This is a genomic window from Pedobacter sp. WC2501 (assembly GCF_052682415.1).
Window position 1 is genome coordinate 4,668,822 of sequence record NZ_JBQZFI010000001.1, and the last position, 57,671, is coordinate 4,726,492.

57 protein-coding genes and 1 pseudogene (1 of these 58 only partly in view) are annotated in these 57,671 nt (G+C 37.3%); 28 read left to right on the forward strand and 30 right to left on the reverse strand.

The features are described 5' to 3' along the window. Positions 1-464: 464 nt before the first annotated feature. From ACUN24_RS19625 to guaB, 5 genes are all read right to left on the reverse strand, one after another. Positions 465-1,004: a hypothetical protein gene (locus ACUN24_RS19625; protein ID WP_445564038.1), complete on the reverse strand. Its 540-nt coding sequence runs from the start codon at positions 1,002-1,004 to the stop codon at positions 465-467. Between the two features lie 58 nt (positions 1,005-1,062). Further along, positions 1,063-1,524, reverse strand: a complete 462-nt coding sequence (locus ACUN24_RS19630) for a MaoC family dehydratase (RefSeq protein ID WP_445564039.1) — start codon at positions 1,522-1,524, stop codon at positions 1,063-1,065. Positions 1,525-1,749: 225 nt separating this feature from the next. Then, entirely contained in the window at positions 1,750-2,343 is a 594-nt protein-coding gene (locus ACUN24_RS19635; RefSeq protein ID WP_445564040.1) for an LOG family protein, read from the reverse strand. A gap of 291 nt (positions 2,344-2,634) precedes the next feature. Continuing rightward, positions 2,635-5,214, reverse strand: coding sequence for a TonB-dependent receptor (locus tag ACUN24_RS19640; protein WP_445564041.1), 2,580 nt, complete (start codon positions 5,212-5,214; stop codon positions 2,635-2,637). Between the two features lie 358 nt (positions 5,215-5,572). Next, a complete protein-coding gene (guaB, locus tag ACUN24_RS19645; protein ID WP_445564042.1) occupies positions 5,573-7,042 on the reverse strand; it encodes an IMP dehydrogenase in 1,470 nt (489 codons plus the stop codon). Positions 7,043-7,289: 247 nt separating this feature from the next. Here guaB and ACUN24_RS19650 point away from each other — a divergent pair, with 247 nt between their 5' ends. The 3 genes from ACUN24_RS19650 to ppnP are packed head-to-tail and all read left to right on the forward strand — an operon-like array spanning position 7,290 to position 11,479. Further along, positions 7,290-9,299, forward strand: coding sequence for a DUF3858 domain-containing protein (locus tag ACUN24_RS19650; protein WP_445564043.1), 2,010 nt, complete (start codon positions 7,290-7,292; stop codon positions 9,297-9,299). Beyond that, the gene (locus tag ACUN24_RS19655; protein WP_445564044.1) at positions 9,299-11,194 is read left to right on the forward strand and encodes a DUF3857 domain-containing protein; all 1,896 of its coding nucleotides are present in this window, start codon (positions 9,299-9,301) and stop codon (positions 11,192-11,194) included. Before ACUN24_RS19650 ends, ACUN24_RS19655 begins: the two co-directional genes overlap by 1 nt. A 3-nt stretch (positions 11,195-11,197) precedes the next feature. After that, positions 11,198-11,479 (forward strand): pyrimidine/purine nucleoside phosphorylase, encoded by a 282-nt coding sequence (ppnP, locus tag ACUN24_RS19660; RefSeq protein WP_445564045.1) that lies wholly within the window; start codon positions 11,198-11,200, stop codon positions 11,477-11,479. A gap of 168 nt (positions 11,480-11,647) precedes the next feature. Here ppnP and ACUN24_RS19665 read toward each other — a convergent pair whose 3' ends face one another. Together ACUN24_RS19665 and ACUN24_RS19670 are read right to left on the reverse strand one after the other, a co-directional pair. Next, on the reverse strand, positions 11,648-12,919 hold the full coding sequence (locus ACUN24_RS19665) for a M16 family metallopeptidase (protein WP_445564046.1): 1,272 nt from the start codon (positions 12,917-12,919) through the stop codon (positions 11,648-11,650). Beyond that, complete coding sequence (locus ACUN24_RS19670; RefSeq protein WP_445564047.1) at positions 12,912-14,156, reverse strand: M16 family metallopeptidase; 1,245 nt, start codon at positions 14,154-14,156, stop codon at positions 12,912-12,914. The genes ACUN24_RS19665 and ACUN24_RS19670 overlap by 8 nt, the downstream gene beginning before the upstream one ends. 175 nt (positions 14,157-14,331) lie before the next feature. Between ACUN24_RS19670 and ACUN24_RS19675 the strand changes: the two genes are divergently transcribed. Beyond that, a complete protein-coding gene (locus ACUN24_RS19675; RefSeq protein ID WP_116251886.1) occupies positions 14,332-15,456 on the forward strand; it encodes a CofH family radical SAM protein in 1,125 nt (374 codons plus the stop codon). Positions 15,457-15,628: 172 nt separating this feature from the next. On the opposite strand, the gene ACUN24_RS19680 is transcribed toward ACUN24_RS19675, so the two are convergent. Together ACUN24_RS19680 and ACUN24_RS19685 are read right to left on the reverse strand one after the other, a co-directional pair. Then, positions 15,629-16,516, reverse strand: a complete 888-nt coding sequence (locus tag ACUN24_RS19680; RefSeq protein WP_445564048.1) for a ferritin-like domain-containing protein — start codon at positions 16,514-16,516, stop codon at positions 15,629-15,631. A gap of 19 nt (positions 16,517-16,535) precedes the next feature. Beyond that, positions 16,536-17,273, reverse strand: coding sequence for a ferritin-like domain-containing protein (locus ACUN24_RS19685; protein WP_445564049.1), 738 nt, complete (start codon positions 17,271-17,273; stop codon positions 16,536-16,538). A gap of 125 nt (positions 17,274-17,398) precedes the next feature. On the opposite strand from ACUN24_RS19685, the gene ACUN24_RS19690 reads away from it, so the two are divergent. The 5 genes from ACUN24_RS19690 to ACUN24_RS19710 all read left to right on the forward strand — a co-directional run bounded on the left by ACUN24_RS19690 (position 17,399) and on the right by ACUN24_RS19710 (position 23,470). Next, positions 17,399-18,184, forward strand: a complete 786-nt coding sequence (locus ACUN24_RS19690; protein WP_445564050.1) for a LytR/AlgR family response regulator transcription factor — start codon at positions 17,399-17,401, stop codon at positions 18,182-18,184. Continuing rightward, a complete protein-coding gene (locus ACUN24_RS19695) occupies positions 18,174-21,179 on the forward strand; it encodes a ligand-binding sensor domain-containing protein (protein WP_445564051.1) in 3,006 nt (1,001 codons plus the stop codon). Before ACUN24_RS19690 ends, ACUN24_RS19695 begins: the two co-directional genes overlap by 11 nt. A 252-nt stretch (positions 21,180-21,431) precedes the next feature. Beyond that, positions 21,432-21,998: an SMC-Scp complex subunit ScpB gene (gene scpB, locus ACUN24_RS19700; protein WP_445564052.1), complete on the forward strand. Its 567-nt coding sequence runs from the start codon at positions 21,432-21,434 to the stop codon at positions 21,996-21,998. Positions 21,999-22,086: 88 nt separating this feature from the next. Further along, a complete protein-coding gene (locus tag ACUN24_RS19705; RefSeq protein WP_121284739.1) occupies positions 22,087-22,278 on the forward strand; it encodes a hypothetical protein in 192 nt (63 codons plus the stop codon). Between the two features lie 73 nt (positions 22,279-22,351). Then, entirely contained in the window at positions 22,352-23,470 is a 1,119-nt protein-coding gene (locus ACUN24_RS19710; RefSeq protein WP_445564053.1) for a GNAT family N-acetyltransferase, read from the forward strand. A gap of 212 nt (positions 23,471-23,682) precedes the next feature. Here ACUN24_RS19710 and ACUN24_RS19715 read toward each other — a convergent pair. The 9 genes and pseudogenes from ACUN24_RS19715 to ACUN24_RS19755 form a co-directional block, all read right to left on the reverse strand. Continuing rightward, positions 23,683-24,030, reverse strand: a pseudogene (locus tag ACUN24_RS19715) (EamA family transporter); the annotation flags it as partial. Between the two features lie 57 nt (positions 24,031-24,087). Continuing rightward, on the reverse strand, positions 24,088-24,612 hold the full coding sequence (locus ACUN24_RS19720) for an EamA family transporter (protein ID WP_445564054.1): 525 nt from the start codon (positions 24,610-24,612) through the stop codon (positions 24,088-24,090). A 5-nt stretch (positions 24,613-24,617) separates the two neighbouring features. Further along, positions 24,618-25,097, reverse strand: a complete 480-nt coding sequence (locus tag ACUN24_RS19725; RefSeq protein WP_445564055.1) for an Lrp/AsnC family transcriptional regulator — start codon at positions 25,095-25,097, stop codon at positions 24,618-24,620. A gap of 119 nt (positions 25,098-25,216) precedes the next feature. Beyond that, positions 25,217-25,537 carry a helix-turn-helix domain-containing protein gene (locus ACUN24_RS19730; protein WP_445564056.1) on the reverse strand — a complete coding sequence of 107 codons (321 nt, stop codon included), beginning with the start codon at positions 25,535-25,537 and terminating at the stop codon, positions 25,217-25,219. A 102-nt stretch (positions 25,538-25,639) separates the two neighbouring features. Continuing rightward, entirely contained in the window at positions 25,640-26,992 is a 1,353-nt protein-coding gene (locus ACUN24_RS19735; protein WP_445564057.1) for a UDP-N-acetylmuramate--L-alanine ligase, read from the reverse strand. 97 nt (positions 26,993-27,089) lie between these two features. Then, a complete protein-coding gene (prmA, locus tag ACUN24_RS19740) occupies positions 27,090-27,929 on the reverse strand; it encodes a 50S ribosomal protein L11 methyltransferase (protein WP_445564058.1) in 840 nt (279 codons plus the stop codon). Then, complete coding sequence (gene tpiA, locus ACUN24_RS19745; RefSeq protein WP_445564059.1) at positions 27,930-28,691, reverse strand: triose-phosphate isomerase; 762 nt, start codon at positions 28,689-28,691, stop codon at positions 27,930-27,932. 47 nt (positions 28,692-28,738) lie between these two features. After that, on the reverse strand, positions 28,739-29,905 hold the full coding sequence (locus ACUN24_RS19750) for a GlmU family protein (protein ID WP_445564060.1): 1,167 nt from the start codon (positions 29,903-29,905) through the stop codon (positions 28,739-28,741). A gap of 72 nt (positions 29,906-29,977) precedes the next feature. Then, positions 29,978-30,226, reverse strand: coding sequence for a type B 50S ribosomal protein L31 (locus tag ACUN24_RS19755; protein WP_025142617.1), 249 nt, complete (start codon positions 30,224-30,226; stop codon positions 29,978-29,980). Between the two features lie 346 nt (positions 30,227-30,572). On the opposite strand from ACUN24_RS19755, the gene ACUN24_RS19760 reads away from it, so the two are divergent. Next, on the forward strand, positions 30,573-30,740 hold the full coding sequence (locus ACUN24_RS19760) for a hypothetical protein (RefSeq protein ID WP_165902591.1): 168 nt from the start codon (positions 30,573-30,575) through the stop codon (positions 30,738-30,740). Between the two features lie 8 nt (positions 30,741-30,748). Beyond that, positions 30,749-31,447 carry a hypothetical protein gene (locus ACUN24_RS19765; RefSeq protein WP_445564061.1) on the forward strand — a complete coding sequence of 233 codons (699 nt, stop codon included), beginning with the start codon at positions 30,749-30,751 and terminating at the stop codon, positions 31,445-31,447. On the opposite strand, the gene ACUN24_RS19770 is transcribed toward ACUN24_RS19765, so the two are convergent. Together ACUN24_RS19770 and mce are read right to left on the reverse strand one after the other, a co-directional pair. Beyond that, on the reverse strand, positions 31,444-31,728 hold the full coding sequence (locus tag ACUN24_RS19770) for a hypothetical protein (protein ID WP_445564062.1): 285 nt from the start codon (positions 31,726-31,728) through the stop codon (positions 31,444-31,446). The two genes, ACUN24_RS19765 and ACUN24_RS19770, sit on opposite strands and share 4 nt — an antisense overlap. A 280-nt stretch (positions 31,729-32,008) precedes the next feature. After that, the gene (mce, locus tag ACUN24_RS19775) at positions 32,009-32,416 is read right to left on the reverse strand and encodes a methylmalonyl-CoA epimerase (protein WP_445564063.1); all 408 of its coding nucleotides are present in this window, start codon (positions 32,414-32,416) and stop codon (positions 32,009-32,011) included. Between the two features lie 117 nt (positions 32,417-32,533). Between mce and ACUN24_RS19780 the strand changes: the two genes are divergently transcribed. The 4 genes from ACUN24_RS19780 to ACUN24_RS19795 all read left to right on the forward strand — a co-directional run bounded on the left by ACUN24_RS19780 (position 32,534) and on the right by ACUN24_RS19795 (position 37,032). Beyond that, on the forward strand, positions 32,534-33,745 hold the full coding sequence (locus tag ACUN24_RS19780; protein WP_445564064.1) for an IscS subfamily cysteine desulfurase: 1,212 nt from the start codon (positions 32,534-32,536) through the stop codon (positions 33,743-33,745). A gap of 105 nt (positions 33,746-33,850) precedes the next feature. After that, positions 33,851-34,264: a Fe-S cluster assembly scaffold IscU gene (gene iscU, locus ACUN24_RS19785; RefSeq protein ID WP_025142622.1), complete on the forward strand. Its 414-nt coding sequence runs from the start codon at positions 33,851-33,853 to the stop codon at positions 34,262-34,264. A 98-nt stretch (positions 34,265-34,362) separates the two neighbouring features. Next, complete coding sequence (locus ACUN24_RS19790; protein WP_445564065.1) at positions 34,363-34,689, forward strand: HesB/IscA family protein; 327 nt, start codon at positions 34,363-34,365, stop codon at positions 34,687-34,689. Positions 34,690-35,115: 426 nt separating this feature from the next. Then, entirely contained in the window at positions 35,116-37,032 is a 1,917-nt protein-coding gene (locus ACUN24_RS19795) for an AMP-dependent synthetase/ligase (protein WP_445564066.1), read from the forward strand. A gap of 70 nt (positions 37,033-37,102) precedes the next feature. Here ACUN24_RS19795 and ACUN24_RS19800 read toward each other — a convergent pair whose 3' ends face one another. Then, positions 37,103-37,792 (reverse strand): DUF2461 domain-containing protein, encoded by a 690-nt coding sequence (locus ACUN24_RS19800; RefSeq protein WP_445564067.1) that lies wholly within the window; start codon positions 37,790-37,792, stop codon positions 37,103-37,105. Positions 37,793-37,933: 141 nt separating this feature from the next. Here ACUN24_RS19800 and ACUN24_RS19805 point away from each other — a divergent pair, with 141 nt between their 5' ends. The 3 genes from ACUN24_RS19805 to ACUN24_RS19815 all read left to right on the forward strand — a co-directional run bounded on the left by ACUN24_RS19805 (position 37,934) and on the right by ACUN24_RS19815 (position 40,586). Further along, entirely contained in the window at positions 37,934-38,260 is a 327-nt protein-coding gene (locus tag ACUN24_RS19805) for an MGMT family protein (protein ID WP_445564068.1), read from the forward strand. 267 nt (positions 38,261-38,527) lie between these two features. Next, complete coding sequence (gene lysS / locus ACUN24_RS19810) at positions 38,528-40,237, forward strand: lysine--tRNA ligase (protein WP_445564069.1); 1,710 nt, start codon at positions 38,528-38,530, stop codon at positions 40,235-40,237. A 136-nt stretch (positions 40,238-40,373) separates the two neighbouring features. Next, positions 40,374-40,586 (forward strand): hypothetical protein, encoded by a 213-nt coding sequence (locus ACUN24_RS19815; protein WP_445564070.1) that lies wholly within the window; start codon positions 40,374-40,376, stop codon positions 40,584-40,586. 89 nt (positions 40,587-40,675) lie between these two features. Here ACUN24_RS19815 and ACUN24_RS19820 read toward each other — a convergent pair whose 3' ends face one another. Beyond that, a complete protein-coding gene (locus tag ACUN24_RS19820) occupies positions 40,676-41,230 on the reverse strand; it encodes a pyridoxamine 5'-phosphate oxidase family protein (RefSeq protein WP_121284719.1) in 555 nt (184 codons plus the stop codon). A gap of 173 nt (positions 41,231-41,403) precedes the next feature. Between ACUN24_RS19820 and ACUN24_RS19825 the strand changes: the two genes are divergently transcribed. Then, entirely contained in the window at positions 41,404-41,901 is a 498-nt protein-coding gene (locus tag ACUN24_RS19825) for a YdeI/OmpD-associated family protein (RefSeq protein ID WP_445564071.1), read from the forward strand. Between the two features lie 61 nt (positions 41,902-41,962). Here the strand turns inward: ACUN24_RS19825 and ACUN24_RS19830 are convergent, their stop codons facing one another. The 3 genes from ACUN24_RS19830 to ACUN24_RS19840 form a co-directional block, all read right to left on the reverse strand. After that, the gene (locus tag ACUN24_RS19830; RefSeq protein WP_445564072.1) at positions 41,963-43,459 is read right to left on the reverse strand and encodes a M3 family metallopeptidase; all 1,497 of its coding nucleotides are present in this window, start codon (positions 43,457-43,459) and stop codon (positions 41,963-41,965) included. Positions 43,460-43,567: 108 nt separating this feature from the next. After that, the gene (locus tag ACUN24_RS19835; RefSeq protein ID WP_445564073.1) at positions 43,568-43,984 is read right to left on the reverse strand and encodes a hypothetical protein; all 417 of its coding nucleotides are present in this window, start codon (positions 43,982-43,984) and stop codon (positions 43,568-43,570) included. Positions 43,985-44,113: 129 nt separating this feature from the next. Beyond that, on the reverse strand, positions 44,114-44,653 hold the full coding sequence (locus ACUN24_RS19840; RefSeq protein WP_121284716.1) for a DUF2892 domain-containing protein: 540 nt from the start codon (positions 44,651-44,653) through the stop codon (positions 44,114-44,116). A 114-nt stretch (positions 44,654-44,767) separates the two neighbouring features. Between ACUN24_RS19840 and ACUN24_RS19845 the strand changes: the two genes are divergently transcribed. The 4 genes from ACUN24_RS19845 to ACUN24_RS19860 all read left to right on the forward strand — a co-directional run bounded on the left by ACUN24_RS19845 (position 44,768) and on the right by ACUN24_RS19860 (position 47,331). Beyond that, positions 44,768-45,286: a thioredoxin family protein gene (locus ACUN24_RS19845; protein WP_445564074.1), complete on the forward strand. Its 519-nt coding sequence runs from the start codon at positions 44,768-44,770 to the stop codon at positions 45,284-45,286. A 215-nt stretch (positions 45,287-45,501) separates the two neighbouring features. After that, a complete protein-coding gene (ung, locus tag ACUN24_RS19850; RefSeq protein WP_445564075.1) occupies positions 45,502-46,182 on the forward strand; it encodes a uracil-DNA glycosylase in 681 nt (226 codons plus the stop codon). Beyond that, positions 46,182-46,829: an alpha/beta fold hydrolase gene (locus ACUN24_RS19855; protein ID WP_445564076.1), complete on the forward strand. Its 648-nt coding sequence runs from the start codon at positions 46,182-46,184 to the stop codon at positions 46,827-46,829. Before ung ends, ACUN24_RS19855 begins: the two co-directional genes overlap by 1 nt. A gap of 73 nt (positions 46,830-46,902) precedes the next feature. Beyond that, positions 46,903-47,331, forward strand: coding sequence for a GxxExxY protein (locus ACUN24_RS19860; protein ID WP_445564077.1), 429 nt, complete (start codon positions 46,903-46,905; stop codon positions 47,329-47,331). A 93-nt stretch (positions 47,332-47,424) separates the two neighbouring features. Here ACUN24_RS19860 and ACUN24_RS19865 read toward each other — a convergent pair whose 3' ends face one another. Further along, a complete protein-coding gene (locus ACUN24_RS19865) occupies positions 47,425-47,895 on the reverse strand; it encodes an Lrp/AsnC family transcriptional regulator (protein ID WP_025142637.1) in 471 nt (156 codons plus the stop codon). A 127-nt stretch (positions 47,896-48,022) separates the two neighbouring features. On the opposite strand from ACUN24_RS19865, the gene ACUN24_RS19870 reads away from it, so the two are divergent. Continuing rightward, complete coding sequence (locus ACUN24_RS19870; protein WP_445564078.1) at positions 48,023-48,685, forward strand: metal-dependent transcriptional regulator; 663 nt, start codon at positions 48,023-48,025, stop codon at positions 48,683-48,685. Continuing rightward, positions 48,672-50,537, forward strand: a complete 1,866-nt coding sequence (locus ACUN24_RS19875) for an Nramp family divalent metal transporter (protein WP_445564079.1) — start codon at positions 48,672-48,674, stop codon at positions 50,535-50,537. The genes ACUN24_RS19870 and ACUN24_RS19875 overlap by 14 nt, the downstream gene beginning before the upstream one ends. A 122-nt stretch (positions 50,538-50,659) precedes the next feature. On the opposite strand, the gene ACUN24_RS19880 is transcribed toward ACUN24_RS19875, so the two are convergent. Further along, positions 50,660-51,139, reverse strand: a complete 480-nt coding sequence (locus ACUN24_RS19880) for a TlpA family protein disulfide reductase (protein WP_445564080.1) — start codon at positions 51,137-51,139, stop codon at positions 50,660-50,662. Between the two features lie 583 nt (positions 51,140-51,722). Between ACUN24_RS19880 and smpB the strand changes: the two genes are divergently transcribed. Beyond that, positions 51,723-52,172, forward strand: coding sequence for an SsrA-binding protein (gene smpB / locus ACUN24_RS19885; protein WP_445564081.1), 450 nt, complete (start codon positions 51,723-51,725; stop codon positions 52,170-52,172). Positions 52,173-52,244: 72 nt separating this feature from the next. Here smpB and ACUN24_RS19890 read toward each other — a convergent pair whose 3' ends face one another. The 3 genes from ACUN24_RS19890 to ACUN24_RS19900 all read right to left on the reverse strand — a co-directional run bounded on the left by ACUN24_RS19890 (position 52,245) and on the right by ACUN24_RS19900 (position 55,965). Continuing rightward, positions 52,245-52,901 carry a protein-L-isoaspartate(D-aspartate) O-methyltransferase gene (locus ACUN24_RS19890; protein ID WP_121284707.1) on the reverse strand — a complete coding sequence of 219 codons (657 nt, stop codon included), beginning with the start codon at positions 52,899-52,901 and terminating at the stop codon, positions 52,245-52,247. A gap of 197 nt (positions 52,902-53,098) precedes the next feature. After that, positions 53,099-55,579: a replication restart helicase PriA gene (priA, locus tag ACUN24_RS19895; protein WP_445564082.1), complete on the reverse strand. Its 2,481-nt coding sequence runs from the start codon at positions 55,577-55,579 to the stop codon at positions 53,099-53,101. Beyond that, positions 55,579-55,965 (reverse strand): DUF423 domain-containing protein, encoded by a 387-nt coding sequence (locus ACUN24_RS19900; RefSeq protein WP_029279875.1) that lies wholly within the window; start codon positions 55,963-55,965, stop codon positions 55,579-55,581. The genes priA and ACUN24_RS19900 overlap by 1 nt, the downstream gene beginning before the upstream one ends. Before the next feature lie 90 nt (positions 55,966-56,055). On the opposite strand from ACUN24_RS19900, the gene ACUN24_RS19905 reads away from it, so the two are divergent. Both ACUN24_RS19905 and ACUN24_RS19910 read left to right on the forward strand, forming a co-directional pair. Continuing rightward, positions 56,056-57,624: a hypothetical protein gene (locus ACUN24_RS19905; protein ID WP_445564083.1), complete on the forward strand. Its 1,569-nt coding sequence runs from the start codon at positions 56,056-56,058 to the stop codon at positions 57,622-57,624. Between the two features lie 30 nt (positions 57,625-57,654). After that, positions 57,655-57,671: the beginning of a DUF5723 family protein gene (locus tag ACUN24_RS19910; RefSeq protein WP_445564084.1), read on the forward strand. The gene runs 1,396 nt beyond the window's last position; 17 of the gene's 1,413 nt are visible here — the first part of the coding sequence; the start codon lies at positions 57,655-57,657; the stop codon falls past the right edge of the window.

Genomic DNA, 57,671 nt, shown 5'->3' on the forward strand with positions numbered 1-57,671 from the left:
AGGCGTTCCTGGCTTTTTTAACCGCAAAGTATGCAAAGGATAGTCGCAAAGAGCGCTAAGTGTTTTTACCACAAAGTTCACAGGGATAAAGGCACAGAGGACATAACGTTGAGATTAGATGAAAAATCCCCGTGTTTTCCAGGCGTTCCTGGCTTTTTTAACCGCAAAGCACGCAAAGAAAAGGCCGCAAAGCGCGCTAAGTGTTTTTAACCACAAAGTCCACAGAGATAAAGGCACAGAGGGCATAGAAGTTGAGATTAGATGAAAAATCTCCGTGTTTTCGTGCGTACCTGGCTTTTTTAACCGCAAAGCACGCAAAGGATAGCCGCAAAGAACGCTAAGTGTTTTAACCACAGAGATCACAAAGAAAAGGCACAGAGGACATGGAGTAATTAATGAGAAGTTGTTTAACCGCGAAATGTTAAAAAGCGCCAATCGCATAACGCCGGGCACTGATCTCTTAGCTAGTTTTGATAAACCACTCCGTCAATCTTTATTTTTTGATACTTTTCTGCCCAACCTTTGCCTTTGATATATTTTACTTCAGATGGATGCCCTTTTAAGTTGGGATGGTAAATAGGATCGAAAGAGAAGGTCATTTCCTGATCTGATTTTTGAACTACAGTTACCTGATTATCATTCTCATCCTTTTCGCCAGTGGTAAAAAACCTCTCTCCCACTTTGGCATTAAAATCAGCACGAATATAGGTTTTAGTCGGGCTATCGGGGTAACTTTCCAATAATCTATTCCTTTCATCGATCCGCAGATATACGGTGCTACTTGCATCGCCACCAACCAGGGAATAAAATTGGTAAAAAAGTTTTTTATTGATCCTTACAGTGTCTTTGATCTCGGTATAGGATTGAGCATTCATATACCATAAATTACCGATTTGCATGGGTAAAAATGAATCGGAAGCTGTGTTTTCCACTTTCTTTTTCTGACAGGAAAGGATAACCAGACTAACTAAAATTAAACTAAGCGATATGCTGATCTTTTTCATTTGCATTATTATTTTTATTAAAAACATTAAAAATCAGCTACATGCTACAGCACCATAACTAATTGATAAAATGGTATAAGAAAACTACTTCTCCATTAAATGCAGGCTTTTTCTGGTCTTCAATTTCCATTTCGATAGCCATATTTACCTTGGTTACACCACGTAGGTTAATAATTGAAGCCAATTTAGCTTTTAACCTTACTTTACTGTTTACGGTAACCGCTTGTGAAAACCTTAAACTCTCAATGCCATAATTAATCTCCATTTTCAGGTTCTGGATATCAACTATTTCTTTCCATAAGTAAGGGATTAACGAAAGCGTTAAATACCCATGCGCTATAGTTGCTTTAAAAGGACCTTCATTTTTGGCTCTTTCTTCATCAACATGAATCCATTGATGATCTAATGTAGCGTCGGCAAATTTGTTGATCTGTTCTTGAGTAATGGTGTGCCATGAAGAAACGCCTAATTCCTTGCCAAGGTATTGTTCAAATTCTGCGTGGGAGGTAATGATTTGCATTTTTAATATATTTTTAAAGCGCCAGGCGTTTTGCGGATGGCGGATTGATAATTGCTTTTTTAGGGTTGATTATTGTTTTTTAGTTTCCTTTGGATATAGATGTTTTTTGGCTGATGGTTCATGGTCTTATAGCTCATAGTCAAAGTCCACAACCGGCCTATTAACTATTGACCATGAACCATTAAACTATGAACTATTAACCATGAGCAACTGGCAATACCTCAGTTAACTCAAGTTCCTCTCCCTAAACCAAACCTCGTCCGGAATGGCAGAAAAATCGTCCATTTTATTGATTAAAATTTCAGCATCTGCTTCGTTAAAAACCAGGTCGCGGTTGGCAGGTTTTAAAAATTTGCTCTGCACCATCATTTCCATTTGAGCAAATAACGGATCGTAAAAACCATTTACATTTAAAACGCCAATAGGTTTGTGATGCAGGCCAAGCTGCAACCAGGTAAGCACTTCAAAAAATTCTTCGAGTGTACCAAAACCACCGGGTAAGATCACAAATCCATCACTTAAATCGGCCATTTTCTGTTTTCTCTGGTGCATATTTTCAGTCACGATCATTTCAGTTATTCCCTTATGTCCAACTTCCTTATCCATTAAAAACTGTGGGATGATACCAGTAACCGAACCGCCAAGTTCCAGTACATCGTTGGCTAGAACCCCCATCACCCCAACACTACCGCCACCGTAAACCAACTTTATCTGCTGTTTTACTAATGTTTCTGCCAACTGTTTTATCGCATTGCGTAACTGTAAATCGCCATTGAAGTTTGAGCCACAGTACACACAAACCGATTTAAGCTTATTCATTTAGTCTAAAATTTACCGAAGTTAAGATTTTATCGGCTTTCTGTAAATTTTAATTCTGCACAAAGCTGTTACAGTTTTTTGTTATTTCATTAATAAGAGTCTATATCATAAGTTTGTTTCCATTCAAACTTGTCACGTTGAGCTTGTCGAAACGCTTCACGGGAAATTTAACAGGTCCTTCGACAAGCTCAGGATGACAATTCGATATTAATGATACAGCATTTAATAAAAAAGGAGCGGCATTACACCACTCCTTCTAACCAAATATAAGAGAAAAGATTAATTTAGAGATTAGAAAGCATAACGGATTGTCGCTCCATAAGTCCTTGGGTCGCCCAGTACCCCCGCATACAAACCGGAGTTACCTGCAGCAGCCTGTAATTGCTCGTAATAGTTTTTATTTGCGATATTTCTGCTCCAAACAAATAACGAAAACTTATCTGATTTGAAACCTAACCTTGCATTAAATAAAGCATAACCTTTAACATTTAGTACGCTTGATGGTGTAGGATTTGAAGAGTATTCTGAACGGTAACTGGCATCACCAGCGATGAAATACCTGCCCGCTCTGGTTGCTAAATTACCAGGTGTACTGAATTCCGAACCACCTGAAATATTCCATTTTGAAATACCAGGTAACCGACCACCGGAAGCATCTTTAAATGCCACTTGCGTAGCAACGCCATTTACCAGTTCGGTATGCCCGGTTTCTTCTAAAGGAAGAGGTGCATTGGTAAATTTCACATATTTGCCATCCAGATAAGCCAAAGCAGCATTTAAAGTTAAAAATCGCTCCAACTGATAAGTACCATCTATTTCCAATCCTTTTACCCTTACTTTTTCAGCATTTGCCAGATAGCCTCTATTTACACCCAATTGTGGAGATTGAACATTGGTCTGGTAATCTTTAATGTCAGTATTAAATAAACTAAGATTCACGATAGCACCTTTAAACGGCTTTGTTTTAGCACCCAGCTCATAATGTTGAACATATTCCGGTTTAACCACCGCTACAGATAAATCTGCTGCTCCGGTTGAGGTAGTTGGCAAACCACCTACGTTAACACCCACGGGTTTGTAAGCGGTAGAGAAAGTTCCATAAACATTTAAGTTATGCGTTGGGCGGTACGATACGGTAAAGTTACCTGATAAATTGTTGTTATCTACCTTGGTTGTAAATTGCTGATTGGCATATACCGCTGCTTTAAGTGCCAATAATGCTGCATCAGTAGTCTGTAAACCACCATAGGTAACCCTATCGTAATCAACATCTTTTTTATCATACGTATATCTTAAACCTGGCAATACATGCAGATTTTTGAAAACTTCCCAATCAACCTGGGCAAAAATAGCAGCACTTAAAGATTTAATGGTTGAATTGGTTTTGATTCCAAAGCCATCTAATAAACCAGGGGTTGAATATAAAGCCTGGCTGCCGGTATTACTCGTCTGTACAAATCTCCATTGATCTTTACCTACTTCTTCTGTTTGTGCCAAACCTTTTAAATTCTGACCCAAGAAATAAACACCGATTACTCCACTTAATTTTTCGGTAATATTGCCCGCATATCTTACTTCCTGCGAGTATTGATCGTGACGCGAAGTACCCTGCGATTTGGTTAGCGCTGCTAATTCTGAGAAATCCCGATCATTTGTAGGATCCCAGTTCCAGAATCGCCAGGCGGTTGTTGAAGTAAGCGTTCCATTGCCGATTTTGTAATCTACATTTAATGATATACCACCGATTGATTGATTGTGTCTCCAAGGGGTATTGGTATTGATTTCTCTTGAAAAAGGATCGATTTTAGGTTGTTGATAGCCTAAATCAGATACAATTCTGGCATATTGGCGGTAAGCACTTCTTTCAGTCGTAGTTACACCTGCAATTACCAATGGATAACCTGCCGGATGCTGAATACTTACATCACCGCTTAACAATACCTGTAATTTTTCCGAAGGAGTATAATATAGCTGCCCTTTAAAGCCCAGATTATTCTGTCCGCTGTATCTTCGTTCTTCTCTGGTGTTCCAGATGGTACCGTCGCGCTGTGTTCCGGAAATGGAGATTTTTGCAGCAAGATCTTTTGCAAGTGCGCCGGAAACTGATGTTTTAGCCTGAATAAAATTATAATTCCCTGCGCTCAGTTCTATTTTTGCACTTGGTGTTAAAGTTGGTTTACTTGTAGTGATGTTAAACGCACCTGCTGTTGTATTTTTACCAAATAAGGTACCTTGTGGGCCACGTAAAATTTCGATCTGCTCAATATCAAGAAAATCAGTAGAGGTGGCAGCCGGACGTGCATGGTAAACACCATCTACATAAAATCCCACTCCAGGATCGATACCATCATTGGTTAAACCAAAGGTAGACCCTAAACCCCTGATATTTAAAGTGGTATTTCTGGCATTGGAAGCATATAATTGTACAGAAGGCACCAATTCTTTCAAACGGTTAACGTTAAAAGCACCGGCGTTTTCTGCTGCACGGCCCCCAATAACAGTAATTGGAATCGGTACATCCTGTAAAACCTCTGAGCGCCTCCTGGATGTTACCACTATTTCATCTAATAGCGCATTTTCTACCAAAACCAGTTCTATTGGAGTCTCCTGAAGTTTTAATATCTGAAAATCCTGTGGTTTATAACCCACCGAACTTACCTGAAGGTAAAATGGTGTTTCTTGTTTTACATTAATGCTGAAGACACCATTTTCATCAGCCACTACAGCTTGGTTTGTTCCCCTCACCTTTATGGTTGCATTCGGGATGGTGGTGCCATTGCTTGTTTTAATTACACCGGTTACTGCACTTTGGGCAAAAGCGAAACCTGCCGAAAGTAAAAATGAAAAGAGAAAAAGTAAACTTTTGTTCATGATTATGTTGATAGTTTGTTTAAATGCTGTTGATTAATGACCCGTTGGAATTATGCGATTACTGTTTTAGAATGGCTACAACAACAATAGGAGTGCGTTTTTTGAATTGCTTTCATAATTATTATATAAATCCTATAGATTTAGTAGACAAATATATTAAAAAATATTATCTGCCAAATTTTATTTTGTGATTTTTATAATTTTAGACCCATACCTTATAGTCCGTGTTTTAAAAACCTGCGAGGTTTAAATAAAAAAACGGGTCTATCGTAAACCGATGACCCGTTTTTCTATTTATTAGGAAAGATTGAATAAATATTACCTTCAACCTTCTCCCCTCTTACCTTCTGCCTTAACCCTATCTGGTGTAATTAGGTGCTTCTTTGGTAATGGTAATATCGTGTGGATGACTTTCGCGCATACCTGCTGCAGTAATCTGTACAAACTGCGCTTCTTGTAAAGCTTCAATATTTGCGGCTCCACAATAACCCATACTTGCACGTAAACCACCAATGTACTGGTACATTACTTCTGCCAGGGTACCTTTAAATGGCACGCGACCAACAATACCTTCAGGAACTAACTTTTTAATATCATCTTCAACATCCTGAAAATAACGGTCTTTAGAACCTTGCTCCATCGCTTCAATTGAGCCCATTCCACGGTACGATTTAAATTTACGTCCTTCGTAAATAATGGTTTCACCTGGCGATTCTTCTACTCCTGCAAATAACGAACCTGCCATTACGGTACTTGCTCCTGATGCAATTGCCTTAGCAATATCACCAGTATGTTTAATACCACCATCAGCAATTACTGGTACACCTGTACCTTTTAATGCTTTAGCACATTCGTAAACGGCATATAACTGTGGAACACCAACACCTGCAATAATTCTGGTGGTACAAATAGATCCAGGACCTATACCTACTTTAACAGCATCAGCACCAGCATCGGCCAGGAATTTTGCAGCAGCGCCAGTAGCAATATTGCCAACAATCACCTGTAAATCAGGATATTTAGATTTTACTTCTTTTAACTTATCAACTACCCCTTTAGAGTGACCGTGAGCGGTATCGATGGTAATTACATCAACTCCGGCCGCAACTAAAGCATCTACCCTTTCAATGGTATCGGCAGTTACACCAACGGCAGCACCTACACGTAAACGGCCACGCTCATCTTTACACGCAACAGGATAATTTTTAACTTTCGAAATATCTTTAAAGGTGATTAAACCACTTAAGTAACCATCTTTGCTTACTACAGGAAGTTTCTCGATTTTGTGGTTCTGAAGAATTTCTTCTGCCTGTACTAAAGTAGTACCCTCTGGTGCAATGATTAAATTATCTTTTGTCATTACCTCAGAAATCGGGCGCTTCATATCTTTTTGAAAACGTAAATCCCTGTTTGTAATAATACCAACCAGTTTATTATCGCTGCTTACAACCGGAATGCCACCAATTTTATGTTCTTTCATGATTTTGAAAGCATCGGCCACAACAGCTGTCTCCAATAAGGTAACAGGATCCTGGATCATGCCACTTTCTGAACGCTTAACTTTACGTACTTCAGCAGCTTGTCTTTCTATGGTCATGTTTTTATGTAACATCCCGATACCACCATTTTGTGCAATTGCAATGGCAAGCTCAGCCTCTGTTACGGTATCCATTGCGGCAGAAATCAATGGAACATTAAGTTTGATTTTTTTTGTTAAAAAAGTGGATGTATTTACTTCACGGGGCAGAATTTCGGAATATGCCGGTACTAATAGTACGTCGTCGTACGTTAAACCTGTGGCAATAAATTTAGTGGAATCGAGTTGCATAGCAAATAAATTAGGATTTATTATTTGCCAGGCAAAGATACGAAAATTGCTCGAAAATAAAAGCGTAAAAATAAAAATGCTTAAATATTGAGCTTGGCTGACAATTCCAGACTCTGGATTTAATTAATCACTATTTTCTTTTTTGCTCTTGCCTATACTATAAAATCAAACCTATTAGACGAAAATTATTTCAAAAATAATTCGGAGAATGTTTTTATACTTGCAGAACCAAAGAACTAAATTTATAATGCAGAAAAATGCTCTCAAATTTCTGACTTTAATGCTTTGCATTGGAGTTATCACCACTTATGCCCAAAATACTCAACCTGTAAAAAGAGAATTTAAGTTTGGTAAAATTGCACCAACCGAATTCGAAGTAAAAGCCTCGGGACAAGACTCTTCAGCTTCGGCAATCAAACTATTCGATGTTGGCGATTGCTATTTTGAAATAGGCCAGTCTTTAGGTAGATTTGTCTATGTTTTTGAAAGACACATCCGTTATAAAATCTTAAATAAAAACGGTTATGATCTTGCCAATTTTAAAGTAGAACTTTACAAAAGCAATAACTTTAGGAAAGAAGACCTTAGTTTTATGGATGCCGCAACTTATAATATGGTTGATGGCAAAATGGTGACGAGCAAACTTAACAAGGATGCTAAATTTACCGAAGAGTTTAACAAAAACTATGTGATCAAAAAGTTTGCGCTTCCTAACGTAAAAGAAGGTTCGATCATTGAATTTAAATATAAGATCAAATCAGATTTTATTTTTACGTTACGCGGTTGGCGGTTTCAATCAAGTGTTCCTACACTTTGGTCGGAATATAATGTGAGAATACCAGAGTACCTGACTTATAAGAATAATTTAAGTGGGTATTATTATCAGATCGATCATCCACTTCATCAAAATTTAGATGCAAGCTATTTATCAGGCGTGCATTCTACCGCTGTTTACGATAAATATTGTGCTGCTAATGTACCTGCGTTGAAAGAGGAGCCATATGTAACCACAATGGATGATTATACTCCTAAAATCGGATTTGAACTTAGGGCGATCCAATTCCCAGGCACGCTTTATGAAGACTTTAATGGTTCGTGGTCAAAAATTATTAATGGTCTGGCTATGGATGAAAAATTTGGCGGTTTTATTAATAAAAATAGTTATGCCAAATCGGTGCTTCCAGGCATTCTGAAAGGAGAAAAAGATACCCTTGCCGCTGTAAAACTCATTTTAAACTATGTTAAAAACAACTTAAAATGGAATAAAGAATACGCTGAATATGCTAAAGAAACCAGTCCAAAAAGCATTTTCGAAAAGAAAACAGGTTCGTCTGCTGATATTAACCTTTCCTTGTTAAGTTTATTAAAAGAAGCGAAAATTGAGTCCTATCCAGTGCTGATCAGTACAAGAGAAAATGGAGAACACCCAGGATATCCACTGGAATCGGCGTTTAATAATGTAATTGGCGTTACCCAGATCGGGAATACACTTTATTATCTTGACGCAACAGATAAAGATTTACCTGCGGGAATGTTGGATTACGAAAACCTGAGCCACCGGGGCTTTTACATAGATTTAAAAAATAACGATGGCAAATGGCTTTCCACCGAACCGAATATACCGAGCGAAAAGATTTTTGTGTATAATATGGTGCTGGATAAAGAGCATAAACTATCGGGAACAATCAACCAGTATTCTAAAGGTTATGCAGCCTTAAACTTGCGTAATAAATACAGGACTACCAATAACGAAACAGAATTTGTTAAAAACTTCAAAAAAGACAAGACAGGCCTTGAAGTTTCTGCTTACAAAATCGACAACCTCGACAATCTTGATGAACTGTTGACAGAAAGCATGGATGTAACAATTGAGGATAATGTTGAGGAAGCCGGCAACCTGGTGTACTTCACCCCGCTCCTTTTTGAAAGAACAAAAGAAAATTTATTTAAACTGGAACAGCGTAAATTCCCTGTTGATTTTGCCTATCCATTTAAAGAAAGCTACCGCATTACGGTAAACTTTCCTGAAGATTATGAAATAGATAAACTCCCTAAAGGAGGTATTTACAAACTTCGGGAAGAGAGCGGAACCTTTACTATTAATTATATAGCAGAAGGCAAAACCTTGATGGTAAAAAGCAGCATCAACGTCAACAAATCGCTTTATACGCCAGAAGAATATTTCGATTTAAAAGAATTATTTAAAACCGTGGTAGAAAAACAGGCCGAACAGATTGTATTTAAAAAGAAAGGGTAATGAAATATTATTTAAGTTTCGCGCTTGCGCTTTTGGGTATTAATACTGTATTTGCACAGACGGATTATGATGTAGCAAAAATTCCCGAAAACCTGAAAAAAGATGCAATTGTGGTGATCAGGAATGAAGAATCCTTTTTTGATGTTAAAGGACTTGGGGCTGCAAAAATGGACTATAAAGTGGCAATAACCATTTTGAATAAAGCTGGTGATCAATATGGAGAAATGGCAGAGGTGTATGATAAATTTAGTAGCTTATATAACATCAAAGCAACCCTCTACGATGCTGCAGGCAAAAAAGTAAAAGATTATAAAAGTTCGGATATTAAAGACCAAAGCCTGATTTCGGATTTTTCAATCTTTGAAGACAACAGGCTTAAGCTCTTAAAATTTGTAAGTGTAACTTATCCATACACTATAGAATACAGTTATAGTCAGGACTATAACGGATTGTTATCTTTTCCTTCGTGGCATGATTTGAAAGGCTTTGGTGTATCTGTAGAAAAATCAGCTTACACCATTCAAAAGACAAAGAACTACAAAATGAGATATATTACGAGTTCGGATTTAAAGACTGACTCGGTAATTAATGGAGAAAAAATACAGTATAAATGGAAAAGTGCCAATGTTAGTGCTGTTGCTGAAGAGCCTTTAAGTACAGGGATTGATAACATTTCTGCCTGGGTTAAGGCAGCTCCAAATCAGTTCGAATATGACGGTTCTACAGGAAATTTCGACAACTGGAAAAATTTTGGTTCGTGGCTCTTTACTTTAAATCAAGGCGGAAATAAACTTCCTGAAGCAACCAGATTAATGGTGCAGAACTTAATTAAAGACGCCAAAACACCAAAAGAAAAGATCCGGATTTTGTATCACCATTTACAACAAAATACACGTTATGTAAGTGTTCAACTGGGTATTGGGGGCTTTAGACCCATTTTGGCTGAAAAAGTGGCACAGGTAAATTACGGCGATTGTAAAGCACTCTCTAATTATATGAAAGCCTTGCTTAACGAAGCAGGCATTGCCTCAAATTTAATTGTTATTGGAAATGATATGCCTAGTTTAAATCCAAATTATTCGAGCATGGGGCAGGCCAACCACATGATTTTATGTGTACCACTCGAAAAGGATACTACTTTTTTAGAGTGTACCAGTCAATATAAACCTATGGGTTTTATTGGTTACAGCAATTCTGACCGGAATGTATTAATGGTGACAGAAGAAGGTGGAAAAATAGTGCATACTCCAGTTTATAATGCTAAGGAAAACTACCAGATCAGAAAAACCAAGATTATACTCGCCGAAGATGGTACAGCAGATTCGGAAATCAGATCTACCTATGGCAATGCACAATTTGAAGAAAATTTTTCGATGACACTGATGGAACCTGTTGAACTTAGGAAAAGAATTATTGAAGAAAGTTCTATTCCGGTTGCAGCGCTAACCAGTTATAAGTATTTGCAGGCAGATAAAACGGTCCCTGTGCTTACCGAAGAGATTAACTTTAAAACCAATCCGATACTAACCAAAGGTGGAGATAAATTATTTTTGGTCGTAAACCAGGTTAACCGTCGCGAAAGTGTGCCACTTAGAGTAGAGAACCGAAAAACCTATTTTGCCGTTCCTTTTAGCTATAACGATGATGATGAAATCAACTATATTCTTCCAAAAGGCTACAATGTAGAATTTATTCCTAAAGATATTACCATTACTTCGGAGTTTGGGGCTTACAGTGCTAAATTTAGTGTTAAGGATAACATGATTGTTTATAGCCGTACACAAACAATGAACAACAAAAAGTACCCGCCAGAAAAATATGGTGAGTATGTAGATTTTTATAAAAAGATCTATCAAGCCGATAAACAAAAAGCTGTTTTAGCTAAAACCTTATAAATCATGATTACTGAAAACCAATATTTTGATGGCAACGTTAAATCGTTAGGCTATGAAACTGCTGAAGGCAAATCGACCATTGGCATTATCAATCCGGGAGAATATACCTTTGGTACTGCTCAAAAAGAAATTATGCATGTTATAGAAGGTGAATTAGAAGCCTTACTTCCGGAATCTACTGAATGGCAAAGCATTAAAACAGGCGGTAATTTCGAAGTTGCCGCAAATTCATCATTTAAAGTAAAAACGACTGTACAAACGGCGTATTTATGTCAGTATAGGTAGTTTGATTATAGAATTCTTGTTTCAAACCTGGAGCAATAAATACTGAAACAACCTAAGGCCGTCATCTCGACTGGAACGCAGTGGAATGGAGAGATCTATCTTTGCAGATTTCTCGACTTCGTTTTGCAATCCGCTCGAAATGAAGGCCTCTATGGACTTAATTTCCACTTACTTCTTCCCAATTACTACTTCAGTAAAATGATCTGTAATCAGGTATTTATTCGCCAGGGCAAGTAATTGTTCAGCAGTAATGGTTTTAACTTTCTCTATATATCTGGTATAGTAATCGTAATCCAATCCTGCGAAATAAATATTCTTGAATTTATCGGCATGTGAGAAAACATTCTCCAAACTGCCCAACATAGAACCCAGCATGTAGTTCCGAACCAGATCAAGTTCTTCGTCTCCTATCAGTTCAGTTTTCAATATCTCGATCTCTTTATAAATCTCAGTTAATGCAGCCGCACACACATCAGCACCAACTTCGGTGGCGATAAAAAGATAACCTGCCTGCTGCAGTGAAGAAACCCCTGAACCAATACCATAAGTATAGCCTTTATCTTCACGGATATTGTTCATCAGGCGCGAACCAAAATAGCCCCCTAAAACGGTATTTAGAATCTGAAGGCCGGAGAAATCTTCATGTTTACGGTTTATGGCCAACTGACCAATCCTGATAGCAGACTGCAAAGCTTCTGGTTTTTCGGTATAAATAGTCTGTTTTGCAGTTGCAGCAAAATCAAAACTGTTTTTTATGGCATTACTCTTTTCCCAATCTTTACCAAAGGCATCGTTCAGCAAATTAAAACTTGCCTCATCAAACTTTCCGGAAACGATAATGGTGCAGTTGTTAGGCGAATAAGCCGCTTTAAAATAATCAATCAGGTCTTCACGTTTTAAAGCATCATAATGTTCAGCCTGTATATTTACACCATAAGCGGTATTACCAAATAACGCATGCGCAAACTCCTTTCTCGCAAGAATATCGTTTTTCTTGAGGTTTACCTGCAGTTTTTGTTTCTGGTTTTGGATGTAAATATCTAACTCCTGCTGTGGAAACTGACTTTCTGATAAAACATCTTTCACAATCGGTAATACCGAACTTAAATGTTTATTTAAAGTATACAATGTAACCGAAGATTGATCCTGAACATATTCTGTTTGGAAAAATGCACCATAAAAATCAATTTGCTCAGCTATTTCCTTTGAAGTTAATTTATTTGTTCCATTGTTGATCAAAGCACTTACCGCTATGGCCTGCAATGGTTTTTCGGATTTCCAGTTTACGTTATCGAAAATAAATTCGATACGTACCAGATCCTGTTCGCCAGAATAGATAGTAAAAACGGGTATACCATTATCTAATACTTTTTTCTCCGGATGGATAAAATTTATTGTCGATACCTGCTTAAAATCAGGCGCCTGTTGTCTGTTAAGCATTTTCTTCAGTTAAGTAATATAAAGTAGATGATGATTTATGGCTAAAAGTTTCGTTAGATATCCTTTTGATATCAGTTGCCTCTACTTTTAAAAATTCTTCGGTTTCCCGGTTTAATATAGTAGCATCTCCCAATAGTTCATAGTAAGCCAGGTTCATCGCTTTATCAAGCAGGCTCATCTCAGAAAACACAAGTACTGATTCTACCTTGTTTTTTACCTTAGTTAATTCAGTTTCAGAAACGAGTTCGTTCTTTAATTTTTCCAGTTCAGCCCAGATTGCCTTTTCGGCAGTTTCAATTGTTACCCCCTCAACCAGTTTACCCTCAACAATAAACAAACCCGGATCTAAACTACTTGAGATATAGGCGTTGATATCGCTAAAAAGTTTTTGTTCTTTCAACAGGCTATTGTACAAACGCGAAGACTGTCCGCGCGATAAAATATCGGATAATAAATCAAAGGCGTAATAATCCTGATTTAATCGTCCCGGCATTTTAAAAGCCATATAAATCGCATTTAAAGGTACATTTGCTTTCACGGTTTCTTGTCTCGCTTCTGTTTGCGGTTCTTCCTGAACTAAATCACGGTTGTACTTCTCTCCCGCCGGAATTGGTTCGAACCACTTTTCAGCCATTCTTTTCACATCTGCTGTTTTCACATTTCCGCCAACAACCAAAATTGCATTTTGTGGCGTATAATGTTTCTTGAAAAATGCTTTTACATCATCCATTGTTGCATTTTCAATATGCGAAAGTTCTTTACCAATAGTTGCCCAGCGGTAAGAGTGCTTTTTATAAGCCAGCGGACGCAATTTTAACCAAACATCACCATAAGGCTGGTTAAGGTAACGTTGCTTAAATTCCTCGCTTACTACATTCCTCTGCGTATCTAAACTTTTTTCAGAAAAAGCCAGGCTCAACATCCGGTCGCTTTCCAACCAAAATGCAGTTTCTATGTTTTCTGCAGGCAGCGTAATGTAATAATTGGTAATATCGTTACTCGTAAAAGCGTTGTTCTCACCACCCACTCGCTGCAAAGGCTCATCGTAATTCGGAATATTTACCGATCCACCGAACATCAAATGCTCAAATAAATGTGCAAAACCGGTTTTTTCAGGATCCTCATCACGGGCGCCCACATCATATAAAATATTTAAAACTGCCATTGGCGTTGTCGCATCTTCATGCACCAAAACTTTTAAACCATTGGCAAGTGTAAAACGATTAAAATCTACCATATTAATTTTTAGAACCGTAAAGATATTGTTTTAAGGGAAATTGGGAGATGGAAAATGTAAGAGGGAAGATAAAAAAGCAAAACATACGAAAAATTCCCTCTTAAAGACAACAATCTTTTACTAAAGACTGACGACTTGGGACTCGCGACTAAGGACTTTTCTTTATCTTTGCAGTATGAATACAGCCGATTTACTGCAACGGGCATTACATTTCGATTTTTTAAGCCTTGAAGAAGGGGTACATTTATACCATCATGCCGATACAGCATCGTTGATGTTTGTAGCGAATGAATTGAGAAAGATTCAGGTGCCAAGTGGAAAAGTAACCTGGCAGATCGACCGTAATGTAAATACCACCAACGTTTGTATTGCCAACTGTAAATTCTGTAATTTCTTCCGCAGGCCTGGCCACGATGAGAGTTACATTACTGATATCGAAACTTATAAGGTCAAGATTGAAGAGACTTTCCGTTTAGGCGGAGATCAATTGTTATTGCAGGGTGGCCACCACCCCGATTTGGGTCTGGCCTTTTATGCCGATCTTTTCAAAAAATTAAAAGAATTATATCCTGATTTAAAACTGCATGCTTTAGGTCCACCAGAAATTGCACACGTGGCAAAGTTGGAAGGAATGACGCATACTGAAGTATTAAAAGCGTTAAAAGAAGCTGGTATGGATTCTCTTCCTGGAGCTGGTGCAGAAATTTTGAACGATCGCGTAAGGCGTTTAATTTCAAAAGGTAAATGCGGTGGACAGGAATGGCTTGATGTAATGCGTGCATGCCATCAATTAGATATCACTACCTCTGCAACCATGATGTTTGGACACGTAGAAACCATCGAAGAACGTTTTGAACATTTGGTATGGATCCGCCAGGTACAGAGCGAAAAACCAGCCGATGCAAACGGATTTCTGGCCTTTATTCCCTGGCCTTTCCAGGATGATGGCACTTTATTAAAAAGATTACGCGGAATCAGCAACAATGTAACAGCTGATGAATATATCCGTATGATTGCCTTAAGCCGTATCATGTTGCCAAACATCAAAAATATTCAGGCCAGCTGGTTAACCGTTGGAAAAGCTACTGCACAGCTTTGTTTACATGCAGGTGCTAACGATTTTGGATCGATTATGATTGAAGAGAATGTAGTATCGGCTGCTGGTGCACCACACCGCTTTACCGCAAACGGTATTCAACAATCCATTAAAGCAGCAGGTTTCGAACCGCAGTTACGTGGACAAAAATACAATTACAGGGATTTGCCTGAGCATTTAGAAGAGCAGGTGATTACGTACTAGGTGATGGAAAATGGATGATGTGGGATGGATGAAGTAAGATGTATTCTTCTACCCATCAATCCTGAAAATCATACAATCCTAGAAATCCTGATCAAAAAAGGGAAGTAAAACCAAGTTCTACCTCCCTACCTTAAACTAAACATTACCTAATTTAATAATATTGATTTATCTATTAGAGCTTTTTACCATCTCTTAAGAATAAATTGGCAATAGTAACTACACTCGCTTTATCTAAAGGCTCGTCAAAACTTTCTACCGCTGCAGCTTTGGTTATGCCTGCATTACCACCTATTCCTACAATGTTTGCACCGGCCTGTACGGTTAAATCTTCACCAGCATATACTGCATCAACAGCAGCCACTCCTGAATCATTTGCCTGCCCTGATGCACCAAGACTAACCCATGGTTTGTATACTGCCGTACCAGCTGCTGTACGCATTTGACGGATATGCGAAGCATGACGTGCCTCAACCGAGTGGATCTGTAAAGCTGTTTGCAATACTGGGCTACCTAATAAGGCTCCTGCCTGACCTTTGTAAGCTCTAACTCCTGTATCTTCAAAACCTTGTGCTACAGCTAAAAAAGTATTATAATCAGAATATACCGAAGCAAATGCTCCACCTGCCCTAAAATCGGTATCTGCGTAGGCAATAGGTGCACGGGCAGAACTTCCCAAAGCACCTACCAATAAATCAACGTGTGCCTTTTCGTGGTCACGAATGGTAGTAATGGCTGCTTGGCTGGCTGCATTAGGAAAATTAAAGGTAACATCGGTTACTGCCGATCCCGGAGTTTTACCTACAATACAGTGATTATAAAAATGGTATTCCAAATACTCTAGCGATAAAGCAAAGTTTAATACATCAACAACCGCAGCAGGTAATGCTGTTTGTCCATACGCTTTTTGAAAAATTGAACCCAGGGCCAGCGGCATAGCAGCTAAAGAGATTTTTTTGCCCATGTTGAAAAAGCTTTTCATTGCGGCCCTTCTCGGATTTAAACGCTCATAGATTTCACCATCAACTTTTTCAATTTCTTCTAATATATTTACGATATTCATGATTTTCTGATTTTAAAAATTAAAGATTGATTACATTAATTTTGGTTTTGATATAAGTTTTAGCAATATTTAAAACCTTATCTGGCGTTAAAGCTGCATCTAATCCAGCCGAATTATTGGCACCCAATGAAGCAAGGCTATTAAGATCAGCAAATGTTCCATTTGAGACTAAATCACGCACATAAGCTGCGTGGCGGGCTTCAACTGAAACAATCTTGCCGGCTAACAGCAGATATGTTGCATTTTTGAGCCTTGGTCCGGCACCATTATAAGCTGATACCCCCAAATCTTCAAATGCCATTGCAGTTGCGAGTACGCTTGCTTCGCTGGTAAAATCAATTGAGGAGAAATCTACCTGTAAACTGCCGATTGCAGATGTGGTTAGGGCTGCTTTGAAAAATTCTCTATGTGCAATTTCGTGAAACTGAATATCCTGAAAATATGCCTTTTTTGCTGCAGCATTTGACCCCGTAAATTGGGTGTTACTATTGGCAACTTGAATATAGAATGCAGCTTCCAGTTGCTCTAAAGCATAAGCATAATTTAATACCCCAATATCATCTTTAAAATCTAATGTAGCGCCCCCATTCATAGTTGGGTTTTCATAACCGCGATCTTTTTTACAACCAGCTGCTACCAAAGCAATTCCTGCAGCACCTGCACCTGCATACTGAAGAAAAGACCTTCTGCCTACAGTTTTGTCAAATAAACTTTCTTCCCGAAGTTCACCTTTTGTTTCTAGTTCATTGTTTTTCATAGTCATCTATGTTTTAGTGGTTTTGAATTCGTTTGATGATACATACGTGACAATCAGAATACTGGTTTTTTTGATTTGTATTTTTTTTTGTAAGACCATTTTAATACATTCACCAACCTATAACTATGACCCAATTAAAAGCCATTATTGTTGACGATGAGGAATTTGCACGCTCATCGTTATTTTTTTTACTGCAACAGAACTGCCCGCAGGTAGAAATTACGGGTATTGGAAGATCTGTAGCGGAGGCAAAAGATATTTTAGCAAATCATCCCATTGACCTGATTTTTTTGGATATTGCCATGCCTGGGGGGAATGGCTTTGAACTGATCCCAGATGCACAAAAACACAATGCAGCCGTTATATTTACCACTGCTTACGATCAATATGCACTAAAGGCAATCAAAGCAAATGCACTCGATTATTTGTTAAAGCCAATTGATATTGATGAACTTAAAATAGCTGTAGACAAGGTTTTTCAGCATATCAAACTTTTTAAAAGCCAGAACGAAAACGACGAAAGAATCAATAATCTGGCTTCCAGTTTAAGTTCACGATCAGAAATCAGGAAACTTACACTGCCTTATGGACAGGGTTTTAAAATGATTGATATTGACGATATTATCTACATTGAAGCAGATAGCAATTATTCTATTGTACACTTAAGTAATCATGATAAAATTACGGTTTCCAAAGTTTTACGGGAATTTGAGGAGCTTTTACCCGGCGACCAGTTTGTGCGGATCCATAAGTCGAGCATCATCAACCTTAACCATTTAAAAGAGTATAATTCTAAAAACGGACTTCAGGTTTTTTTGAAAAATGGAGAAAGTATTAATATTTCCAGAAGAAGGGCAAGCGATTTTTTTGAAAAAATAAAATTATTTACAAAAGCGAACAGTGATCATTAAACCAGGCAAAAAAGTGGCTTTATTTGCTGAAAAAGCAATCCTGAAATTAAACTTCAGCCGCTCTTTTATTGCTTTTTTATTTGGGATCATTTTATTTAGTACCCCGGAAAAGCTACGCGCACAAACCACCTATCTCCCACATTACACTTCCAAAAATGGTTTAGCCAGTAACAACTGTTATTACATTTTACAGGATAAAAAAGGTTTTATCTGGATTGCAACAGATAATGGATTGAGTCGTTTTGATGGCACAAATTTTCAGAATTTCACGATCGAAGACGGACTGCCTGATACCCAGATCCTGCAGATGAAAGAGGATAAAGAGGGCCGCTTGTGGTTTTTTGCCTTAAACGGTCAGCTCAGCTACTTAAAGGAAGGAAAGTTTTACAACCAGGATAATGACGAACTGCTCAAAAAGCTGAACTTTAATACGGTAATCGTTTCCTTTTTAGTAGATAAATCCGGGCGGATCTGGCTTGGAACAAATGCCAATCTGATTGTTTGCTGGGATGGAAAAACCATCAAAAAATACATCTCTCCCAATCAAAATGATAAGTTTATAAATGCCTTTATTCATGAGGATGAGCAAGGTAACATATTTGCATACAGCGACCTAAGTGTGCAGGAATTTAATGGAAAAACTTTTTCCATGATCAGGTCAAAAGTTCAGCCTCTTTCCTACATGACTGCTGCAAATAGCAGCCACAGATCTTTATTTTACCTGGATGGCGGAGGATTAAAACAATATACACACGGAAACATTAACGACCTCATTCCTATCCCTCAGAACCTGATCAAGAACATGTCGGGATATTTTTATTATGATGTTACAAACAAAGAAGTTTGGTTGTCGAATGCCAATGGAGCCTTCGCGCTTGATAAAAGCGGAAAAACGGTCCAATACCTTCAGGATATTTCGGTTAACCAGGTAATTAAGGATAATAACCAGAACATGTGGTTTGCCACCAATCAGGGGATTTACATGCTTCCCAATACGAATAACCGATTATCGATTATTGATGCAGAATCTGGTCTGAGTAGCAACGTAATCAAAAGCATTACTAAAGATGGGAAAAATCGCCTTTGGTTAGGTACAGATGACGCTGTAATCGACGTATTAACCATCAATAATTACCAGGTAGATGAGATCGGTTTAGACGATTTTAAGAAATACAAAACCATTAAACAGATTACCTTCGACCCAAAAGACCAGTCCATCTATTTTGCATCCGATTATGGAATGGGTGTTTTCAAAAATATCTATAACGGCAGTAATGAAGTAAGTTATTTAAAAGAATCTAATAACTCAATGTTCGTAATTAAACACTTTAGCGTGGGTAAAAACAACGATCATCTTGCCCTGGCCCTATCATCAGGTGTTGTTTTCTTGTCGGACAGAAGAAACAAATTCGAATTTAACGCCGCAAAATACCGCGAAAAAGAAGATTTCTTTAAAGATCGTTCCTACCATGTTTTTTACGATCGCGAAGGCAGTTTGTGGTTTTCTAATATTAACGGGTTATCTCAATTTTCTAAAGGAAAACTGATTAAACACTACGAAAATCATCCATTACTCACCAAAAGAATAAACGATATACAACAGCTGGCAGATGGAACATTAATTTTAGCGACCGACGGTTATGGTTTAATCTTTTACAAAAACAACCAGATTACAAGGCAGATCACTCAAAAAGATGGCTTAACCAATAATATCTGCACTAAAATATTCGTAAAAAACAGCGAAATATGGGTGTTAACAAATAAAGGTGTTAACAAAATTGCAGATTATCCCGATCAACCCAGTGTTGCCAATTTCGACTATGGTAAAGATCTGTTGAGCGACGATATCAACAGTTTATTTATTGACGACAGTACAGCGTATTTTGCCACCAACAAAGGTTTGATTTTATTCAAATACAACAATAAAAATATCATTAAAAACCTACCTAAGGTTTATGTTACCTCTATCATTAAAGATAACGAACGTTTACCGGTAGATCAGGGCAATTTCACTTTCGAAACCGGCAATAATACCATTTTATTTACTTTTAGTGCGGTTGATTTTACCACCAGCGATATTACCTACCGTTACCGTTTAAATGAAAATTCGCCCTGGATAGAAACAAGGACCAGGCGACTGGATTTCTCTTCATTACAATCCGGCGATTATGTTTTTGAAGTGAGTGCCAAAAGTCAGAATGGCAACTGGGGCGAATCGGCAAAAATATCTTTCACCATTAAAAAACATTTCTGGCAAAGTCTATGGTTTTTATCCATTTTAATCCTGCTGGTGGCTTATATCTTCTATAAAGTGGCGGTTTACATCACCCGTAAACAAAAAGATAAAGAGCAGGAACAATTATTACTAAAAAATAAAGTATTAATGCTTGAGCAGCAGGCTTTACAAGCCATGATGAATCCGCATTTCGTATTTAACGTAATGAATTCCATCCAGCATTATATTAATACGCAGAATACAGCCTCTGCAAATAAAGTTTTAACGGGTTTTGCCCGCTTGATCAGAAAAAACCTCGAAATCTGTACAAAAAGTTATATATCACTTGAAGAGGAACTGGAATACCTAAACCTCTATCTCAAACTGGAGAAAAACCGGTTCGGTGATAAATTAGCCTACATTTTTAATGTTGATGAAGATATCGACAAAGAAGAAACCTTTATCCCATCTATGTTGTTGCAACCTTATATAGAAAATGCAATATGGCATGGCATTATGCCAAAAGAAACCGGCGGTGAAATTATGATCAACATTAAACTTCAGGATGAATTCTACCTTAACATTGAAATTATTGATGATGGGATTGGAATTGATAACTCTTTGAAGGATAAAAAGGATACCCATATCAGCAAAGGTATGCAGTTAACTAAAGAAAGATTGCACCTTTTAGGTCAGATTGGAGCAAAACCTATACACTTAAATGTGAGGCAGAATACCACAAATGGTACGACGGTATCGATTTCTATACCATTAAAATAGAAAATTTACCGTTTACTCAATTATTAATACCACTCACTAAATAGAATCTTGATTGAACCCTCTTTAGCCTTAAACTTGTATTAGAAATAAACGATAGTGTTTATCAAAGACGTTCTTATAGAATTGATATAGATATTTAATAACCTAACCTAAAACTATATCTTAATTCAGGTTTCATTTGTGTGTTGAAAGCGGTCTTGTTTTTAAAAGCGAGACCGCTTTTTTTATGCCCAAAAATTCTATTTTTGTTCTATGCCCAATCACAACATCACCAGGCACATTGAAGCCCTTGTATTTTCTTCCAGCCAAAGCATAGGTACACAAGAAATTATACTTGCCCTAAACGCTGTTTTCAATGAAGAATTTACAGAAGTACAAGTATTCGAAAGCGTAGAACAGATTAAGGAAAAATATAGCCATGATGATTTTGCCATCGAATTGGTCTTCTTAAATAATGGTTACCAGTTTCTCACCAAAAAAGAATATCATGAAACCGTTAACCAACTTCAGTTACACCGCTCGAAAAAAAAACTAAGTCAGGCGGCTATGGAAACGTTGGCGATTATAGCCTATCGCCAGCCCATTACCAAATTAGAAATTGAACAGATCAGGGGTGTAAACTCAGATTATTCAGTGCAACGGCTGCTGGAAAAAGAATTGATCAGTATTGATGGTAAAGCAGAGAGTCCCGGCAGGCCGATCCTTTACAGCACCAGTACAACATTTATGGATTATTTTGGCTTAAATAACCTAAACCAACTTCCACAGTTAAAAGATATTGTTAAGGAGGAAAATACCGTGGGAGAAAATGTGGAATAAATAAAATTATTTTATTTATTCACAGCTTGTTATTAAAAATTTTTTTTTTGTATTTTTAAACTATAAAAGCAATTTTTATTTTTGTGTTATGAAAGCGCCAAACAAACTACCAACTAAGCCGACTACTAAGAAACAGGTAGACGAAGATGATGATCTTGAAGATGACGATATTCAAACAACAAAAAAGAAGCCTCAAGATGATGAAGATGATGATTTTGATATCCCATTAGATGATCTTGATAATTTCGACAATTTCGACGATGACGACGACGATTATTAATATTTAAAAAAACATATATTTGAAAAAGCATCCGCCCGCTTGGTAGGATGCTTTTTAATTTTAAAATCTGCCCATGCAAGTTATATCGGTAAGCAATACATCATTAAAAAAAGACTTTCTAAACACACCAAAAATCCTATATAAAAACGATAAAAACTGGATCTGCCCACTGGATAGTGAAGTTGAAAATGTTTTTAATCCAGAAAAAAACACTTTTTTTGCACATGGAAAATGTACACGCTGGGTTTTAAAGGACGATGCAGGAAAACTGATAGGCCGTGTTGCAGCTTTTATCAATGAGAAAAAAGCCTACCACTATGATCAACCAACAGGTGGCATGGGCTTTTTTGAATGTATTGATGATGAAAAAGCTGCCTTTCTTTTATTCGATACAGCAAAAAACTGGTTAATCGAAAATGGCATGAAAGCGATGGACGGTCCGATTAATTTTGGCGAAAACGATACCTTCTGGGGCCTATTGGTTGAAGGCTTCACCCCTCCTTCTTTCGGCATGAACTACAATTTTCCGTACTATAAGAAGTTTTTCGAGAACTATGGTTTCGTTACCGAATATGAGCAATTAACCAACCACATCAACCTTACTATTCCTTTTCCGGAACGTTTTACAAAAATTGCCAACTGGGTAAGAAATAAACCGGGTTATACTTTCGAATATTTCAGCAAAGAAAATTCCAGCAAATACATTAATGATTTAATGGAAATTTACAATGATGGCTGGCAGGATTTCGAAAATTTTGTTCCCATTAAAAAGGAAACCCTTGAAGAAAGCTTTAAAAGCATGGAGCCTATTATGGATGAACACCTCATCCAGTTTGCGTATTTTAATGGCGAACCCGCATCTTTTGTAGTCTTGATTCCTGATGCAAACCAAATGATCAAAGGTTTTGATGGTAAATTGGGTTTAATTGAAAAATTAAAGTTTGCTTACCGCCGCTGGGTGGGCGTTACCCGCATGAGGGCAATTGTGATGGGTACTAAACCTAAATTCCAAAAACATGGCCTGGAATCGGTTCTTTTTATCCGTTTAGGCGAATATGTACTACCTAAAAACCAGTACAAAGAGCTCGAATTGAGCTGGGTGGGCGATTTTAATGAACAGATGATTGCTATCCATAAAGCCACAGGTGCTACTTTTGGTAAAAAGCACTTAACAATGCGGAAGATATTTTAACCTTAACAGGTTCATCACCTGCCAAGGTTCGTGTCCCCACGAACCTTTTTCTGTTTGCCAGGGATTCACGGAATACCCTTCATCGTCCTCGTTTTAAACGAGGATGAAGGAGAATGGCGATTGTATCGCCGTTAAGCTATTCCTTTTGCATTACAAATACGAATTTCGCTAATCCTCGTTACAAACGAAGACTATCTTTTTCAAGGAATAACCTATGCGTTTTTATACTTCGGAAGATTAATCAACAGCACACTTCCTAAAATAATCACCAGCCCGATAATCTGCGTAAAGCCAATCACTTCGTTTGTAAAAGTTAAGCTCAACAACACTGCCACCACAGGGTTTACATAAGCATAAGTGCTCACTTGTGTAGCCGGACGTACTTTAAGCAACCATACATAGGCGCTAAATGCGGCGATTGAACCAAACAGAATAAGGTAAATAATAGATAACCAGGCATCAAGCGGTATGTCCCCCCAATCCAATAATCTAAACTCAGATTTTAAAAAACCTCCAGGTAAAAAAGCTATACTGGCCATTAACATTTGCCAACCCGTATTAACAGAAACCGAACTGCCTGTAGTAGGATGGTATTTCGAATAAAGTGATCCTCCGGCTCATGCTATTGGATCAAAAACAAGTAATACCATACCTATAATCTGCAGATTACTTTGTGGTTTATCAAGCGCTTGCACAATCTGATCGCCAAATAAGAGCACAACACCCAAAAAGCCAATTACTAAACCCGATATAATATACTTATTACTCAGATTTTCTTTCCAATGCGATTTATCTAAAATAACAAACCATATTGCTGCTGAGGCCACCATAATAGCCACTAAACCACTGGGAATAAACTGTTCTACCCAAATTACGATTCCGTTACCCAAACCCAACATTAAAATACCGCTCACTGCAGCAATTTTGATGGTTTTTAGGTTAAAAATATCTTCTCCCTTAATCTTACACCAGGTTAACATCAACACTCCCGCAACAGAAAAACGGAATGCTCCTAAAATAAAAGGCGGAAACCCAGCCAAAGCTTTTTGAATAAAAAAATAAGTAGAGCCCCATACAATATATACGATAGCAAAGGCCAGGTAAACCATTGCTGGAGATGCTGTTTTATTTAAATTTGTCATGATTTTTATTTTACAGGAATAACCAATTGTTGCTGTTCTTTTACCGTTTCTAACACAATCGTTGTTTTTACCGATAAAATATTGGGAACCTTGCTAAACTCATCACGTAATAAAGCCATTAATGATGCCGAATCCGTAGTTCTCACTTTCACCAGAAAACAATCATCACCGGCTATTACGTGTACTTCCTGCACATCGGGGATTTTTGCCAATTCGCTTGCGGTATCATTACAGCTAAAGCTTTGCGAAGATTTCATGGAGATGAAAGCCAACAACTTTAAGTCAACGGCAACAGGATTTACTTTGGCATGGTAACCGGTAATTACATTCTTTTTCTCGAGTTTTTTTACGCGTTCCAGCACTGCCGATGGAACAAGATCCAATGCCTTCGCTAAATCTACGTTAGAGATCCGGGCATTATCCTGCATGAGTCTGAGTATAGCCAGATCGATATGATCCAGATTAAAATTGTTTTCGGTTACCATTCAATAAAACTATAAATATTAAGAATAAAATTCAAAAAAAATTAAGCAAAAATGAATTTTATTCTATTTAATAGCTTTATTATGATAATTACTCGGCTCGACAAATAACATACCGAATTTTATATTCCGAGTTTATCATAAAGGTCGATCACTTTTTTACGGAGTTTATTAATTTCTTCTTCCTTTTCGATTAGTTCTTTTTTAAGCGCAGCCAATTCTGCAGAAGGGTCTGCCCCTGCCGATTGACCATCGATCAATTGTACAGCGGGAACTTTAAAGGTTTTAGAAATCTGGAGTAAACGGGAAATATTAAGATCGGTTTGGCCCGTTTCTATTTTGCAGAAAGCCGGAGTCGAGATATTCAACTTTTTAGCAGCATCAGCCTGACTTAACCCTAAAGCCAGCCTGCTTTGTTTAATACGATCTCCGATACTTTTCATTGATTAAATATGAGATTGAGATACTGGATATGAGATACTAAAAGGGATTTGAGAGGGATTTGAACTTTGAAATTTTACCTCTCAAATCTCATGTCTCAAATCTCACTTCTCTAAAGAATCCGCCAGTTCAGGCAGATCGAAACCTGCATAATTACCGGAGCTCATCATCAATAGATTAGCATTTTTATAGTTCAAGCTCAATAAATAAACTTTTAACTTAGCTGCATCATTAAAAAACTTCAGTTTTGGATTAGCAAAAGCCTGTTGCACATCATCTTCAGAAAAAGGTTCCATCCGTTTTTGTTCGAAAGATTTAATATCAATAAATACAATTGCTTCATCAGCCTTATCCATTGCCCCGGTATATTCTTTCAAAAAATCTTTATTCAAACTGCTAAAAGTATGCAATTCGATGCAAGCTACGAGTTTCCTATTGGTAAACTGCGCTTTAACTGCATCGATAGTGGCTTTTAATTTTGATGGCGAATGTGCAAAATCTTTGTAAACATTGGTCGATTCATCGGCTGATATTACCTCTAAACGTTTAGCTGCACCAGTAAACGAAGAAATAGCGGCATCAAACTCTGCGTCGCTGATATCTAATTGTTTACATACCAATTTCGCAGCATTCAGGTTCATCAGATTATGATCGCCAAAAATCTTTAAAGTGGTTTCTTCTGGAAGCAAGTAAGTAATTCCATTTCTGATTTCATGCTTAGGAATAGCATAACCTATTTTAGTAACATTAGCTTTTGATTGTGTTACAATTTCATTTAAATCAGCATCTGCTTCGCAATAAATTAAAGTCCCGTTAGCTTCGATGGTATCGATAAATTTATCAAACTGCAAAGTATAATCGGCATAGGTTGGAAACACATTAATGTGATCCCAGGCAATACCGCTGATTACAGCAACATTTGCTTTATACAGGTGAAATTTAGGTCTTCTATCAATCGGTGATGATAAATACTCATCCCCTTCGATAATCATTACAGGGGCTTCTTCCGTAACTTTAACCATGGTTTCGAAACCTGCCAGTTGTGCACCAACCAAATAATCGAAATCTCTTTTGTAATAGTTTAGCACATGCAGAATCATACTGGTAATAGTTGTTTTACCATGACTACCACCAATGACTACACGAAGCTTATTTTTACTCTGCTCGTAAATGTATTCAGGGTAAGAATAGATTTTAACGCCTAATTCTTGTGCTTTCAATAATTCAGGATTATCGATCCGTGCATGCATGCCTAAAATTACCGCATCTAAATCTTTTGATATACGGTTTTCATCCCAGCCCATTTCAGCCGGCAATAAACCATATTTATCCAAACGCGATTTTGCAGGCTCAAAAATCACATCGTCGGAACCCGAAATCTGATAACCTTTTTTATGTAAGGCAATGGCCAGGTTGTGCATTGCACTTCCTCCGATTGCTATAAAATGTATGCGCATATAAATTAATTATTGAATGATAGCAGGATTGAATGACTGAATGATAATTCATCGAAAACTAAAGCATGCGATCATTCACTCATTCAAAATTCAATCATTATTTTTTCTCAAACTGTGCCGCCACCCAATCACCATTCTGTTTATGATCAACGTATTTAATGCCATATTTAGCACATTCAGCAGTAATCATTCCCAAATCAGGATCTAAATAAAAGCCACTAAAGAAAATTTTGCCTTCTGATTTTAGTACTTCTGCATAACGGTGAATCTGATCGAGCAGGATATTCCGATTAATATTGGCAAAAATAACATCGTATTCATCGTTAGGGATCACTTCCTTACTTCCGCAAAGCGCCGTTAAATTACCTACCTGGTTAAGCGCAGCATTTTCGATGGTACTTTCGTAGCAGATATCGTCATAATCAATGGCCATTAAACTTTTAGCACCTAGTTTTGCCGCTAGAATAGCCAGGATTCCTGTTCCACAACCCATATCCAGAATATTTTTATCCTTTAGGTTTGCAGCTAAAATATACTGCATCATCATTGTGGTGGTTTGATGGTGACCTGTGCCAAAAGCCATTTTTGGATCGATCACAATCTCGTAAGGATATGATGGTTGTGGCTCATGAAAGGTTGCCCTTACATAACATACATCATCAATAATCAACGGACTGAAGTTTTTCTCCCATTCGGCATTCCAGTTTTCGTCGGCAACATCTTCTAGGGTATAATCTGTTGCAAATTCTTCGCTATAATTGCCCAATAGGTCTTTTAATTCCTGCTCGTTAAAATTATCCTTGATTACGAAAGCCGTAAAACCACCCTCACTATCTTCGAAAGTATCGAAGCCCAAATCGGCAAGATCGCTGATAAGCAGATCCTGCTGATAGTCTTCGATACCTTTGAATGTAAATATTGCTTTGATGTATTGCATTTAGCTGTTTAATGCTTTAATAATGTCTGTAAAATCGCGTGATTTTAATGATGCGCCACCAATCAGGCCACCATCAATATCGTTTTGAGAAAATAAGCTTGCAGCATTACCTGGATTACAACTACCACCGTACAAAATGGTTGTATCGTCAGCCACATTAAAACCATAGTTCGCTTGAATTTCGCTACGGATAAATGCATGAATATCTTGTGCCTGCTCTGGAGAAGCGGTTAAACCTGTACCAATAGCCCAAACCGGCTCGTAAGCAATAACCAGTTTTTTGAAGTCTTCTTCGGTTAAACTAAAAATACCTTCTACCAATTGTTTTTTCAATACTTCATAATAACTGCCGTTATTACGCTCGTCTAGCGTTTCGCCAATACAGAAAATTGGTGTTAAGCCATTAGCTAAAGCAATTTTAGTTTTTTCAGCTAATAAGGCATCGCTTTCAGCAAAATATTGTCTGCGTTCTGAGTGACCTAAAATCACATATTCTGCACCAACAGATTTCACCATTTTAGCAGAAGTTTCGCCTGTGTATGCGCCACTTTCTTTATCGCTAATATTTTGAGCGCCAATTTTAACATCGTTACCACCCAATTTTGCCAAGCTGTTTAAATGAATAAACGGTGAGCAAATAATAGCCAGCTGATTGCCTTTGCGCTCATCTTTAACCATATTTACAATTTCGCTGAACAACGAAATACCTTCGTTATAATCTAAGTTCATTTTCCAGTTACCGGCAACAATCTTTTTTCTCATTTTGTATTATTTAATGGTTGGTTGATCTTTTCAGATCAGGTTTTATATTAAAATCGTCTATACGATTCGGTTAATTCAAATACTTTCTCAAGAATGTTCTTTTCTGTTTCATCAAAAGCTATATTCTTTCTGGCGAATACCTTTTCAGTAGTTCCGAACATTTTATCCAGTCTGTAGGTTTCAAAACCACTTGCACCTCCCCAACTAAAATCAGGAATATGGTTTGGTGGCAAACCGGCACCAAAAATATTGGCGCCAATACCAACTACAGTTCCGGTATTAAACATCGTATTAATACCGCTCTTGGCATGATCAGCCATGATTAAACCGCAAAACTGCAAGCTGGTATCGCGCATTTTCCGGCCTTCGTAATCGTAAAGTTTTACTTCGGCATAGTTATTTTTTAAATTCGAATTATTGGTATCAGCACCAATATTACACCATTCGCCCATTACCGAATTGCCCAGATATCCTTCATGGCCTTTGGCTGAATTACCCCAAATTACAGCATTATTAATTTCACCCCCTGCACGGCTGTTCGGGCCAATTGTTGTACCCGAATATATTTTTGCACCCATTTTCACGGATGAATTATCACAAAGTGCAAAAGAGCCTCTAATCAAGCTACCTTCCCAAACTTCAGCATTTTTACCAATATAAATTGGGCCATAAGTAGTATTAAAAACGCTGCATTCGGCTTTTGCGCCTTCTTCGAGAAAAATATCATCACCAAGTAATTGATTGGTACTACTGATGTTTGCCGAGGTACGTCCATCGGTTAACAATTTAAAATCTTTTCTGATCTCCGCTGGATTATTTCCAAAAATATGCTCCGGATAAACAATCCGTATAAAATCTCCGGCATATTCAATCTGCTTTAGCGACTTAACAGCTTCAAGATCGTGTTGATCCGCAATATAAGCTACAACAATATCTCTTTTATAAAGTGCTTCACCTGCTTTAAGGCCTGAAATAGCATTAAGCAAAGCTTCATCAGGACAAATGGAACCGTTTATAAATAAATCGGCATTAGGCTTTGGCGCAAATTTTACAGAAAGGTAATCCTGGGTTTGAAAACCAAAATCGGCCTTTAAATATTTGGCCCATTTTTCGGCAATAGTTAAAATACCAATGCGTAAATCGGCCACAGGCCTGGTAAACGTAAGCGGACGAAGGGACATCCAGGAAGCATCATCAAATAGATTGATTGTCATAAGCAGCAAAAATAAAAAAAGTCCCGATGCTTTTGGCAAAGGGACTTCAAAAAATGCTTTTTGTTGCTAAAATTATTTCTTAGCGTAACGGTTTTTGAATTTATCGATACGTCCTGCTGTATCAACCAATTTCATTTTACCAGTATAAAAAGGGTGTGAAGTGTGAGAAATCTCTAATTTATAAAGAGGATACTCGTTACCATCTTCCCATTTAATTGTTTCTTTAGTATCTACGCAAGATTTTGTTAAGAAAGCATATTCGTTAGACATGTCTTTAAAAACAACTGGTCTGTAGCTTGTTGGGTGCAAATCTTTTTTCATCGTGTTTTTTATTTTCTTTTAATTGTGATGAAGCTATCTCGCTAATGCTTCGATGGTTTCATTTGAATATTATTTTTAGTTATTGTGCGAAAGCATCAAGAACATTCTTGCAATTTGCTGGCAACAACGCTTATGACATTTTCTATTAGTCTTTCTACCTCTATTTTAGAGGATGCAAATATCTTAATTTTATTTTTGATTTACAAGCCTAAATAAAGAATTATATATTATATGCTTTTTCTACCCGCGGAGGAGCTAAACATACCATTAGTCCAATGAGGCAAATTAAACTTTCTACGCTAAATATTGTTTTTCAGATATTTAAAAAAATATGTAAATTTGGTACATGAGAAAACATGGAGAATTAGATGGCATCATCCATGCCGATAGCAGCGGAAAGCTCTATATTAAAAGTCCTGATTTTTTTGCACAGCCAAGGGTGATCGAAATGGTGGGTGCATTAATGCAATCGAGTATTTTTAAAAAGATAGAAAAGGATAAAAACAAGAAATAGCCTTATAGATGCCTTTTAACCTACTTTTATTCCCTCTTGTAGGCGGCTATTATATATTAATCAGGTTCAGGTACCTGCGGTATGTACAGTATCGATTGGAAAGCCAACGTATCTTATTAAACTCTGCTTTTGCGGGTATCTTATTACTCGGCGCATGTTTTGTATTAAGGGCGATTTTTATCGCCATCTGGCCGGAAACGGTTGAACACCTTAGCAAATTACTTCCGATCCATGCACCCTATTTCGGCACCACGAGTCTATCGTTATTGGTCGCGGTAGCCGCCACAGAAATCGCGAATCTTTTTATCAACCGCCTAAAAGCCATTAAAAGAGCCATCGCTACTTCTGGAAATGAATTTGAATTGTTATTAAGTTCCTCTTTTTTTGACGCACACCTTTTACAGTTTACCATGGATAGCGGTAAATTTTATATTGGCTGGGTGAAAGAACTGCCAAAACCATTTACCACAAGTTACATCCGCATTACCCCTGCTTTTAGCGGTTACCGCAAGGCTGATGATAAAGAACTGGTTTTTACCACCCAGTATTTAACGGTTTATGCCAGTTATATGGAGGATGGTTCTGTAGCGAATACAGATGAATTGAAAACAGATCTCGTACTAAAAGCCGACAAGATCAATTCTATTTCTTTTTTTGATATGGATATGTATAACCGCTTTAATCCGGTACAAGAAGAAACACCTTAATCCTTTTTCGGACTATATTTTTTCCAGGTTTCTATTTTGGCCTTTTGACGGGCGATATAGGCATCAGCAATTACCTCGGCTGAACTTGAACCTTCCACTGTCTCCAGTAATTCTTTTAATTTATACTGATCTACATCTGCTTTATATAAAATCTGGATCAGTTTTGGAAAGTCGTTATCGATTAAATAAGCAAAAGCATCAACCATTGCGCTACGCAATTGATTTTCGGAAAGATGATCTGGTATGTCGAAATCTTTGCTGATGATGCTAACTAATGACACGGAACAGGATTTTTAGGATTATAGGATTTTAAGATCAATTTTATTAACATTAGGCTTAGGCAATTTGCACTAACCGAAGAAGCACAGGCCAAATTTAAATAAACCTGATAAAAGCGGCAGTCCCGATTTAAGCACTATTTTTTGTCTTTTATTTATGGTGTAATTGCTTGTTTCACAGGTTTCATCGGGACTACAGCGGTTAGCAGGACTGAAGAGTCTATGGAATACGGAACCATTCATTTTCAAAAGACCCTGAAATAAATTCAGGGTGACGTCTGAATTAAATCCATTTAATTTCCTGGCAAATTTCGATCAACACGCTATTGGTATCTTTGGGATGCACAAAACACACCATCTTATTATCTGCCCCTTTTTTGGGAGAATCGCTGAGCAGTACAAAACCTTCTTTATGCAGCCTTTCCATTTCCGCCAGAATATCATCAACCAGGAAAGCGATATGATGAATCCCCTCTCCTTTTTTCTCAATAAATTTAGCAATTGCACTATCCGGAGCAGTAGCCTGAAGCAGTTCTACCTTGTTTTCGCCGGTTTTAAAAAAAGCGGTATTCACCGATTCGGATGCAACCTGCTCAGTTTTATAACAATCGGTATTAAGCAGTTTCTGATAAACCGCTATGGAACTGTTAAGGTCTTTTACCGCGATGCCGATGTGTTCTATCTTATTCATAGATTATAAGGTTATGTGAATGTAAAAATGCGGCTTTTATCTATAAGCTCATAGCTATTATTTATAATTGTTAAATAAGTTTTTTCGTATCTTTGTGATATAATTAACAGAATAGAGATGAAACAGCCGATATATTTAGATAATAATGCTACAACACCGTTAGATCCACGTGTGCTGGAAGCAATGCTACCTTACTTTACTGAGAAATTTGGAAATGCCGCAAGTCGTAATCACGCGTTTGGCTGGGTGGCTGAAGAGGGTGTAGATTACGCTCGTGAGCAGGTAGCCAAACTAATCGGCTGTACTGAAAAAGAAATTATTTTTACATCAGGTGCAACTGAGGCCGATAACCTGGCCATTAAGGGTGTATTTGAAATGTACAAAGAAAAAGGTAACCACATTATTACTGCGGTTACTGAACATAAAGCAGTTTTAGATACCTGCAAACACTTAGAGAAAAATGGCGCACGCGTTACTTATTTAGGTGTTAAAGAAGACGGTTTAATTGATTTAGCTGAATTAGAAGCTGCTATGACTCCTGAAACTATTTTAGTTTCGATTATGTATGGCAACAACGAAATCGGTGTAATCCAACCGGTAAAAGAAATTGCAGCTATTGCACATAAACACGGTGCTTTATTTATGACTGATGCTACGCAGGCAGTTGGTAAAATTCCGGTTGAAGTAAATGCTGATGGTATCGATTTAATGGCTTTCTCTGCACACAAAATGTACGGCCCTAAAGGTGTTGGTGTTCTTTACGTTCGTCGTAAAAACCCAAGGGTTAAAGTAACTGCACAAATGGACGGCGGTGGTCATGAGCGCGGTATGCGTTCTGGTACCTTAAACGTTCCAGGGATTGTTGGTTTAGGAAAAGCCTGCGAACTTTGCCGTTTAGAGATGGAAAGCGAATCAATCCGTTTATCAGCTTTACGTGATAAGTTAGAGACTACTTTAAACAAAATGGAAGAGAGTTATGTTAATGGTAATACACAACACCGTTTACCACACGTAGCCAATATCTCTTTCAAATATGTGGAGGGTGAAGGATTAATGATGGCGATGAGCGATTTAGCGGTATCTTCAGGATCAGCTTGTACTTCAGCTTCTTTAGAGCCATCTTATGTATTGAAAAGCTTAGGTTTATCTGATGATTTAGCTCACTCTTCTATCCGTTACGGTTTAGGAAGATTTACAACTGAAGCAGAGATCGATCAGGCAATTGAGGTGACTCAAAAAGCGGTTAATCACTTAAGAGAACTTTCTCCACTTTGGGAAATGTTTAAAGAAGGAATCGATTTGAGTAAAATTGAGTGGGCGGAACACTAAGCCAGTTGGGAGTTAACAGTTTGGAGTACGCGAACTGGCAATTGAAAACTGATAATTGAAAACTAATTAAAACATTGCTCCACAAGGAGATTAAAAAATAAAATCATGGCATATTCAGAAAAAGTAATTGACCATTACAATAACCCACGTAACGTAGGTACATTAAATAAAGACAGCAAATTTGTAGGCACAGGATTAGTTGGTGCACCTGAGTGCGGTGACGTAATGCGTTTACAAATTGAAGTTGGAGAAGATAACGTAATCACTGATGCTAAATTTAAAACATTTGGTTGTGGTTCTGCCATTGCTTCTTCTTCTTTAGCTACAGAATGGTTAAAAGGAAAAACAATTGATGAGGCTTTATCTATCGATAATATGGATATTGTTGAAGAATTGGCTTTACCTCCGGTAAAAATCCACTGCTCAGTATTGGCAGAAGATGCAATTAAATCAGCCATTAACGATTACCGCGTTAAAAATGGCTTGGAAGCTATTGTATTGGAAAAATCGCACCACTAGAATAGATGTGAGACAATAGATTTGAGATGTGAGACCACCTAACTTAGGCCTCAAATATGTCTCAAATCTAACTTCTCAAATCACAAATCTCTATTACAATGATCACAATAACAGATAAAGCAAAAGATAAAATAGACCATTTAATGCAGGACTCGGAAATGGGTTCTGATTACTTTTTACGTGTTTCAGTAAAAGGTGGTGGCTGTTCGGGTTTATCATACAATCTGGATTTTGATAACGAGGAACAAAAAGGCGATCAGTTTTTTGAAGACAGAGGGATCAAAATTGCGTTGGATATGAAATCATTCCTCTATCTTGCCGGAACTGAATTAGACTTCTCTGATGGTTTAAATGGAAAAGGCTTCAACTTTATAAACCCAAATGCCAGCCGTAGCTGTGGCTGTGGCGAAAGTTTCTCAGTTTAATCGAATCAATAACTGATATAAAAAGGTTTCATTTTATGGAACCTTTTTTCTTTTTAAGAGAGTTTGTTTTTCGCAAGTGAACCCTCGCTTTTTTTTTCCGCAGATTAAGCAGATCTAAAATCAGCAGATCGAATTTTATAAAAAAGTTATCTCTAGTCAGATAACTATCGAATGAAACGGAGAGATCTATCTAAATAGATTTAGCTACGCTGAGCACTGCGTGGTTCTCGACTACGTTGCACTTCTCTCAAAATGACGCCCTGAGTTGAAACCTTTACAGGCTTGCTTTTTATAGCTGGAGAAGAAACCATTGATGCAAAAACAGTCTTAAAACTGCCTAAGCAACGAAACACTATCGCCAATTTGTGTTTTTAAACCAAAAAGCCTTATAATTGTTAATTATAATTAGCGGACCAAATTACGAGCATGCCATTAATAAACGAGTTTTCAACAGTTCCTACCTTATTGCGGAATGTTGTTAAAAATATTCACAAGCCCCAGGACACCTTTTTAATCCACAAGCAAGGCGCAGAGTGGGCTGAAATTTCTTATGAAGATACCTTAAAAAGAGCTGATGCTGTTTCTGCATTTTTCCTGGAAAAAGGGATAAAAAAAGGCGATCGTTTAGGCTTAATGATTGAGAATTCTCCTGAATATGTATATTATGATCAGGGAATCCAGCAAATTGGTGTAATTAATGTATCTATTTATCCTACGCTTTCTGAGCAGGAAGTAGCCTATATCCTTAACGACTCTGGCATCAAAGCTATTCTTGTTGGGAATAATTTTCTTTACCGTAAGGTTTTAAAAGTTGCGGCTAATTGTAAAGAATTAAAATATATTATTCCTGCTTTTAAAGATTTCGAAAAGGTTACTATCCCTCCAGATGTTAATGTAGAAGTAATTGCATTTTCAGATATCCTTGCGCTTAAGCATCAGGTTACGGCAGCCGAAAGGGCCGAAATTGACCAATGCAGAAGCCTGGTATTGCCGCAGGATGTTTCTTCATTAATTTATACCTCGGGTACTACTGGAACGCCAAAAGGTGTAATGCTTACCCACTATAATTTTGTTAAAAATGTAGAGGTTTGCTTACAGCAGATCCCGGTGATCGATCAAACAGAAACTTTCCTTTCTTTCTTGCCTTTATCTCACGTATTCGAACGTACAGCTACTTATCATGTTTGCTGTGCACAGGGCTGTAAAATAGCCTTTGCACAAAGTTTAGAACTATTGGCTAAAAACATGGGCGAAGTGCGTCCAACAGTAATGAGCTGCGTACCACGTTTGCTGGAGCGCATTCATGATAAAGCGATAAAAGGCGGAACTGCGGGTGGAGGAACAAAAGCAAAAATATTTACCTGGGCATTAGAAACCGGCAATAAATACCGCGTTGCAAAAGAAGCGGGCAAAAACCCCGGATTAATTTTATCGGCAAAAAAAGGAATCGCGGAGAAATTGGTCTTCAGCAAAATCAAGGAAAAAACAGGTGGAAGATTAAAATTCATGATTTCAGGCGGAGCCGCCCTACCTAAAAATGTGGGTGAGTTTTTTGGCGATCTTGGCATTAAAATATTAGAAGGATTTGGTTTAACGGAAACCTCACCCGTAATGTCGGTAACTGAATACCACAGACAGGTTTATGGCACCGTTGGACGTGTGATTCCAGGTATTGAAGTAGGTATACAAGATGTGGAAAGCAAAAAAATGCTGAGCATCCAGACGCACAATACTTTTAACGAAGAATTTGAATGCGCCGAAGGTGAAGTAATTGTACGCGGTCACTGCGTAATGAAAGGTTACTTTAACAAACCTGCAGAAACTGCCGAGGCGATAGATAAAGAAATGTGGTTCCACACCGGAGACATTGGCCGCTTTTACAAAGGTAACCTGCAGATTACCGACCGTTTAAAAAACATGATCGTAAATGCTTATGGCAAGAATGTTTACCCAACTCCTGTAGAAAATATTTATTTAAAGAGCCCAAAAATTGATCAGTTGTTTTTAATTGGCGATAAACGCGAATTTATTACCGCTATCATTATCCCGAACAGGGAAACTCTGGAGGAAACCTTTAAACTCCAGCCTTCGTTTTTTGAAGAAGCTGATCCTTTTATCCGCAACCAGGAAATTATCAACTGGATGGAGCAGGATATCAAGAAAATCTCTGGCGAACTGGCTAAATTTGAACGCATTAAAAACTTCAAGATCAAGCGAAATCCTTTCAATATAGACGAAGGAGAAATTACCCCAACCATGAAAGTTAAACGTCGCATTGTAGAAAAGAAATATGCCGAGGCGATTAATGAAATGTACGAGGAAGGTGTAGAAGCGGAATCATAATTAAAAAGGGGTCATCATTACAAAATTAGTATGATGACCCTTTATTTTTTGCAGCAATAGTAAAAATCAATTACAGATCCAATCCATTTGAATCCGTTGTTAATATTTCGCTCATATAATCAAAGAAAGGACGCATATTTCTAAATTCCTGATTACAATATACTAAGTAATTTTTACTTAAAACTTCCTGATCAGCAAATCGATGAATTAATAAAAATTGTTTATAACGCAGCAGATCGATATCCTGATGATCTCCATCAAAACCCTTTGGGGCTGTTTTTAATTGTTCGCCTTTCAATGTCTCGAAGGAAGCAATAAACGTTTTATTATTTAATATGTCTCTTAAGGGCTGGGCATCAAAAGCTATATTTTCTCTTATCAATTTCAAATCTTGTGGTGAAGGCCCGAAAAAGCCACCAGCCACAAAACTATTACCTGGTTCGATATGAAAATAGTAGCCACCTCTTCTTTGTTTACCTGCCCGTTTAAAACTCCCACTCCAATGTGTTTTATAAGGCGTTTTATCATTTGAGAAACGCGTATCCCGATATATCCGGTATAAACTTTTCTTTCCCGATGGTGTTTCAATTACATCGTGGGTATTCATGAGGTCTAATAAATCCTGTGCAAAAGCTTCTATGGATGCTAGTTCTTTCTGGTAGTCTGCTTTATGGTCATTAAACCACTCACGTTCATTGTTATTTTTTAATAACCTTAAAAATTCGAAACTGGAAGACGGTATTTGTTTTATATCAGGCATAGTTTTTAAATGGCTAAGACAAACAAATATAACATCTGTAAAACACTAAGTTCATATCGCTGAAAAAATTTACCCGATGAAATCCTATTAAAATTTATGAAGAGATTTATTTATTAGCTTTACCTATCATTTGCAAAAACAATGAAACACGATTTATTTTTTGAGCAGGTTTGGGATTTAACCAGAGAAATACCCAAAGGCAGGGTCACTTCGTACGGTGCAATTGCAAAAGCCATTGGTACTCCTAATCTATCGAGAATGGTTGCCAGAGCTATTGGCGCTTGCGGGGCAGCACAGCCTCCTGTTCCTTATTATAGGGTAATTAGCAGCAACGGCTTACTCAGCGGCGATCCATCATCTACAGCAAAAAGACAGCAACTCCTCGAACGCGAAGGTGTGGAAGTTAAAAACCTTAAAGTTCAAAACCTTAAAAAAGTATTCTGGGATCCTTTAATTGATCTGGAATAGGTGCCACAAATAATCTATATTTCTTACCCCGTTGGGCTTTAACATTCTCAAATAAGGTGTTATATCAAATAAAGCATTTAGTAATTACAATAGCTTTCTTATCTTTGCAACCATCTGTTTTAAATGGATAACTAATTGGTACTGAAAATTGATTTTTTTCAATATAAATTCAAAATTTAACCAGCTAATTATTTCTTTTCCATTAAAGCACCAAAATTTAATAATAACAAAAAATGCAAAATTATTATTTTGCAAAAAATACCTGAAATGAGTATAGGATTATCAGAACAAGAAGTATTACGACGTGAGTCGCTAAAACAATTACGTGCATTAGGCATTGAGCCTTATCCTGCAGAAGCTTATGAAGTAAATGCTTATGCAGCAGATATATTAGCTAACTATGAAGTAGATAAGACAGCATACAAGACCGTAGTATTGGCAGGTAGAATTATGAGCCGAAATATTATGGGTGCTGCCTCTTTTACCGAGTTACAGGATTCTACCGGCAGAATTCAGATCTACTTAAAGCGTGATGAACTTTGCCCTGGTGATGATAAAACCTTATACAACACGGTATTTAAAAAACTTTTAGATATCGGCGATTTCATTGGAGTTAAAGGATACGTATTCACTACACAAACAGGAGAAATTTCTGTACATGTTACCGAATTTAAGGTGCTTTCTAAGTCACTGCGTCCTTTACCAATCGTTAAACGTGATGATGAAGGCAATGTTTACGATGGTTTTACCAATCCGGAACTACGCTACCGCATGCGTTATGTAGATTTAACGGTAAATCCTGACTATAAACAGATTTTCATCAAACGCAGCAAAGTAATTAACAGCATGCGCAATTACTTTGATGAGCAAGGTTGGATGGAAGTAGAAACCCCTATCCTACAGCCTATACACGGTGGTGCAGCGGCGCGTCCTTTTGCTACACACCACAATACTTTAGATATGCCGCTTTACCTGCGTATTGCGAATGAGCTCTACCTAAAAAGATTGATCGTTGCAGGTTTTGATGGCGTTTATGAGTTCGGTAAAATGTTCCGTAACGAAGGAATGGACCGTACGCATAATCCAGAGTACACTTCAATGGAAATTTATGTAGCCTATAAAGATTATATCTGGATGATGGCTATGGTTGAAGAATGTTTAGAAAAAGTAGCCATTGCAACCAATGGTTCGGCAGTAGTTAAAGTTGGTGAAAACGATATCAATTTCGAAGGGCCATACGAAAAACTGACCATGTACGAATCGATCCAAAAATATACAGGAATTGATGTTTCGAAAATGACTGAAGAGGATCTTTTGCAAACCTGTGCATCATTAGGCATCGAAACCGATTCTACAATGGGCCGCGGTAAATTAGTAGATGAAATTTTCAGTGATAAGGTAGAAGCTAATTTAATCCAGCCTACATTCATTACAGATTACCCGATCGAAATGACACCGTTGGCTAAAAAACACCGTAGTGCAGAAGGATTGGTAGAGCGTTTCGAAATATTTGTGAATGGTAAAGAAATCGGAAATGCCTATTCAGAGCTGAATGATCCGATTGATCAAAAAGAACGTTTTGAAGATCAGTTGAAACTTGCTGATCGTGGTGATGCCGAAGCGATGGCCATGGATGATGACTTTGTTCGTGCTTTAGAATATGGTATGCCTCCTACCTCAGGCTTAGGTTTTGGTATCGATCGTATCGTGATGTTAATGACCAATCAAAGTACCATCCAGGAAGTTTTATTCTTCCCGCAGATGCGCCCGGAGAAAAAGAAAATAGAAATGACACCTGAAGAAACAGAATTATATGCATTGGTCTCGGAAGGTGAACAATACCTGTTAACTGAAGTAAAAGGGAAGCTAGCCGATTGGAGCAACAAGAAATGGGATACCACTTTAAAGGCTTTAACAGCAAAAGGAATCTTGAAAGTTGCCAAAACAGATGATGGCTTATTTCTATCGCATAAATAGTTAATTTGTTAATCTAACGGTAAAATACGAGACCAGATTTTAACACAAACATAACATAAACTTAAAAGGCTTGCTAACAAATGTTTAGCAAGCCTTTTCTATATTTACAGCAATCGATAATTAAAATCATTGCGATATGAATACGTCAAGTTTAGAAATCAACGAAAGAGAATACTGCATTAAATTAAGCAAAGATGCTTTTGATTTAACGCTGGTACGCCAATTAATAAAAAGAATCCAGGCCGAAGCTTTGTTCTTCTCAAGAGTACAAACCGAAGAGGATGATATCTTAAGCAAAAGAGCTCAAAGAGAAGAATTTGAAGGATTCGATTATTTAGGAGATAAGTAAAATATGACCGTCACCCTGATCCGATAGTTATCGGATTTATTTCAGGGTCTATCAGATGCTGAAATAAATTCAGCATGACGCGCTGGTTATTAATCCACCTCCAGAGTTCCTTCTACTGAATCATCCATTGTTTTTCCTGTAATTACGGATGCAGCCATTTTCAAAAATGCAACGGCTGTGCCGTGTTTGGTATCCCAGTAGTATCCTTCTGATGGGATTACTTTAATTAAAGTGATATTCGGATCATCCTTTCCGCCCTGAAACCAAGTCTTAATAAACGGACTCCAAAGTTCGTCAATTTTGGCCTGATCCCTGCTGATTTCAGAAATACCATAAATATTTACAAAACCCGAATGGGCACCTGCCTGAAACAGCAAATGTGTAAAGGGATCGGCAGAGATTTCATCATTTTTATGACTGTCTTTCATGCTCATAAACCAGATATTTCCTTCATCATCCACCTGCTGAATAGCCATTGGTCTTACGGATAAAGGGATACCCGTTTTAATATTGGTACAGAAAAAACAACTTTCAGCTTTTTCTGCCAACTCCCTCAGTTTTTCGATAGCTGCTTTGCCACCCAGATCTTTAATGTTATTTTCTTCCTGAGTATTGTTCGTACTTCCTTCTTGTGATGTTGCCATATTTTTAGATTTTATATAAACTACAATGGAAAATAGAATTTGGTTTTGAGTTTTTGCGGAAAGCGGACAGCGAAAGGCGCATAGCGGTTGGCGACGAGTGTTTAGCGCAGTAACGGAGAACAGATTTATTGATATGGTTATGGATTTTTAATGAAAGGCAATATCTTTAATCAATGGATATCAAAAAACCGAAATCTTTTAAGGCTGAGATTAAAATTATAGGCATCAACCCTTTTGTATTCGTACCAGAAGAAGCATTGAACTATATTTTTCATCAATCTGGAAAAAATAAGGGACAGCTTCCTGTTAAAATGAAAATTGATGGTCATGAGTTTAAACAAACGCTGGTTAAATATGCCGGAGATTGGCGTTTGTACCTCAATACGCCCATGCGTAAGGCTGCAAGTAAAGATGTTGGAGATATCGCAACTTTCGAAATTGAATTTGATACGGAAAAACGGACAATTAGTATCAATCCTAAACTGGTAAAGGCCTTAGCAGAAAATAAACAAGCTAAAGATATATTTGATAGCCTAGCCCCTTATTTACAGAAAGAAATTATACGTTATATTGCCAACCTTAAAACGGAAGAATCGGTTGACCGTAATGTAAAAAAAGCTATTCAGTTTCTTTTGGGCAAAGAACGGTTTATCGGTAGAGATGGGATTTAAAGCATTATTCATTATAGTACAAAGGCCAATTATTAACTGTCCTTTGTACTATGGTGTTATTTTATAATAATCCTCGCTTTTTAAGCATTGGTTTAATATCAGGGTTATGTCCCCTGAAATTAAAAAACATTTTGCCAAGATCTTCCGTATTTCCTTTGGACAGAATCATATCCCTAAAACGCTGACCATTTGCCCTGGTTAATCCTCCATTCTCCTGAAACCAAGAAAAGGCATCATTTTCAAGCATAGAAGTCCAGCTGTAAGCGTAATAACCTGCGGCGTAGCCATTACTCCAGATATGCAGAAAATAGCTGGAGCGGTAACGTGGCGGCACATACGATAAATTTAGATTGGTTTTCTTTAAAGCCTCGGCTTCAAATTTATCTACATCCTCCAATGGTGAACCCGGAGAAATTGTATGCCATTGCATATCCAGATCGGCTGCTGCCAAAGCTTCAGTAAAAATATAACCCTGGTTAAACGAACTCGCCTTTTTAATTTTATCCAGCAAAGCCTGCGGCATCTGTGCTCCGGTTTGATAGTGAAGGGCATAATTCTTCAGTATTTTAGGATCAGAAGCCCAATGTTCATTAAACTGGGAAGGAAATTCTACATAATCGCGGGCTACGTTCGCACCCGAAAGACTGGGATATTGCTGATTGGCAAACAGACCATGTAAACCGTGTCCAAATTCATGAAACATGGTGGTAACATCGTCAAAACTAATTAATGCTGGTTTTCCGGCTTCGGGTTTTGCAAAATTGCAGACATTATAAATTACAGGTATTGTGCCGAATAACTTAGATTGTGGAACAAGGTTATCCATCCAGGCACCACCATCTTTGTTATCACGTTTATAGTAATCGCAATAAAACAGGCCTAGCTGTTTTCCATCTTTGTCCATCACATCAAAAACACGAACATCTTCCTGGTAAACAGGTAAATCTTTACGTTCTTTAAAAGTAATTCCGTAAAGTTGTGTTGCAGCATAAAACACACCGTTAATGAGTACTTTATTTAACTCGAAATAAGGTTTAACCTCATTTTCATCAAGATCGAATTTTGCTTTACGAACTTGTTCGGCATAAAAATCCCAATCCCATGGCTCTAACTTAAAGCCACCTTTTTGCTGATCGATTACGGCCTGTATATCTGCCGCTTCACTTTTTGCTTTCGCGGTAGCAGCAGGAATAACTTTGCTAAAAAAATCTTCTACTGCTTCAGGTGTTTTAGCCATCTGATTTTGCAATTTCCAGGCTGCATAATTTTTAAAGCCAAGCAATGCCGCCTGAGCAGAACGGATCTGCGCAATTCTTGAAATTATTTTACGGGTATCATTTGCATCGCCTTTTTCTGCCCTGTTCCATGATTTCTTAAAAAGTTCTTCTCTCTTGGCACGATCGGTCATAGATTGCAATTCGGGTTGTTGCGTAGTATTTTTTAAACCTTTACCTGCTGCCTGTAACTGTGCGGTAAACTTCGCGCCCAAAGTAGCTTCTTCTTTATTCAGCTCTTTAAGCTTGTCTTTGTCAGCGTCAGATAGCTTTGCTCCTGCCAATTCAAATTTTTGGTAATAATACTCCAGTAAGCGCAACGATTCGGCATCTAACTTCAGCTGATCTTTCTTTTTGTAAAGGGTTTCTACCCGATTAAAAAGTTTGGTATTTTAGTAAATGGCATCAGTATTTGCAGTTAATTTGGGAGCTTCCTCTTCTTTAACCTTTTGCAATTCAGGATTGGTATTGGCGCCTGTAAGCAGGTTAAAAACCATGTATGTTCGGCTCAGCAGTTGTCCGCTTTTTTCGATCGCCAAGATGGTATTTTCAAAGCCAGGCGCATCGGTCTGATCAGCAATTTTCTGGATTTCATCCATTTGCTGCTTCATCCCTTCTTCCAATGCCGGTTTAAAATCGCCGTTTTTAATTTTGTCGAAAGCCGGAGCCTGAAAGGCAAGTTCGCTTGCTTTATAAAAAGGATTGGCCGTTGAAAAGCTTTCGCTGCTTTCTCCAGCATTTTTTTTGTTATTGCAGGCACCCAGAATGGCTAAAAAAGCCAGCATGGGTAAATAAGATACTTTTTTCATGAATATTTAAAAGTTAGATTATCCATAAAAATAGTAATTTATATGCTGCAATTTTCAATAAACAAAACTGAGCTGAAACAAAAAAGCCATCTCAATTTTGAAATGGCTCTATATAAGATGTGATCAATACTATCTGTAACGAACTTGCTGCTGTTTGTCCATCATGCCCATCTGATCTTTCATTTGTTTAATCTGATCAGCCAATAATTTATTTTTATCTGCTTTTTTCGCTTCAGCAAGATACATGGTCGCTTCGCGTTTATTACGCTTAGCCATTGCAATACCTGCTAAACTTAATTTTGCTAAAGCAATGTTATGATCCATTTGCATGCCCAGGCTCAAAGCAGCTTTGAAATATTTTTCTGACTTCATCGGTGCTGTTCTGCTTTCAATTAACCCGATCAATAAATTATAATAACCATGTTGAACTTTAATCAACTGTGTTTCATAATTGGTAATCCGATCTAAAAACATTTTTGCTTTAGGCATGTTATCTTTTCTGAGGAACCATTGTGCTAAAAGCATGTTCTCATTAAAGAAATAGGTTACCAGTACAATTATCCCCAATAAAATGGAAACAATACCCCATGGCCAGAAACCGAAAATAAATAAAGCTACTGCGCCACCCAGTAAAGCAAACCCCGCAATTAATCTGATAATATTTGGCATAAATTTATTCTAATTGTTTTTTTTTGCAAATATCGTGTTTAAATGGCAGAAATTAGATTTTAAAACAATAATTTCAGTAAAAATTTAAAAGCTCACAAAAACCGTCCCGTAAATATGAAAATCCTCTTTTCTATAACCCTAATTGTAATCGCAATGAACGTTTCTGCACAGGAAGTTAATAAAAAAATCCATGATCAAGTTCACAATAAAGATATCTTAATTAATGCTTGTACGCGTGAAGGTATTACCACTTTTCCTGAGTTTAAAGAAATGTACGATCCACTTTATGCGGCATATATACCAGATGCCGCAACCATGATCGAATTGAAAAAACTGGTTAAAAATGAAAAGATCAAAATTGTGTTAGGTACCTGGTGTGGCGACAGCAAAGCAAATGTTCCAAACTTTTTTAAAATTTTAGATGCCTTACACTTTAAAGAGAAAAACATAGAAATTATAGCCGCTGACGGTAATAAAAAAGCTGAAAATGGCATTTTAGACGGCCTCGATATTTCGAGGGTACCCACATTTATAGTTTTTGACAAAAAAGGTAAAGAATTGGGCAGGATTACTGAAGGCCCTAAAACAAGCCTTGAGGGGGATTTATTGGCGATATACAAGAAAAAATCTTAAACTTTTTGAGAGTTTTTTGGTTCAAGGTTCATAGTCTAATGGTTCATAGTTTCATGGTTGATTGGCTAAGTCGTCATTCATAGTGGATAACCTATTGGCTTATACTTAACCACTCTGACCATTGACCATGATCTATAAAACCATCGACCAAAAATTTATTTACAAGACATTACTCCGCTTACATCATACATTTAAATACATCTTACATCAATATTATGTCTGTAGCATTAGAACCAGGTTGGTTAGCCGTTTTAGAGGAAGAATTTGAAAAAGACTACATGAAAAACCTGAAGTCTTTTTTACAGGAAGAAAAAAACAATGGTGCAACGGTTTATCCTAAAGGCGCTGATATTTTCAATGCATTAAATACAACGCCATTTGATCAGGTAAAAGTTGTCATTTTGGGTCAGGATCCTTATCACGGCATTGGCCAGGCACACGGCCTTTCTTTTTCCGTACAGCGCGGTGTAGCGGTTCCCCCCTCGTTAAAGAATATATACAAAGAGCTGGAAACCGATATTGAAGGTTTTAAAACACCAAATCATGGCCACTTAACCCATTGGGCAGAACAGGGTGTGTTGTTGCTAAATGCGACATTAACAGTTCGTGCTTCGGAGGCTGGTTCACACCAAAACCGGGGATGGGAAATTTTTACAGATGAAATTATTAAGGCTTTATCTCAAAAACGCGAGCATATTGTTTTTTTGTTGTGGGGTAAATACGCTCAGCAAAAAGCATCATTAATAGATCAAAAGAAACATTATGTACTTACAGCTGCTCACCCATCGCCATTTTCTGCCTACAATGGTTTCTTTGGATCGAAACATTTTTCGAAAGCAAATCAGCTTCTGGTTCAGAATAATTTAACACCAATCGACTGGAACTTACCAGCCTAATGAACACCTATTTTATCAGCGGTTTAGGTGCCGATAAAAGGATTTTTTCTAAGCTTAAGCTGAATGAAAAAATCAATATCATTCATATAGAGTGGATCAATCCGGTTAAACATGAATTACTGTCCGCTTATGCAGAAAGGTTGAGCAAAGTTATCGACAAATCTCAACCTTTTGCTTTGGTTGGCGTTTCTTTTGGAGGGATGATTGCAGTAGAAATAGCAAAGGTTTTAAAACCTGCAACAACGATTATCATTTCCAGCACCATGTTGAGTACTCAGCTGCCAGCATTATATCGCTTCGCAGGGAAGTTAGGTTTATTGAATTTTATTCCAGCAAGGCTTTTAAAATCATCAAACCAACTCACACAGAATTACTATTTCGGCACACGATCTAGTAGCGAGAAAACATTACTGAGCAAAATTATTAAGGATACTGATCCCTATTTTTTGAAATGGGCTATTAGAAGTATATTAAGCTGGGAGAATAAGATTAAACCAGCAAGGATTTTTCACATCCATGGCACGAATGATAAAATCCTCTATTCTAAAACTGCAAAACCCGATTTTGTAATCGAAAATGGAACCCACTTCATGGTTTATCAAAATGCTAAGGAAATTTCGGGAATTATTGATAAATTGCTTTTATAATTCGATCAACAGATTCAATCAACGAATTGTTTAAATCATCCCAAAAAACATTATTAACTAATTAATGGATTTTATGATGAACAAAACTTTTTTTGACCAGTTGGAATACAAGGTTACAGGTGCTTGTATTGAAGTAAACAAAATTCTAGGTCCTGGCCTCCTTGAAAGCGTGTATAAAAAGTGCTTAATGTGGGAATTACAATTGCAGGATATAAATTTTACTGCTGAACATCCAATTATACTTTCTTACAAAGATGTTTTATTAGATACAACACTTAAAGTAGATTTGGTAATTGAAAACTGTTTAGTATTACAATTAAAAGCAGTTGAAAGTATATTGCCTATTCATGAGGCGCAGATTTTAACGTATATGAAATTGCTTAAAATACCTAAAGGCTTGTTGATTAACTTCAATTCAACCAATATAGTTCATAATGGAAAAAAGAGTTTCGTAAACGAATTTATGTATGGCATTAACAATGAGTATGAAAGCCCAACTTAGATGTTCTCAGGTAGCTTAGGTGGTAAAAAATTAGATGAACCACCTAAGTCACCTGAGTACACCTTAGCTTTTTAGCAACTATAATGTTTGCTATTAATACTCCAAAGGTACAATAGGTTCTTTCTTTGTAGTAGACATGATCATCATCGTCTGGAATGTTTTCACTACAGAAATCTTACTGATTTTATCCATAATTAAACGTTCGTACGCTTTAATATCTTTCACATAAACCTTTAATAAAAAGTCCGCCTGACCGGTAACGTGGTGACATTCGGTAATTTCTTTGATTTGATTTACTTCATCCAAAAAGATCTGGATGGTGTTATTTTTATGAAAATCGAGCTGAATCTGGATAAAGGTTTTAATACCTAAACCCAGTTTTTCTTCATCCACCAGGGCATGATAACTTTTAATATATCCTGCCATTTCGAGCTTACGTACACGCTCCAAAGTTGGTGCAGGTGATAGACCAATTTCTTGTGATAAAAGTAAATTGGTAATTCTTCCATTCTCTTGAAGAATTCTTAAAATTTTAAAGTCAATTTTATCTAATTCAGATGCCATATGGTGTTAAAGGTATTTCAGAATACAAACATAACCAAATTATATTCTAAATTTTAACATAATTTATCATATATATTTTAAATAATAATTTTTAGATTTACCTAAAAATAAAATTAGATAAACATAAATGCAGAGTTATACCGAAGAGAACTATCTAAAGACTATTTATCATCTGGCGGAGAAAACAATAAACGTTCAAACCAATGCTATTGCTGAGCAAATGCAAACTAAGCCAGCATCGGTTACTGATATGATTAAGAAATTAGCCGATAAGGGACTGATTGATTACATTAAATACCAAGGGGTTACCTTAACCGAAACAGGGAAAAATACAGCGATAAATATTGTACGTAAACATAGATTATGGGAAGTTTTTTTGGTTGACAAATTAAACTTCAAGTGGGATGAGGTACATGATGTTGCCGAAGAGTTGGAACATATTAAATCGGTTGAGCTGATTGAAAGACTAGATGAGTTTTTAGGTTTTCCGAAAGCAGACCCACATGGTGACCCCATTCCGGATAAAAACGGAAGATTTGCCAAAACCCAGTTTATTAAACTGATCGAATTAAAAGTAGGAGATTCGGGTACCATTACCGGCGTGAGTCAGCACAGTTCTGCTTTTTTAAAGCATTTAGAAAAATTAGGGCTTACCCTTGGCAAACAAATCCAGGTTAGTGATGTTACCGATTTCGATGGTTCAGTTGAGATCCAGTTATCCGGTAAACAAGTTAATATTAGTAGAGAAGTTGCAAAACATATTTTAATCAGCAGTAATGGCAAAAACTGAATCACTAAGTGAAGTACATCAAAGCGTAAATACAGATAAAAGAAAAGGCTGGAAAAGAATTTTAGCTTTTATTGGCCCTGCCTATTTAATAAGTGTGGGCTACATGGATCCGGGTAACTGGGCAACAGATTTAGCAGGTGGCAGTAAATTTGGTTACCAATTAATTTGGGTTTTACTGATGTCGAACCTCATTGCATTGCTTTTGCAATCGCTAAGTGCCCGCCTGGGTATTGTAAGGGGGTTGGATTTAGCCCAGGCTTCAAAACAGGCTTACCCCCGCTGGGCGAATATTCCATTATTTGGATTGGCACAAACCGCTATCATTGCCTGCGATCTGGCAGAAATTATCGGGATGGCCATTGGTTTACAGTTACTTTTTGGCCTGCCATTAATCTGGGGCATTTCAATTACCATTTTCGATACCATCTTATTGCTTTTTTTATTAAATAAAGGCATGAGGGCCATGGAAGGTTTTATCGTTTCGATGGTTTTTATCGTGGGGATTTCCTTTTTGGTTGAAATGTTTATTGTAGAACCTTCACTTAAAGAAATTGCGAAAGGTTTTGAGCCTTCTATCTTAAATGGCGATGCACTTTATATCGCCATCGGGATTATTGGCGCAACGGTAATGCCGCACAATCTTTACCTTCATTCTTCTTTGGTACAGACCAGAAAAATTGAACGGAGCAATAAAGGGATTAAAGAAGCTTTAAAATTTAACCTAATTGATACTACGGTAGCACTAAACCTGGCCTTTTTTGTTAATGCCGCTATATTGATTCTTGCTGCTGCAGCTTTCTATAAAAATGGCTTACACGAAGTAGCCGAAATTCAGGATGCGCATAAACTCCTTTCGAATATTTTTGGCAATGTAGCGCCAACTCTATTTGCCATCGCGTTAATTGCAGCCGGACAAAGCTCTACCGTTACCGGAACTTTAGCCGGACAAATTATTATGGAAGGGCACATCAATTTAAGGATCCAACCTTGGCTACGACGTTTGATTACGCGTCTGCTGGCAATTATCCCTGCATTTTTCACCATCCTGCATTATGGCGACGATGCCCTTGGTGGCTTATTGGTGTTAAGTCAGGTGGTGTTAAGTTTGCAGTTGGGTTTTGCCATTATTCCTTTGATCCATTTTACATCAGACAAAAAACTGATGAAAGATTTCGCAATCAAACCTTGGGTAAAAGTTTTGGCTTGGGCAAGCGCTATTGCCATTATTGCACTCAATGTAAAACTGGTTGTTGAAGAAATAAGCGGTTGGGCAAAAGAAGCCAATAACTGGTGGATCTATGTGATTGTAATACCGGCATTAATCCTCATCGTACTACTCCTACTCTATGTTTTCTTCCACCCACTACTGGAAAAGAAAAAAGATGCATCCAAACAAATTGTACCGCATGGAGATGCTTTGGATATTGGGAAAATCGAAAAAATCACTTATACAAAAATTGGTATTGCAGTAGACTTCTCTAAAAACGACAGAAACACGATCAGGCATGCTTTAATTCAAGGTGGCAAAGATGCGCACTATTACCTGATCCATGTTGTAGAAACTGCTGCTGCCCGCTATCTTGGTAAGGAAGTAATGGACCATGAAACGCAGAGCGATGCTGCGAACCTGGAGAGGTACAGAGCTAATCTCGAAGACCTTGGATATGATTCTACGCCTTTCATTGGTTTTGGGAACACCGGTAAAGCCATAGCCGATATTAGTAACCGGAACGAAATGGAACTTTTGGTAATGGGTGCACACGGACATAAAGGTTTAAAAGACCTTATTTTCGGCACCACTGTAGATTCGGTGAGGCATAAGGTGAATATTCCCGTACTGATTATCAGGTAAGTCTATTTAGCTACCTACCTAGCTTACGCCTTACCCAGAGCTAAATTATGATTAACCACAGATAAAAAGGATGAACACAGATATATGAGAATCTGTGTTTATCTATGGTAAAAAAATAGTTATTATTTATTCACCACCGTCATCATTTTGTTGATGCCGCCATCGCCTGATTGATACATTAATAATTTACCTGCAGGTGAATATAAGTACATGGCAGGGTACTTTTTTGGTAAAAATGTCGGAATAAATATTCGTTTTTTATCCTGTAGTACCAGCACGTTAGGTTTTGCATTTAAACCTTTGGCATAAGAATCGAAAAACTTTGGAATGATATAACCTTCATCCATGGTAATCATATAAATATTTACATTCTTAAACTTAGCATAATTTGTATTCAACATTTTGCTTTCACGCTGGCAATGCTCGCAGGTACAATCGAATAATATAAAAAGGTTCTTTTTGCCTTGTTTAATATCGGTATTAGAAAAAGCTTTTCCATCCAGGCGGTAAAAAGTAAATTGGGGCAACAAAGTTGGCTGCTGTGCTTTTACCTGGAAAGTAATGGCTAATAATAAGATTAAAAGTAGGTTTCTGAATTTCATTTTAGATATTTTATGGCCAAACTTAACAGAATAAATACGAACATAATAATATATCATTAGCTTTTACAAACTGATGAACATTTTTTATCCAAGAGAAGTCAAGTTTAAATATTCACATTGCCATGAAACTTGACTTCTCTCCAATCCAAGTATTATAATTGGAAAATGAAAGCCAGTTTTTCATGGGTACCCGTTGTCCCGCCATCCGCTTTATTCCGATGAAGGATCGGAATGTTCGCTCCTGTCGGGTTTAGGAACAAGGGGTTTGTGAGTAGCCAATTGGTTTGTTTCCTTGCAACAGCCTCTGTTAAATAAACCCGATTGACGCGGAAACCAAAAGCTTTTTCTGCTTTTGTTGCAGCAAAAAGCGGGACTGAGGCTGCCAAAGGAACTGTCCGTACATTTCCCAAATATCAAAGAAGTCAAGTTTTAAAGCGATTTGGCTATTCAAACTTGACTTCTTTAATTCATACAATTGAAATTAAAACTAAATTATCACATCATTTTTTAGGATATTTGCAACCCGGCATGTATATTTTATATTACTGCTGAACATTAAAATAACAAATACCTTATTAAAATTTTGAAAAACGACATCAACATAAAAAATAAAAGAGCATATTTCGACTACAATCTCTTAGATAAATACATAGCCGGTATTGTCCTTTTAGGAACTGAAATAAAAGCGATCAGACAAGGTAAAGCCAACATGACGGATGCATTTTGCATGTTTATTGGCGGCAATCTTTTCGTGCGCAACCTTCATATTTCTGAATATAGTCACAGTTCTTTTTATCACCACGATATAAAACGCGACCGTGCATTATTATTACAGAAAAAAGAAATCAGAAAATTAAAGCTTAAAGGCGAAGAAAAAGGTTATACCATTGTTCCTTTACGCATTTTTATCAATGAAAGAGGTTTCGCTAAAATGGAGATTGCGTTGGCTCAAGGTAAAAAAGAATTCGATAAACGCGATAGCATTAAGGATAGAGATACCAAGCGGGAGTTGGATAGAGCGATGAAACGGTAGTTTAGTCTTCAGTCTGAAGTCTTTAGTCCTGAGTCCAAATTGACTTAAGACTGAGGACTCTGGACTAAAAGACTACCACGCCTGGTCGCCAACTAAGGGCACAAACCTAAAGGTATCTAACACAATTTTTTCGTAGTCGGTTTCGCTTACGCGGATAACAGTAACCATTTTCTGCGTTTTCTCATCTCCTACCGGGATAACCAGAATGCCACCAATTTTTAGCTGTTTTAATAAGATCTCCGGAACCAGGGGAGCACCAGCGGTAACGATTATTTTGTCGTATGGTGCGTGCGCAGCAATTCCTTTAGAGCCATCGCCACAATAAAAAGTAGGTCTGTAACCCATTCCAGGTAAAATCTGAATCGTTCTGTTGTAAATATTCTCTTGTCTTTCTATCGTAAAAACGGTAGCACCCAGCTCCATTAAAATACAGGTTTGATAGCCCGATCCCGTCCCGATCTCAAGTACTTTATCTCCTTTTTTAATGTGCAGCAATTCACTTTGGTAAGCAACCGTGTAAGGTTGAGATATGGTTTGCCCATCCCCTATTGGGAAAGCAATATCTTTGTAAGATTGATTCCAAAAAGTTTCGTCAAAAAAGAAGTGCCGTGGAACTTTACCTATGGCTTTTAACACATTTTCATCTTCAATTCCGCGAGATTTTAGCAACTCAACCAGTTTTTTTCTCGCTCCTCGTTCCCGGTAATTATCAACAAATTTATACGCCATGAGCCTCAAAATTAGCTTTTTTTAACGGTGATACAAGGGGTAAAATGAGAGAATGATTTAATTAGTGAATGATTACCTGAATTAGAGAAAGATACATTATCCACATTAAAGAATGATTGAATGAATGAATTCTGAATTGGAGAATGTTATAATGGACAAACCATTCAATCATTCAATCATTCAAAATTCATTCATTTCTAGTATGGATCTACATCTATCTGTGTAAAAACGCCTTTAAATTCTTTGGTGGCATTAAATTGGGTCAGGGTCTCCCTCAATGCATCTTTAACCTTTTGAATAGCTGTATGCTTATCGGCTTTGATAATGATCTGTTTGATATAAAGATTCCGTACACGGCTTACTAAAGGTTGCTCCGGACCTAAAACACGTTTACCAAATTTTCCTTTAAGGATGTTAGCCAGCGTGAATGCCGCGTGATCTAGTATATGAGAATCTTTATGTTTTACATACAGGAATATCATTCTGGAAAAAGGCGGATACAGGAATTTCTCGCGTTCAACGATTTCGTCGTTGTACATGCCTTCGTAATCATTGTTTACCACTTGTTTGATAATCCGGTTTTCTGCGTCGTAAGTCTGGATACAAACATTTCCTTGGTCGGCTCTTCTACCTGCCCTACCCGCAACCTGTGCCAACAGCTGGAAGCTCCTTTCGTAAGCACGGAAATCGGGATAACCTAAAAGTGTATCGGCATTAATTACCCCAATAAGGTTAAGGTTGTCGAAATCCAATCCTTTGGCCACCATCTGTGTACCAATTAAAATATCAGTTTTCTTCTCTTGAAAGTCGTTTAAGATCTGTTGGAGCCCATTTTTTGTACGCGTACTATCCATATCCAGCCGGGCAATGGTCACTTCCGGATAAAGTAATCTGAGTTCTTCTTCAATACGCTCGGTACCAAAACCTTTTTGCTCTACATGTACCGAACCACAAGCCGGACAAATATTTACACTACTTTGCTGATAACCACAATAGTGACAATGTAATTTCCCACTGCTTTTATGATAGGTTAAACTTACATCGCAGTTTACACATTTTGGGGTATAACCACAGGTTGCACAGATTAAAATGGTGGCATAGCCCCTCCTGTTCTGGAATAACACAATCTGCTCTTTTTTAGAAAGTGCCAGGTCGATATCTTTGATCAACACGCTCGAAAAATACGAACTCATCGTTTTTTTCTTTGTTTCTTCAGAGATACTCACTACCTGTTGGTTTGGCAATTGAACACCACCAAAACGTTCTTTCATCTCTACAAGTCCGTATTTACCCTGTAAGGCATTATAATAACTCTCTAAGGATGGCGTAGCCGAACCTAAAATCACTTTTGCCTGGTGCAGGTATCCTAAATAAATGGCTGCATCCCTGGCCTGATAACGTGGTGCCGGATCGTATTGTTTATATGAAGGTTCATGCTCTTCATCAACCACAATTAGTTTTAAATCCTGAAAGGGAAGAAAAACAGCTGAACGTGCACCTAAGATTACTTTATATGCACCTGTTCTAACCTTATTCCAGATTTCTACCCTTTCGCTATTGTTGAATTTAGAATGGTACACGCCGATCGAATTACCAAAATAACGTTTAATCCGCTCTACAATCTGTGTGGTTAAGGCAATTTCGGGCAACAGGAACAATACCTGTCCATCTGTATTCTGGATAATTTTTTCAATCAGTTTAATATAAACCTGTGTTTTTCCTGATGCAGTGACACCATGCAGCAAAACCACCTCTTTCTCTTCAAAATGCTGGTTAATTTGGCTCAATGCCTTCTGCTGACCTTCGTTCAGTTCAAAATTAACGCTAAACTCTTCATCGTGAGCGGCCAGGCGACTAACCGGCCTTTTCATTACCACAAAAATATCTTTGTCGGTTAAAGCCTTTAATGCTGCTGGCCCACAATTGCTTTCCTCTAAAAGCTGTTCTTTGGAGATAGGGAGATTTGATTTTTGTAATTTCAGGTAAGCCAGTAAAGCGTCTAATTGTTTAGGCGCCCTATCCAAAACATTAAAAAGCTGTTTCAGATTTTCTTCATCGCTATAAAAATCATTTAAAATGATGAACGATTTAAGCAAAGGTTTATATTTCTGCACCACCTCTTCTGCCACCAGCACCAGTTCTTTATCCAACAGATGATTGATGATCGGGTACACCGTTTTCTGTCCTAGTAGCTTAGAAACATCATTAACTGTAAGTTTCTGTTGCTGTTTCAGTGCATTGATGATGATTTCTTCCTTATCGGTAAGCGCAGTATCTTCGTTATAATCTTCCCGAAGGATCAATATGGTTTCGCTGGCCAATTTTAAACTTGCAGGTAACGCAGCCGCCATTACATCACCTTCATTGCACATATAATAATTGGTCATCCATGTCCAGAATTTAAGCTGCATGGGTGTAATTACAGGTTCGGCATCTACAACATCAATAATATATTTCGCCTCATACGCCACTGGTGGTAACGTGCTGGTCCCACTAATTAAAGCCGTATAAATTTTATGCTTTCCAAATTGTACCACCACCCGTTTTCCAACAGCAATCTGGTCGTTTAAATCAAAAGGTACCCGATAAGTATAGTTTTTCGCCAAAGATAATGGCAAAATAACTTCCACAAAAAGTGTTTCTCTTTCTGAAAAAATATCGTTTTCGAAAGTATTCATTATTTATCTTTAAATGCCGCAAAAAAGAGCATTATCCATCCCAATACAAATAAAAGCCCGCCAATTGGTGTAATTGGCCCAATAAATTCAGTAAATCCTAAATGCGATATGCTTCGGGTAGCCAATAAATATAACGATCCTGAAAAAAGGATGATTCCAAATGTGAAGCAGAAATAAGCAATATTAATGAGTTTGTTCCGATAACGGGCAAAGGTAGAAAGGTACAATAGTGCAAATGTATGATAGAACTGGTAATCAACACCTTTTTGCCAGATTTCTAATGATGGCCCATCAATTAGGGCCTTTAGGCCATGGGCACCGAATGCACCCAGTAAAACAGCAACAGCACCAAAAAAAGAAGCAGTAAGGATTATTCGTTTATTCATAGTTAATTGCTAGTAGCAATCGCTAAATTAATAAATTGGCAAAGAACTTCTCACTAATCAATGTAATAAATTAAATTTGTTGCACAGCAGATGAAAAAAATCGTAATTCTAACAAGTGCATTATTTTTAGGTGTAGCCTTTATGGCCTACCTCTATTTTTCGAAATTGGGAATTGATAATGAGGCGAAAGACCTGGCGCTGCAATCGGCAACCAATAATGCCGCTTTGGTGTTTTCTTTTCAAAACGATAAAGGTTTTTACAATATCATTGAAGGGCAACAGCTTATCCAACAGGTTTTAGGCAAGGATAAAATGAACCTGTTAAAACAACTGAAAGCAAACATTATCGACGATAACCTGCTCAACAGATACCTGAAAGATCAACAGGTTTATATTAGTGTACTACCCGACTCAAATAAAACGCTGAACTTTTTAATCACCGTGCAGATACAACGTGATAATGACATCAAAAAACTCTACGAACAGTTAAAATTCAAAAAAGCGATCAGCGAAAATGCTAAAGACCTGTACACGGTGAAGCTCAATGACAGCTTATCGGTTTATTTAGGTATCCATAACCAGGTATTAACTGCATCAACATCACTCAAACTGATCAATGATGCCAATGTACGTTTAACAGAAAATCCATTTACCGAATACATTAAGGAAAATAACCGTCAAATTAAAAATGTGCTCAGCCATGTTTATATTAATTTTAATCAGGCCCCCTTATTGCTCAAAAATATTATTGCCGGCAACATTAATGGAGAGATTTCAATTTTTAACCAACAGAACAGTTTCGCTATACTCAATTACAATTTCAGTAAAGAGAAAATTCTTTTCAGCGGGAGTACCGAATTAAAAGATCAGCATAATTATCTTAAATTATTCGAAAACACCGCCGTACAAAATACATCTATCCAAAATATCCTGCCTGATAATACCGCAAATTATGCACTTTATGCTTATGATGATTATGGTAAATGGCTCAAAAAACTGAATAACTGGCAGGAACAGACGAAAATACTTTCAAAAACCAATGCCGCTATAAAAAAAGTAAAGGATGATTACAGAACAGATTTAAATTTGATATTTACTACTTATACCAAAAATCAGTTTATTCTTTTTCAGTTGAGCACCAGCGAAAAACTAGGCGCAATTTCATTATCAAATGGTGAAAAAGTAAAACAGTTATTGCTTGATGTAAGTGCAGATTATAACGAAGACATTAAAGTGTTTAAATCGGCCGATATCTTATACAGTTATTTTGGTGAGCCTTTTAAAAAATTTGCGCGGCCTTATTATGCCATTATAGATAATAATTTAGTTGTAGCCAATAATGCGAGCACCTTACAATCATTTTTAAATGATTATAAAAACAACAGGCTTTTAATACAAACGCCACAATATTTAGATGCAGCGAACCAGATCTCTACCACGTCGAATATCAGCTATTATATCAACACCAAAAATTCTGCAGATATTTTCAGACACAACATTCAACTGAATTTCTACAAACATTTACGGGCCGATAGTGGTTTAAAAAATTTCGATACCTTTTGCTACCAAATGAGTTCAGATAAAAACAAGTTCATTACTAACTTGCTTTTAAACAAATATATACAACCAGAAATACCAGATTCATTAAGTAACCGTTAATAAGGAAACCATCCCAGGAAACTATTTTATATGAAGAAACTTTTACT

Coding starts and splice junctions, on each gene's coding strand:
- ACUN24_RS19625 (WP_445564038.1), bottom strand. CDS start 1,004: ATGAAAAAGATCAGCATATCGCTTAGTTTAATTTTAGTTAGTCTGGTT.
- ACUN24_RS19630 (WP_445564039.1), bottom strand. CDS start 1,524: ATGCAAATCATTACCTCCCACGCAGAATTTGAACAATACCTTGGCAAG.
- ACUN24_RS19635 (WP_445564040.1), bottom strand. CDS start 2,343: ATGAATAAGCTTAAATCGGTTTGTGTGTACTGTGGCTCAAACTTCAAT.
- ACUN24_RS19640 (WP_445564041.1), bottom strand. CDS start 5,214: ATGAACAAAAGTTTACTTTTTCTCTTTTCATTTTTACTTTCGGCAGGT.
- guaB (WP_445564042.1), bottom strand. CDS start 7,042: ATGCAACTCGATTCCACTAAATTTATTGCCACAGGTTTAACGTACGAC.
- ACUN24_RS19650 (WP_445564043.1), top strand. CDS start 7,290: ATGCAGAAAAATGCTCTCAAATTTCTGACTTTAATGCTTTGCATTGGA.
- ACUN24_RS19655 (WP_445564044.1), top strand. CDS start 9,299: ATGAAATATTATTTAAGTTTCGCGCTTGCGCTTTTGGGTATTAATACT.
- ppnP (WP_445564045.1), top strand. CDS start 11,198: ATGATTACTGAAAACCAATATTTTGATGGCAACGTTAAATCGTTAGGC.
- ACUN24_RS19665 (WP_445564046.1), bottom strand. CDS start 12,919: ATGCTTAACAGACAACAGGCGCCTGATTTTAAGCAGGTATCGACAATA.
- ACUN24_RS19670 (WP_445564047.1), bottom strand. CDS start 14,156: ATGGTAGATTTTAATCGTTTTACACTTGCCAATGGTTTAAAAGTTTTG.
- ACUN24_RS19675 (WP_116251886.1), top strand. CDS start 14,332: ATGAATACAGCCGATTTACTGCAACGGGCATTACATTTCGATTTTTTA.
- ACUN24_RS19680 (WP_445564048.1), bottom strand. CDS start 16,516: ATGAATATCGTAAATATATTAGAAGAAATTGAAAAAGTTGATGGTGAA.
- ACUN24_RS19685 (WP_445564049.1), bottom strand. CDS start 17,273: ATGAAAAACAATGAACTAGAAACAAAAGGTGAACTTCGGGAAGAAAGT.
- ACUN24_RS19690 (WP_445564050.1), top strand. CDS start 17,399: ATGACCCAATTAAAAGCCATTATTGTTGACGATGAGGAATTTGCACGC.
- scpB (WP_445564052.1), top strand. CDS start 21,432: ATGCCCAATCACAACATCACCAGGCACATTGAAGCCCTTGTATTTTCT.
- ACUN24_RS19705 (WP_121284739.1), top strand. CDS start 22,087: ATGAAAGCGCCAAACAAACTACCAACTAAGCCGACTACTAAGAAACAG.
- ACUN24_RS19710 (WP_445564053.1), top strand. CDS start 22,352: ATGCAAGTTATATCGGTAAGCAATACATCATTAAAAAAAGACTTTCTA.
- ACUN24_RS19720 (WP_445564054.1), bottom strand. CDS start 24,612: ATGACAAATTTAAATAAAACAGCATCTCCAGCAATGGTTTACCTGGCC.
- ACUN24_RS19725 (WP_445564055.1), bottom strand. CDS start 25,097: ATGGTAACCGAAAACAATTTTAATCTGGATCATATCGATCTGGCTATA.
- ACUN24_RS19730 (WP_445564056.1), bottom strand. CDS start 25,537: ATGAAAAGTATCGGAGATCGTATTAAACAAAGCAGGCTGGCTTTAGGG.
- ACUN24_RS19735 (WP_445564057.1), bottom strand. CDS start 26,992: ATGCGCATACATTTTATAGCAATCGGAGGAAGTGCAATGCACAACCTG.
- prmA (WP_445564058.1), bottom strand. CDS start 27,929: ATGCAATACATCAAAGCAATATTTACATTCAAAGGTATCGAAGACTAT.
- tpiA (WP_445564059.1), bottom strand. CDS start 28,691: ATGAGAAAAAAGATTGTTGCCGGTAACTGGAAAATGAACTTAGATTAT.
- ACUN24_RS19750 (WP_445564060.1), bottom strand. CDS start 29,905: ATGACAATCAATCTATTTGATGATGCTTCCTGGATGTCCCTTCGTCCG.
- ACUN24_RS19755 (WP_025142617.1), bottom strand. CDS start 30,226: ATGAAAAAAGATTTGCACCCAACAAGCTACAGACCAGTTGTTTTTAAA.
- ACUN24_RS19760 (WP_165902591.1), top strand. CDS start 30,573: ATGAGAAAACATGGAGAATTAGATGGCATCATCCATGCCGATAGCAGC.
- ACUN24_RS19765 (WP_445564061.1), top strand. CDS start 30,749: ATGCCTTTTAACCTACTTTTATTCCCTCTTGTAGGCGGCTATTATATA.
- mce (WP_445564063.1), bottom strand. CDS start 32,416: ATGAATAAGATAGAACACATCGGCATCGCGGTAAAAGACCTTAACAGT.
- ACUN24_RS19780 (WP_445564064.1), top strand. CDS start 32,534: ATGAAACAGCCGATATATTTAGATAATAATGCTACAACACCGTTAGAT.
- iscU (WP_025142622.1), top strand. CDS start 33,851: ATGGCATATTCAGAAAAAGTAATTGACCATTACAATAACCCACGTAAC.
- ACUN24_RS19790 (WP_445564065.1), top strand. CDS start 34,363: ATGATCACAATAACAGATAAAGCAAAAGATAAAATAGACCATTTAATG.
- ACUN24_RS19795 (WP_445564066.1), top strand. CDS start 35,116: ATGCCATTAATAAACGAGTTTTCAACAGTTCCTACCTTATTGCGGAAT.
- ACUN24_RS19800 (WP_445564067.1), bottom strand. CDS start 37,792: ATGCCTGATATAAAACAAATACCGTCTTCCAGTTTCGAATTTTTAAGG.
- ACUN24_RS19805 (WP_445564068.1), top strand. CDS start 37,934: ATGAAACACGATTTATTTTTTGAGCAGGTTTGGGATTTAACCAGAGAA.
- lysS (WP_445564069.1), top strand. CDS start 38,528: ATGAGTATAGGATTATCAGAACAAGAAGTATTACGACGTGAGTCGCTA.
- ACUN24_RS19815 (WP_445564070.1), top strand. CDS start 40,374: ATGAATACGTCAAGTTTAGAAATCAACGAAAGAGAATACTGCATTAAA.
- ACUN24_RS19820 (WP_121284719.1), bottom strand. CDS start 41,230: ATGGCAACATCACAAGAAGGAAGTACGAACAATACTCAGGAAGAAAAT.
- ACUN24_RS19825 (WP_445564071.1), top strand. CDS start 41,404: ATGGATATCAAAAAACCGAAATCTTTTAAGGCTGAGATTAAAATTATA.
- ACUN24_RS19835 (WP_445564073.1), bottom strand. CDS start 43,984: ATGAAAAAAGTATCTTATTTACCCATGCTGGCTTTTTTAGCCATTCTG.
- ACUN24_RS19840 (WP_121284716.1), bottom strand. CDS start 44,653: ATGCCAAATATTATCAGATTAATTGCGGGGTTTGCTTTACTGGGTGGC.
- ACUN24_RS19845 (WP_445564074.1), top strand. CDS start 44,768: ATGAAAATCCTCTTTTCTATAACCCTAATTGTAATCGCAATGAACGTT.
- ung (WP_445564075.1), top strand. CDS start 45,502: ATGTCTGTAGCATTAGAACCAGGTTGGTTAGCCGTTTTAGAGGAAGAA.
- ACUN24_RS19855 (WP_445564076.1), top strand. CDS start 46,182: ATGAACACCTATTTTATCAGCGGTTTAGGTGCCGATAAAAGGATTTTT.
- ACUN24_RS19860 (WP_445564077.1), top strand. CDS start 46,903: ATGATGAACAAAACTTTTTTTGACCAGTTGGAATACAAGGTTACAGGT.
- ACUN24_RS19865 (WP_025142637.1), bottom strand. CDS start 47,895: ATGGCATCTGAATTAGATAAAATTGACTTTAAAATTTTAAGAATTCTT.
- ACUN24_RS19870 (WP_445564078.1), top strand. CDS start 48,023: ATGCAGAGTTATACCGAAGAGAACTATCTAAAGACTATTTATCATCTG.
- ACUN24_RS19875 (WP_445564079.1), top strand. CDS start 48,672: ATGGCAAAAACTGAATCACTAAGTGAAGTACATCAAAGCGTAAATACA.
- ACUN24_RS19880 (WP_445564080.1), bottom strand. CDS start 51,139: ATGAAATTCAGAAACCTACTTTTAATCTTATTATTAGCCATTACTTTC.
- ACUN24_RS19890 (WP_121284707.1), bottom strand. CDS start 52,901: ATGGCGTATAAATTTGTTGATAATTACCGGGAACGAGGAGCGAGAAAA.
- priA (WP_445564082.1), bottom strand. CDS start 55,579: ATGAATACTTTCGAAAACGATATTTTTTCAGAAAGAGAAACACTTTTT.
- ACUN24_RS19900 (WP_029279875.1), bottom strand. CDS start 55,965: ATGAATAAACGAATAATCCTTACTGCTTCTTTTTTTGGTGCTGTTGCT.
- ACUN24_RS19905 (WP_445564083.1), top strand. CDS start 56,056: ATGAAAAAAATCGTAATTCTAACAAGTGCATTATTTTTAGGTGTAGCC.